This window comes from Flavobacterium sp. 9AF (assembly GCF_902506265.1).
In the GTDB taxonomy this organism is placed as follows: Bacteria; Bacteroidota; Bacteroidia; order Flavobacteriales; family Flavobacteriaceae; genus Flavobacterium.
In genome coordinates this window covers 1-48,021 of sequence record NZ_LR733562.1, presented here as the reverse complement: position 1 = coordinate 48,021, position 48,021 = coordinate 1, and the positions used below count along the sequence as shown (strand labels likewise).

General features: G+C 30.6%; 57 protein-coding genes and 1 tRNA gene. 33 read left to right on the top strand and 25 right to left on the bottom strand.

From position 1 onward, the window contains the following. Nucleotides 1-2,092 (top strand): LTA synthase family protein (locus HALO113_RS14560; protein ID WP_236554737.1); only part of this gene is annotated, 2,092 nt, incomplete at its 5' end. Here HALO113_RS14560 and HALO113_RS14555 read toward each other — a convergent pair. The 16 genes from HALO113_RS14555 to HALO113_RS14480 form a co-directional block, all read right to left on the bottom strand. Then, on the bottom strand, nucleotides 2,084-2,290 hold the full coding sequence (locus HALO113_RS14555; RefSeq protein ID WP_370519388.1) for a hypothetical protein: 207 nt from the start codon (nucleotides 2,288-2,290) through the stop codon (nucleotides 2,084-2,086). The two genes, HALO113_RS14560 and HALO113_RS14555, sit on opposite strands and share 9 nt — an antisense overlap. Nucleotides 2,291-2,465: 175 nt before the next feature. Next, complete coding sequence (locus HALO113_RS14550) at nucleotides 2,466-4,109, bottom strand: hypothetical protein (RefSeq protein ID WP_370519387.1); 1,644 nt, start codon at nucleotides 4,107-4,109, stop codon at nucleotides 2,466-2,468. A 70-nt stretch (nucleotides 4,110-4,179) separates the two neighbouring features. Next, on the bottom strand, nucleotides 4,180-4,926 hold the full coding sequence (gene fabG, locus HALO113_RS14545) for a 3-oxoacyl-[acyl-carrier-protein] reductase (protein ID WP_159779821.1): 747 nt from the start codon (nucleotides 4,924-4,926) through the stop codon (nucleotides 4,180-4,182). Between the two features lie 176 nt (nucleotides 4,927-5,102). Beyond that, nucleotides 5,103-5,975: a succinate--CoA ligase subunit alpha gene (gene sucD / locus HALO113_RS14540; protein ID WP_159779820.1), complete on the bottom strand. Its 873-nt coding sequence runs from the start codon at nucleotides 5,973-5,975 to the stop codon at nucleotides 5,103-5,105. 93 nt (nucleotides 5,976-6,068) lie between these two features. After that, a complete protein-coding gene (locus tag HALO113_RS14535; protein ID WP_159779819.1) occupies nucleotides 6,069-6,431 on the bottom strand; it encodes a nuclear transport factor 2 family protein in 363 nt (120 codons plus the stop codon). Further along, on the bottom strand, nucleotides 6,421-7,362 hold the full coding sequence (locus HALO113_RS14530; RefSeq protein ID WP_159779818.1) for a UDP-3-O-(3-hydroxymyristoyl)glucosamine N-acyltransferase: 942 nt from the start codon (nucleotides 7,360-7,362) through the stop codon (nucleotides 6,421-6,423). The genes HALO113_RS14535 and HALO113_RS14530 overlap by 11 nt, the downstream gene beginning before the upstream one ends. A gap of 74 nt (nucleotides 7,363-7,436) precedes the next feature. Next, the gene (gene efp, locus HALO113_RS14525; RefSeq protein WP_159779817.1) at nucleotides 7,437-7,997 is read right to left on the bottom strand and encodes an elongation factor P; all 561 of its coding nucleotides are present in this window, start codon (nucleotides 7,995-7,997) and stop codon (nucleotides 7,437-7,439) included. Nucleotides 7,998-8,025: 28 nt separating this feature from the next. Then, a complete protein-coding gene (gene lpxA / locus HALO113_RS14520; RefSeq protein ID WP_159779816.1) occupies nucleotides 8,026-8,814 on the bottom strand; it encodes an acyl-ACP--UDP-N-acetylglucosamine O-acyltransferase in 789 nt (262 codons plus the stop codon). A 26-nt stretch (nucleotides 8,815-8,840) separates the two neighbouring features. Next, nucleotides 8,841-10,229 carry a bifunctional UDP-3-O-[3-hydroxymyristoyl] N-acetylglucosamine deacetylase/3-hydroxyacyl-ACP dehydratase gene (locus HALO113_RS14515; RefSeq protein ID WP_159779815.1) on the bottom strand — a complete coding sequence of 463 codons (1,389 nt, stop codon included), beginning with the start codon at nucleotides 10,227-10,229 and terminating at the stop codon, nucleotides 8,841-8,843. Nucleotides 10,230-10,240: 11 nt separating this feature from the next. After that, a complete protein-coding gene (gene lpxD / locus HALO113_RS14510; protein ID WP_159779814.1) occupies nucleotides 10,241-11,257 on the bottom strand; it encodes a UDP-3-O-(3-hydroxymyristoyl)glucosamine N-acyltransferase in 1,017 nt (338 codons plus the stop codon). 110 nt (nucleotides 11,258-11,367) lie between these two features. After that, complete coding sequence (locus HALO113_RS14505) at nucleotides 11,368-12,603, bottom strand: HD domain-containing protein (RefSeq protein WP_159779813.1); 1,236 nt, start codon at nucleotides 12,601-12,603, stop codon at nucleotides 11,368-11,370. A gap of 186 nt (nucleotides 12,604-12,789) precedes the next feature. Next, nucleotides 12,790-12,864 (bottom strand) — tRNA-Val (locus tag HALO113_RS14500). 129 nt (nucleotides 12,865-12,993) lie between these two features. After that, entirely contained in the window at nucleotides 12,994-13,380 is a 387-nt protein-coding gene (locus tag HALO113_RS14495; protein WP_159779812.1) for a DUF4258 domain-containing protein, read from the bottom strand. Nucleotides 13,381-13,508: 128 nt separating this feature from the next. Then, on the bottom strand, nucleotides 13,509-14,705 hold the full coding sequence (locus tag HALO113_RS14490) for an alanine dehydrogenase (protein ID WP_159779811.1): 1,197 nt from the start codon (nucleotides 14,703-14,705) through the stop codon (nucleotides 13,509-13,511). A gap of 106 nt (nucleotides 14,706-14,811) precedes the next feature. Then, the gene (gene tsaE / locus HALO113_RS14485; RefSeq protein WP_159779810.1) at nucleotides 14,812-15,225 is read right to left on the bottom strand and encodes a tRNA (adenosine(37)-N6)-threonylcarbamoyltransferase complex ATPase subunit type 1 TsaE; all 414 of its coding nucleotides are present in this window, start codon (nucleotides 15,223-15,225) and stop codon (nucleotides 14,812-14,814) included. A 67-nt stretch (nucleotides 15,226-15,292) separates the two neighbouring features. Next, nucleotides 15,293-16,846, bottom strand: coding sequence for a bifunctional response regulator/alkaline phosphatase family protein (locus HALO113_RS14480; RefSeq protein ID WP_159779809.1), 1,554 nt, complete (start codon nucleotides 16,844-16,846; stop codon nucleotides 15,293-15,295). Nucleotides 16,847-17,115: 269 nt separating this feature from the next. Between HALO113_RS14480 and HALO113_RS14475 the strand changes: the two genes are divergently transcribed. The 4 genes from HALO113_RS14475 to HALO113_RS14460 are packed head-to-tail and all read left to right on the top strand — an operon-like array spanning nucleotide 17,116 to nucleotide 19,154. Then, nucleotides 17,116-17,430, top strand: a complete 315-nt coding sequence (locus tag HALO113_RS14475; RefSeq protein ID WP_159779808.1) for a helix-turn-helix transcriptional regulator — start codon at nucleotides 17,116-17,118, stop codon at nucleotides 17,428-17,430. 8 nt (nucleotides 17,431-17,438) lie between these two features. Further along, nucleotides 17,439-17,942 (top strand): SRPBCC domain-containing protein, encoded by a 504-nt coding sequence (locus HALO113_RS14470; protein WP_159779807.1) that lies wholly within the window; start codon nucleotides 17,439-17,441, stop codon nucleotides 17,940-17,942. Between the two features lie 3 nt (nucleotides 17,943-17,945). Continuing rightward, nucleotides 17,946-18,641: a hypothetical protein gene (locus HALO113_RS14465; protein ID WP_159779806.1), complete on the top strand. Its 696-nt coding sequence runs from the start codon at nucleotides 17,946-17,948 to the stop codon at nucleotides 18,639-18,641. Nucleotides 18,642-18,689: 48 nt separating this feature from the next. Further along, nucleotides 18,690-19,154, top strand: coding sequence for a hypothetical protein (locus tag HALO113_RS14460; protein WP_159779805.1), 465 nt, complete (start codon nucleotides 18,690-18,692; stop codon nucleotides 19,152-19,154). 45 nt (nucleotides 19,155-19,199) lie between these two features. Here the strand turns inward: HALO113_RS14460 and HALO113_RS14455 are convergent, their stop codons facing one another. Beyond that, a complete protein-coding gene (locus HALO113_RS14455) occupies nucleotides 19,200-20,078 on the bottom strand; it encodes an SDR family oxidoreductase (protein WP_159779804.1) in 879 nt (292 codons plus the stop codon). 111 nt (nucleotides 20,079-20,189) lie between these two features. Between HALO113_RS14455 and HALO113_RS14450 the strand changes: the two genes are divergently transcribed. The 5 genes from HALO113_RS14450 to HALO113_RS14430 all read left to right on the top strand — a co-directional run bounded on the left by HALO113_RS14450 (nucleotide 20,190) and on the right by HALO113_RS14430 (nucleotide 23,147). Beyond that, nucleotides 20,190-20,528, top strand: a complete 339-nt coding sequence (locus tag HALO113_RS14450) for a helix-turn-helix domain-containing protein (protein ID WP_159779803.1) — start codon at nucleotides 20,190-20,192, stop codon at nucleotides 20,526-20,528. Nucleotides 20,529-20,653: 125 nt separating this feature from the next. Continuing rightward, nucleotides 20,654-21,259 (top strand): DapH/DapD/GlmU-related protein, encoded by a 606-nt coding sequence (locus tag HALO113_RS14445; RefSeq protein WP_159779802.1) that lies wholly within the window; start codon nucleotides 20,654-20,656, stop codon nucleotides 21,257-21,259. Nucleotides 21,260-21,293: 34 nt separating this feature from the next. Beyond that, on the top strand, nucleotides 21,294-21,740 hold the full coding sequence (locus HALO113_RS14440) for a VOC family protein (protein WP_159779801.1): 447 nt from the start codon (nucleotides 21,294-21,296) through the stop codon (nucleotides 21,738-21,740). A gap of 21 nt (nucleotides 21,741-21,761) precedes the next feature. Continuing rightward, complete coding sequence (locus tag HALO113_RS14435) at nucleotides 21,762-22,682, top strand: alpha/beta hydrolase (protein ID WP_159779800.1); 921 nt, start codon at nucleotides 21,762-21,764, stop codon at nucleotides 22,680-22,682. Nucleotides 22,683-22,772: 90 nt separating this feature from the next. Then, complete coding sequence (locus tag HALO113_RS14430) at nucleotides 22,773-23,147, top strand: VOC family protein (RefSeq protein WP_159779799.1); 375 nt, start codon at nucleotides 22,773-22,775, stop codon at nucleotides 23,145-23,147. Between the two features lie 145 nt (nucleotides 23,148-23,292). On the opposite strand, the gene HALO113_RS14425 is transcribed toward HALO113_RS14430, so the two are convergent. From HALO113_RS14425 to HALO113_RS14415, 3 genes are all read right to left on the bottom strand, one after another. Continuing rightward, nucleotides 23,293-23,694: a DM13 domain-containing protein gene (locus tag HALO113_RS14425; RefSeq protein ID WP_159779798.1), complete on the bottom strand. Its 402-nt coding sequence runs from the start codon at nucleotides 23,692-23,694 to the stop codon at nucleotides 23,293-23,295. A gap of 138 nt (nucleotides 23,695-23,832) precedes the next feature. Next, nucleotides 23,833-25,434, bottom strand: coding sequence for a T9SS type A sorting domain-containing protein (locus HALO113_RS14420; protein WP_159779797.1), 1,602 nt, complete (start codon nucleotides 25,432-25,434; stop codon nucleotides 23,833-23,835). A gap of 171 nt (nucleotides 25,435-25,605) precedes the next feature. After that, nucleotides 25,606-26,022: a hypothetical protein gene (locus tag HALO113_RS14415; RefSeq protein ID WP_159779796.1), complete on the bottom strand. Its 417-nt coding sequence runs from the start codon at nucleotides 26,020-26,022 to the stop codon at nucleotides 25,606-25,608. A gap of 242 nt (nucleotides 26,023-26,264) precedes the next feature. Between HALO113_RS14415 and HALO113_RS14410 the strand changes: the two genes are divergently transcribed. The 11 genes from HALO113_RS14410 (at nucleotide 26,265) to HALO113_RS14360 (ending at nucleotide 36,552) form a co-directional block, all read left to right on the top strand. Beyond that, nucleotides 26,265-26,873, top strand: a complete 609-nt coding sequence (locus HALO113_RS14410; RefSeq protein WP_159779795.1) for a flavin reductase family protein — start codon at nucleotides 26,265-26,267, stop codon at nucleotides 26,871-26,873. Beyond that, nucleotides 26,874-29,171: an FAD-dependent monooxygenase gene (locus tag HALO113_RS14405; RefSeq protein WP_159779794.1), complete on the top strand. Its 2,298-nt coding sequence runs from the start codon at nucleotides 26,874-26,876 to the stop codon at nucleotides 29,169-29,171. Between the two features lie 24 nt (nucleotides 29,172-29,195). Further along, nucleotides 29,196-29,549, top strand: a complete 354-nt coding sequence (locus HALO113_RS14400; RefSeq protein ID WP_159779793.1) for a four helix bundle protein — start codon at nucleotides 29,196-29,198, stop codon at nucleotides 29,547-29,549. Nucleotides 29,550-29,579: 30 nt separating this feature from the next. Continuing rightward, nucleotides 29,580-31,160, top strand: coding sequence for an AMP-binding protein (locus HALO113_RS14395; protein ID WP_159779792.1), 1,581 nt, complete (start codon nucleotides 29,580-29,582; stop codon nucleotides 31,158-31,160). 3 nt (nucleotides 31,161-31,163) lie between these two features. Beyond that, nucleotides 31,164-31,733: a hypothetical protein gene (locus HALO113_RS14390; RefSeq protein WP_159779791.1), complete on the top strand. Its 570-nt coding sequence runs from the start codon at nucleotides 31,164-31,166 to the stop codon at nucleotides 31,731-31,733. After that, nucleotides 31,726-32,148, top strand: a complete 423-nt coding sequence (locus HALO113_RS14385) for a thioesterase family protein (RefSeq protein ID WP_159779790.1) — start codon at nucleotides 31,726-31,728, stop codon at nucleotides 32,146-32,148. Before HALO113_RS14390 ends, HALO113_RS14385 begins: the two co-directional genes overlap by 8 nt. Before the next feature lie 9 nt (nucleotides 32,149-32,157). After that, a complete protein-coding gene (locus tag HALO113_RS14380) occupies nucleotides 32,158-32,520 on the top strand; it encodes a four helix bundle protein (protein ID WP_159779789.1) in 363 nt (120 codons plus the stop codon). A gap of 24 nt (nucleotides 32,521-32,544) precedes the next feature. Next, on the top strand, nucleotides 32,545-33,525 hold the full coding sequence (locus HALO113_RS14375) for a carbon-nitrogen hydrolase family protein (protein ID WP_159779788.1): 981 nt from the start codon (nucleotides 32,545-32,547) through the stop codon (nucleotides 33,523-33,525). A gap of 44 nt (nucleotides 33,526-33,569) precedes the next feature. Next, on the top strand, nucleotides 33,570-34,679 hold the full coding sequence (locus tag HALO113_RS14370) for a cupin domain-containing protein (protein ID WP_159779787.1): 1,110 nt from the start codon (nucleotides 33,570-33,572) through the stop codon (nucleotides 34,677-34,679). A 63-nt stretch (nucleotides 34,680-34,742) separates the two neighbouring features. Next, the gene (locus HALO113_RS14365) at nucleotides 34,743-35,651 is read left to right on the top strand and encodes a fumarylacetoacetate hydrolase family protein (RefSeq protein ID WP_159779786.1); all 909 of its coding nucleotides are present in this window, start codon (nucleotides 34,743-34,745) and stop codon (nucleotides 35,649-35,651) included. 148 nt (nucleotides 35,652-35,799) lie between these two features. Next, a complete protein-coding gene (locus tag HALO113_RS14360; RefSeq protein WP_159779785.1) occupies nucleotides 35,800-36,552 on the top strand; it encodes an Asp/Glu racemase in 753 nt (250 codons plus the stop codon). Between the two features lie 25 nt (nucleotides 36,553-36,577). Here the strand turns inward: HALO113_RS14360 and HALO113_RS14355 are convergent, their stop codons facing one another. Together HALO113_RS14355 and HALO113_RS14350 are read right to left on the bottom strand one after the other, a co-directional pair. Further along, nucleotides 36,578-37,207 (bottom strand): matrixin family metalloprotease, encoded by a 630-nt coding sequence (locus tag HALO113_RS14355; RefSeq protein WP_159779784.1) that lies wholly within the window; start codon nucleotides 37,205-37,207, stop codon nucleotides 36,578-36,580. A gap of 3 nt (nucleotides 37,208-37,210) precedes the next feature. After that, entirely contained in the window at nucleotides 37,211-38,179 is a 969-nt protein-coding gene (locus HALO113_RS14350) for a GlxA family transcriptional regulator (RefSeq protein WP_159779783.1), read from the bottom strand. Nucleotides 38,180-38,303: 124 nt separating this feature from the next. Here HALO113_RS14350 and HALO113_RS14345 point away from each other — a divergent pair, with 124 nt between their 5' ends. From HALO113_RS14345 to HALO113_RS14305, 9 genes are all read left to right on the top strand, one after another. Then, complete coding sequence (locus HALO113_RS14345; RefSeq protein WP_159779782.1) at nucleotides 38,304-38,618, top strand: hypothetical protein; 315 nt, start codon at nucleotides 38,304-38,306, stop codon at nucleotides 38,616-38,618. Nucleotides 38,619-38,646: 28 nt separating this feature from the next. Continuing rightward, nucleotides 38,647-39,015, top strand: a complete 369-nt coding sequence (locus HALO113_RS14340) for a DoxX family protein (RefSeq protein ID WP_159779781.1) — start codon at nucleotides 38,647-38,649, stop codon at nucleotides 39,013-39,015. A 1-nt stretch (nucleotide 39,016) separates the two neighbouring features. Next, nucleotides 39,017-39,235, top strand: a complete 219-nt coding sequence (locus tag HALO113_RS14335) for a DUF4287 domain-containing protein (protein WP_159779780.1) — start codon at nucleotides 39,017-39,019, stop codon at nucleotides 39,233-39,235. 20 nt (nucleotides 39,236-39,255) lie between these two features. After that, a complete protein-coding gene (locus HALO113_RS14330; RefSeq protein ID WP_159779779.1) occupies nucleotides 39,256-40,107 on the top strand; it encodes a VOC family protein in 852 nt (283 codons plus the stop codon). A gap of 11 nt (nucleotides 40,108-40,118) precedes the next feature. Next, a complete protein-coding gene (locus HALO113_RS14325; RefSeq protein WP_370519386.1) occupies nucleotides 40,119-40,961 on the top strand; it encodes an SRPBCC domain-containing protein in 843 nt (280 codons plus the stop codon). Continuing rightward, a complete protein-coding gene (locus HALO113_RS14320) occupies nucleotides 40,961-41,464 on the top strand; it encodes a DUF1801 domain-containing protein (RefSeq protein WP_159779778.1) in 504 nt (167 codons plus the stop codon). The genes HALO113_RS14325 and HALO113_RS14320 overlap by 1 nt, the downstream gene beginning before the upstream one ends. Continuing rightward, on the top strand, nucleotides 41,430-41,777 hold the full coding sequence (locus HALO113_RS14315) for a VOC family protein (RefSeq protein WP_236554735.1): 348 nt from the start codon (nucleotides 41,430-41,432) through the stop codon (nucleotides 41,775-41,777). Before HALO113_RS14320 ends, HALO113_RS14315 begins: the two co-directional genes overlap by 35 nt. Nucleotides 41,778-41,951: 174 nt before the next feature. Then, a complete protein-coding gene (locus HALO113_RS14310) occupies nucleotides 41,952-43,523 on the top strand; it encodes a tetratricopeptide repeat protein (protein ID WP_159779776.1) in 1,572 nt (523 codons plus the stop codon). Nucleotides 43,524-43,649: 126 nt separating this feature from the next. Next, complete coding sequence (locus HALO113_RS14305; protein WP_159779775.1) at nucleotides 43,650-44,528, top strand: T9SS type A sorting domain-containing protein; 879 nt, start codon at nucleotides 43,650-43,652, stop codon at nucleotides 44,526-44,528. An 86-nt stretch (nucleotides 44,529-44,614) separates the two neighbouring features. On the opposite strand, the gene HALO113_RS14300 is transcribed toward HALO113_RS14305, so the two are convergent. From HALO113_RS14300 to HALO113_RS14290, 3 genes are read right to left on the bottom strand one after another with little or no spacing between them, the layout of a single operon-like run. Next, complete coding sequence (locus HALO113_RS14300) at nucleotides 44,615-44,926, bottom strand: rhodanese-like domain-containing protein (protein WP_159779774.1); 312 nt, start codon at nucleotides 44,924-44,926, stop codon at nucleotides 44,615-44,617. 24 nt (nucleotides 44,927-44,950) lie between these two features. Continuing rightward, on the bottom strand, nucleotides 44,951-45,565 hold the full coding sequence (locus HALO113_RS14295) for a thioredoxin family protein (protein ID WP_159779773.1): 615 nt from the start codon (nucleotides 45,563-45,565) through the stop codon (nucleotides 44,951-44,953). 8 nt (nucleotides 45,566-45,573) lie between these two features. Further along, nucleotides 45,574-46,092 carry a TlpA disulfide reductase family protein gene (locus tag HALO113_RS14290; protein WP_159779772.1) on the bottom strand — a complete coding sequence of 173 codons (519 nt, stop codon included), beginning with the start codon at nucleotides 46,090-46,092 and terminating at the stop codon, nucleotides 45,574-45,576. Nucleotides 46,093-46,214: 122 nt separating this feature from the next. Between HALO113_RS14290 and HALO113_RS14285 the strand changes: the two genes are divergently transcribed. The 3 genes from HALO113_RS14285 to HALO113_RS14275 are packed head-to-tail and all read left to right on the top strand — an operon-like array spanning nucleotide 46,215 to nucleotide 47,894. Beyond that, nucleotides 46,215-46,670: a MarR family winged helix-turn-helix transcriptional regulator gene (locus tag HALO113_RS14285; RefSeq protein ID WP_159779771.1), complete on the top strand. Its 456-nt coding sequence runs from the start codon at nucleotides 46,215-46,217 to the stop codon at nucleotides 46,668-46,670. A gap of 1 nt (nucleotide 46,671) precedes the next feature. After that, complete coding sequence (locus tag HALO113_RS14280; RefSeq protein WP_159779770.1) at nucleotides 46,672-47,304, top strand: NAD(P)H-dependent oxidoreductase; 633 nt, start codon at nucleotides 46,672-46,674, stop codon at nucleotides 47,302-47,304. Between the two features lie 23 nt (nucleotides 47,305-47,327). Continuing rightward, a complete protein-coding gene (locus tag HALO113_RS14275) occupies nucleotides 47,328-47,894 on the top strand; it encodes a YceI family protein (RefSeq protein WP_159779769.1) in 567 nt (188 codons plus the stop codon). Nucleotides 47,895-48,021: the final 127 nt, after the last annotated feature.

The window sequence follows — 48,021 nt, the reverse complement described above, 5'->3', positions numbered from 1 at the left end:
GAACAAATACCTTGCCCCTTTTAAATATCTCATTGTTTTTTATCTTTTAATGAATTTCATTTTAAGATTTATACTCATTTTTCACCCTATTACACAATCCTCTTTTACATTTTTAGAAATAATAAAAGTATTTCTTTTTGGAACGCTATCCGATATTTTTATTTTTTTCATTGCGAGTTTATTTTTATGGATTTATCTTCTCTTTTTATCAAATTCAAAATTAGAAAGACCTTGGGGTTATATTTTGTTTTCAATTTACGCAATTTTATTTATTTATATCTTATCTGGGCAATCTATTTTAAATGAATATGGAGGTGTTTTACCTGAAATTGGGATAATTTTTGTGGGATTAAAAACACTTTTAATAGGATTATTAGTTTTCTTACCTAAATGGAGAAGGCCTATTCGTTTGGCTATTTATTCTTTCACACTCTTCCTATTTATTTTAATTATTATACAAAATGCGGTTAGCGAGTTTTTCTTTTGGAATGAATTTGGTGTTAAATATAATTTTATAGCCGTTGATTATTTGGTTTATACCAATACTGTTATTGGAAACATTATAGAATCTTATCCAGTGATTCCTTTATTTTCTTTGATAGGTCTATTGACAATATGTATAACATATATAATGGTGAAAAAGACTAAACAGTATTTAGAAAATTTGCCCTCAATGAAAAACAAAATAAAGATTGCTTGTGTTTATTTGGTTTTCTTTATGATTTCCATATATGCAATTCCTGGTTTAAGTAACCTTGAAAATTCAAAAAACGTCTTTACCAATGAATTACAAGCAAACGGAATATATAAATTCTATAAAGCATTTAAAAATAGTGAATTAGATTATTATACTTATTATGATACTATTGATGATAAAAAAGCTTTAGCTCAATTAAAAAGAAAGATTTCTTCTACTTCTGAAAATGACATTATAAGAACTATCAGTCAGGATTCCCTTGAAATTAAAAAAAATGTAGTTCTTATTACAATTGAAAGTTTAAGTGCAGAATTTATGAAATTATATGGAAATTCGGATAACTTAACTCCTTTTTTAGACTCAATTGCTCAGAAAAGTTTAGTTTTTTCAAATTTATATGCCACTGGAAATAGAACAGTAAGAGGATTAGAAGCTGTTACTCTTTGTATTCCTCCAACACCAGGCGAAAGTGTAGTTAAAAGACATGATAATAAAAATAAATTTTCTACTGGATGTGTTTTTAAATCTAAAGGATACCAAATAAAATATTTATACGGTGGTGATGCTTATTTTGATAATATGAAAGATTTTTTTTCAGGTAATGGTTATGATATAATTGATAAGAGCTCTTTTTCAAAGAAAGAAATAACTTTTTCTAACATTTGGGGGGTTTGTGATGGCGATATGGCAAAAAAAGCAATTGCTGTTATGAATGAAGAAGCTAAAATGGGTAAACCTTTTTTTAATCATTGGATGACGGTTAGTAATCATAGACCATTTACTTATCCTGAAGGTAAAATAGACATTCCTAATGATTCAAAAACAAGAGAAGGAGGTGTAAAATATACTGATTATGCTTTACGTGAATTCTTTTCAATGGCAAAAAAAGAAACATGGTTTAAGAATACTGTTTTTGTTATTGTTGCCGATCATTGTGCTTCAAGTTCGGGAAAAACAGAATTGCCAATAGATAAATATAGAATACCTGCGATGATTTTTTCTCCTGGCTTTATCAAACCTAAACATGAAACAAAATTAGTTTCACAAATAGATTTAATGCCAACCCTTTTTGGCTTGTTGCATTTTAATTATAAAAGTAAATTTTTTGGTCAAGATGTGTTCCAATCTAATTATGATCCAAGAGCATTTATTGCGACTTATCAAGATTTAGGTTATATCAAGAATAATGTTCTGACCATTCTTTCACCTGTAAAAAAGCACAAACAATTTGATTTAAAATTGATGAATTCTGATAAAAAATATGATGAATTTCAATTGTATTATGAAGAGATTCCAAAAAAACAATTGGATACTAGCTTAATTAAAGAAAGTATTTCGTATTATCAAAGTGCATCTTATGCACTTAAAAATAAAAAATATCAACCATTACAATAGTCCGTTATATTTTCTTATAAACCATTCTAAAGAAAGAAATGCAACGATTAAGATTAATAATAGTTTCCAATCAATTAATGGTTTCTTAGTGATTATTTCTTTTTGAATAGGTAAATATTCTGTATTTGAAAGCAATGTTTTTGTAAGATCTGAAATTTGATTAGGAAAAAATAATTTACCCGAAGTATTTGTTGCCAACTGTTCTAATCTTAATAAATCTGGATTTACAAATTGTTTTTCACTATCAAACTCAAGTATTTCAAATGTAGAAGAAAAGGAAGCGCCCGTATTTTTTTCAGATACAGTGAAACTATAATTACCTTTTTCTAGATTATCAAATTCTACTTTATAATCGATATTGGATTTTAAAAAATTATATGTCTTTAGCTTTTGTTTCTTTGTTAATTAAAATAATATTTAACTGAGCATTTTCATCTAATTCAAAATTTTTATTGAAGAATTGAGCTGTAATTTCAAATGTTTCTCCTTCATTATAAAATGATTTATAATCTACTTCTAGAGATTTTTTGGAGTTGTTAGTAGTTAAGAATTGTATCCATTTGTCTGTAAATAAATCAAAATCATCAAAAGATTTTTTCTTTATATGATTTTCCATTCTCCATTTCCAAATATTTTCTCCAAATAAATAACCTCTTCTTTTTTTACCATCTTCAAAAAAAGTTAATAGCGGATTTCCAGTAGGAATATTTCGAATACTAGCGTTCAGTAAAGTTTTTGCATTTTCTTTGGGAGTAATAGTTCCAAATTTATTTTCTAGAGAAGAAAAATTTTCAAAACCAATATCATCTTGGGAAAAAAGATTAAAATCGGAAGAGTAAGATGCAAAATAGTCTTCTTTTTGTGGTGAAATCCTAAATGCAAAATCATTTTGATACCCACTCAAAAAAGTAAAATCTGTATTTGTTCCAGTTATTATAAAAGAATTGATTTGAGCAGTTTTATTTGCTTCAAAAACCGGTTTAAAAGCAATATTGGGTTGGTAAAAAATAAGTAAGTTGTATTTTGATAACTCTTTAATTTCTTTAGGATTAACAATGCTTACTTTACGTTGTTCATTAACTTCAATACTTCTTTTTAGAGCGCTTAAATCTGGATGAATTATATCGGTTACTAAAGCTATTTCTGTACGCTGATCAATAATTTCTATAACAAAATTTTTAGTATTATTACTCTTATTCTTTTCAGATTGAGAAGAAATAATCGTTGCTGTGTATTTTTGAACACCTATTGCTGTTGCATCTAATAATACAGATATCGATTGGACCTTTTGATTAGGAGTAAAATTGATATTTCTTTTAAATACTGCTTGATTACCTTTTGAAATTGAAAAATGAGCTGTCAAATTTTGCTTTCCATTATATTGTACAAAAACTTCAACAGGAAATTTATTTTTTAAAAACGTGTATTTATTAGCATTGATTTCGTTAATTTTTAAATCAAATACTGTAGTTGTGTCTCCTATTACAATTGGATATACTTTTGTATTATTAGAAAAACTATAGGCATAATCATTTCCTTGAGTTTGATTCCCATCAGAAAAAAGTAAAATGGGATAATTTACATTTCTATAAATTTGTTTTAAGTTTTTGGCAACATTATCAATTAATGATTGTTTACCAGAAAAATCAATTTTTCCGTTATGTGTAAAATCTTTGTCAAAAGTATATAATTGAATATCATATTGCTCTTTAATCTTTTTATTATTAATTATTTCTTCATGCAAATTTGGATTCAGTTGTGCACCACCTAATTCTTTTATCGATTCTGAATTATCTATAATAATTGGTAAAGGAGTCTTTACAATTTCCAAAGATTTATTCGATAAAATTGGATTAATCAATAATAAAAAAATTCCAAAATAGCTTAAAAAGCGTAAAAAAGCTAAAAGCAAATACATTTTCGATTTGCTTTTAGCTTTATAAAAATATTGATAATATGATAAACCAGTAGCTATAAATACTGATAAAATAAGAAGTAAAATAGTACTAGTAGTCATAGAAAGTGTTTAGTATTCAGAGTTATTTTTAATGATAGCTTGATAAAATAGCTATCCTTTCTGAAATGAACTAGGTTAACATTCCACCGTCAACATTAATAACTTGACCTGTTACATATGCACTCATATCTGATGCCAAAAATACACACACGTTTGCAACATCTTCAGGTGAACCACCTCTTTTTAATGGGATAGCTTCTCTCCATCCTTTTACCACATCTTCATTTAATTTAGCTGTCATTTCCGTTTCAATAAAACCTGGTGCAATTGCATTACAACGAATATTTCTTGAACCTAATTCCAAAGCAATAGACTTTGTAAACCCAATCATACCCGCTTTTGAAGCTGCGTAGTTTGCCTGTCCAGCATTTCCTTTAACACCAACTACACTACTCATATTAATGATAGAACCATAACGGTTTTTAAGCATTGTTTTTTGAACGGCTTTAGTCATATTAAATACAGACTTCAAATTGATTTCAACCACTTTGTCAAAATCTTCTTCACTCATTCTCATTAATAAATTATCTTTTGTAACTCCAGCATTATTAATCAAGATATCTATGGTACCAAAATCAGTTAATACATCATCAACTAATTTTTGAGCTTCATTAAAATCAGCTGCATTAGATTGATATCCTTTAGCTTTAACACCTAAAGCATTTAATTCATTTTCTAATTCTTGTGCTGATGAAGCTGAAGAACTATATGTAAATGCAACATTAGCTCCGTTTTTTGCAAAAATTTCTGCAATTCCTTTTCCTATACCTCTACTAGCACCTGTTATTATGGCTACTTTACCTTCTAATAATTTCATCTTTGTTTCTTAAAATTTGAATTCAAATATATTAATTATTTAAAGTTTATAAAAATGCATTTAAAAATTGTTTTTGAGTAACTTTTTATGATTATATATTTAAATATTGTTAGTATCAAATAAATTGCCTCCAAAACTAATGTTAATTTTGGAGGCATATTTTTTTAGCTGTAAGCTTATCCTAAAACTTCTTTTACTTTTTTACCGATTTCAGCTGGAGAATCTACCACATGAATACCATTTTCTCTCATGATACGTTTTTTAGCTTCTGCTGTATCATCAGCTCCACCAACAATTGCACCAGCATGTCCCATAGTTCTACCTTTTGGAGCCGTTTCACCTGCAATAAAACCTACAACTGGTTTGCGGTTACCGTCTGCTTTTACCCAACGAGCTGCATCCGCTTCTAATTGACCTCCAATTTCACCAATCATGATGATACATTCAGTTTCTGGATCGTTCATTAATAGTTCTACTGCTTCTTTAGTAGTCGTTCCAATAATTGGATCACCACCAATACCAATAGCTGTAGTAATTCCTAAACCTTGTTTTACCACTTGATCAGCTGCTTCATAAGTTAAAGTACCCGATTTAGAAACAATACCTACTTTTCCTTTTTTGAATACAAAACCTGGCATAATACCTACTTTTGCTTCCTCTGGAGTAATTACTCCAGGACAGTTTGGTCCTACTAAACGACAGTCTCTTGACTTAATATAATCGTATGCTTTAATCATATCTGCTACTGGAATACCTTCAGTTATACAAATAATAACTTTAATTCCTGCATCTGCAGCTTCCATAATTGCATCAGCAGCAAAAGCTGGTGGAACAAAAATAATTGATGTATTTGCACCCGCTTTTTCTACAGCTTCTTGAACTGTATTAAAAACTGGTTTATCTAAATGAGTACTTCCTCCTTTTCCTGGAGTAACACCACCTACCACATTTGTACCATATTCAATCATTTGAGAAGCGTGGAAAGTTCCTTCACTTCCTGTGAAACCTTGAACAATTATCTTTGAATCTTTATTTACTAGAACACTCATGATATGATTATTATATTACTTTTTTAAATTGTGTTGCAAAAGTAAGTTTTTTGTAAAAAAAACTGTTACTTTTTATGTTTTATTTTTTTAAAATTATGAAGGTTGACTGATTTGATATCCTCTAAATAACTTATTATCTAAAAATTCCCATATTACTATAAATTTAGCAATAGCAATTAATTCGGAAGGATTTTCAATAGTAGCCATTTTCTGGTTGTATTTTACTACAACTGTATTGTTTTCTTCGATTATGTGCGTAATTTCAATAGATGAAATTTCATAATTTTTCTTTAATTCTGATGCCAAATCCAGTATTGCTTGTTTCGATAATTGCAAAACTCCATCAGAACTAATCCATTCTAACATTACATCATCATGCAGAATTTGCTGTAAAGCAGCTACATTCCTAATACCATCTTCGAGATAAAATTTTTGAACTTTTTCTTTATTTGTCATTTTCTTTTAATTTATCTAAAATTTGCGGAATTTTTTTAATGTTTGCTAATTGCTTTAATTTTTCACGCGACTCTTCCATTGGAGTTCCAAAATAGGTTTTATTACCTTCTATTGATTTTGTAATTCCCGTTTGTCCCATAACAACTGCTTTAGAACCAATAGTTATCCCACTTGTTGTTCCTACTTGACCCCATAATGTTACTTCATTTTCAATTATGACACAACCAGCTATACCCACTTGTGCCGCAATTAAACATTTTTTGCCAATAACGGTATCATGGCCCACATGTACTTGATTATCAATTTTTGTTCCTTCACCTATAGTAGTATCTCCAGTAACGCCTTTGTCTATAGTACATAAAGCACCAATACCCACATTATTTTCTATGACTACTCTTCCACAAGAAAGAAGTTGATCAAATCCTTCTGGACGCTTTTTGTAATAAAAAGCATCGGCTCCAATAATTGTTCCAGCATGAATAATTACATTATCACCAATGACAGAATTGTCATAAATAGAAACATTAGAATGAATGATACAGTTTTTTCCAATGCTTACCTGATGACCTATAAAACAATTGGGTTGTATTATCGTTCCTTCCCCTATAATAGCAGAATTTGAGATGGATACAGAAGCATTGGTAAAAGGTCGGAAATGGTTAGACAATTTATTGAAATCCCGAAAAGGATCATCAGAAATTAACAGTGCTTTTCCTTCAGGACATGCAACTTCCTTATTGATTAAAACGATGGTTGCTGCAGATTCAAGTGCTTTATCGTAGTATTTTGGATGGTCAACAAAAACGATATCTCCATTTTCAACTACATGAATTTCATTCATTCCTAAAACTGGAAAATCTTCTTGTCCTACGAAATTGCAACTAATAATAGTAGCAATTTCTTTAAGTGTATATACTTTTGGAAATTTCATATTGTAGTGATTAGTTTAAAGTGAATAGTGAATAGTTTTTTACTACAAACTATTCACTAATTACTAATTACTATTTATACACGCTCCATGTATTTACCAGAAGCAGTGTCAATTTTAATTTTATCTCCTTCATTAATAAAAAGAGGGACATTTACTGTAGCGCCCGTTTCAACTGTAGCAGGTTTTGTAGCATTTGTAGCAGTATTACCTTTTACACCAGGCTCAGTATAAGTTACTTCTAAAACTACAGAAGCTGCCATATCTACTGATAGAGGCATATCTGTTTCTGTGTTGATTTGAACCATTACACTTTCTCCTTCTTTTAATAAATCGGGAGCATCTAGAACATCTCTATTCAAGGTAATTTGTTCAAAAGTTTCCGTATTCATAAAGTGAAAATCATTTCCTTCAGCGTATAAATATTGAAAAGTATGTGTTTCTACTCTTACTATATCGATTTTATGTCCTGCAGAAAATGTATTATCTAACACTTTACCATTTGTCAATGATTTCAATTTTGTTCTTACAAATGCAGGACCCTTTCCTGGTTTTACATGTAAAAACTCAATAATTTTATAAATATCATGATTGTATTTAATACAAAGTCCATTTCTGATATCTGCTGTACTTGCCATTTTTATATATTTAATTTAAATAACTTTCTTAAATCGTATTTCCTGTATAACCTTTCATTATACCTCTTGATGAGTTTCTGATAAATTGTATAATATCATCTCTCTCTGGTGTTGCTTCCATTTCGGCTTCGATAATGCTTAGCGCTTGGGTTGTATTGAAGTTTTTTTGATATAAAATTCTATATATATCCTGAATTTCTCTAATTTTTTCTGTAGTAAAACCTCTTCTTCTTAAACCTACCGAGTTGATACCCACATAAGATAAAGGTTCTTTTGCTGCTTTTGTATAAGGAGGTACATCTTTTCTTACTAAAGAACCCCCTGAAACCATTGCATGTTCTCCTACAGAAATAAATTGATGTATAGCAGCTAATCCTCCGATAATAGCATAATCCCCTATTGTAACATGACCCGCTAGAGCAACACCATTAACTATAATAGCATTATTACCTATATGACAATCGTGTGCAATATGTGCCGTTGCCATAATTAAGCAATTGTCGCCAATCTTCGTTTGACCTGACGCTATAGTACCTCTATTGATAGTTACACATTCTCTAATAGTGGTATTATCACCAATAATGGCTAAAGAATCTTCTCCTCCAAATTTTAAATCTTGTGGAATCGCAGAAATAATTGCTCCTGGAAAGATATTACAGTTTTTACCTATTCTTGCACCTTCCATAATCGTAACATTTGATCCTATCCAGGTTCCTTCTCCTATGACTACATTATTATGTATAGTTGTGAAAGGATCAATAACAACATTTCTTGCTATTTTAGCTCCTGGATGTACATATGCTAAAGGTTGATTCATATTATTCTTATTTTAAAATAATTTCTTTATTGTTTTTTTGCAATCTGAGCCATTAACTCCGCTTCTGCCACTAATTTACCATTAGCATAAGCATTTGCTTGCATGTGACAGATACCTCTTCTAATAGGAGCAATTAAATCACATTTAAAAACTAAAGTATCTCCTGGTAAAACTTTTTGTTTGAATTTAACATTATCAATTTTCATAAAATAAGTTAAATAATTTTCGGGGTCTGGAACTGTACTAAGGACTAGTATTCCTCCTGTTTGAGCCATTGCTTCAACAATTAATACACCAGGCATAACTGGTGCATCTGGGAAATGCCCAACAAAGAAAGGTTCATTCATTGTTACATTTTTGAGTCCCACAACATGCGATTCGGTTAGCTCTAAAATTTTATCAATTAATAAAAATGGTGGTCTATGAGGTAACATTCTCATAATTTGATGGATATCCATCAAAGGTTCTTTATGTAAATCATAAACAGGGACCTGATTTCTCTCTTCAATTTTGATTATTTTTGAGAGTTTCTTGGCAAACTGAGTATTTACAAAATGTCCTGGTTTTGTTGCAATTACTTTACCTTGTATTCTTTTTCCAATTAAAGCTAAATCACCTACGATATCTAGTAATTTATGTCTTGCTGCCTCATTAGGATAATGCAAGGTAAGATTATCTAAAATACCATTTGGTTTAACAGAAATTGATTCTTTGTTAAATGCTTTTTTTAAATTTTCCATAGTATCTGCAGAAATCTCTTTATCTACATATACAATAGCGTTATTTAAATCGCCTCCTTTGATTAAACCGTTATTTAACAACGATTCTAGTTCATGCAAAAAGCTAAAAGTTCTACAATCAGCAATTTCTATTTTAAATTCATCAATACTTTTTAAAGTAGCATTTTGAGTTCCTAAAACTTTAGTACCAAAATCTACCATTGTTGTTATCGTATAATTATCACTTGGAATGATTGTTATTTCGCTACCTGAAGCTTCGTCTAAATAAGAGATTACTTCTTTTACAACATATACTTTTCTTTCAGCTTCTTGTTCTTCTATTCCTGCTTTTTCAATAGCTTCCACAAAATATTTTGACGAACCATCCATTATAGGAAGTTCAGAAGCATTTAATTCAATGATGACATTATCTAAATCACAACCTACAAGAGCCGCTAAAACATGCTCTGGAGTTTGAATCATTACACCACGCTTTTCAAGGTTTGTACCTCTTTGTGTATTTACCACATAGTTAGCATCAGCTTCAATAATAGGTTGACCTTCTAAATCAACTCTTACAAATGTGAAACCATTATTTATTGGAGCTGGTTTAAAAGTCATTTCAACTAATTGCCCAGTGTGTAAACCTACACCTTTTAATGAAACTTCGTTTGCAATGGTTTTCTGTTTAACCATGATTTCTTAAATTAATTGTTTTTCTTTATTTTGTCTATTTCTGATACAATTTTAGGAAGGTTCTTAAAATGAACATATGATTTCGTAAAATCTGAATAATTAAATGCTGGAGTTCCTTGAACTACTTCTCCATCTTGTAAGCTCTTTCCTATTCCGGATTGTGCTTGAACTTTAACATTGTCTCCTATAGTAATATGGCCAACAATACCAACTTGTCCGCCAATCATACAATTCTTACCTATTTTTGTTGAACCTGCAACTCCTGTTTGAGAAGCTATAACTGTATTTTCACCAATCTCAACATTATGTGCAATCTGAATTTGATTGTCTAATTTAACTCCTTTTCTAATGATAGTTGACCCTAATGTTGCTCTATCTATTGTAGTACAAGCACCAATTTCTACATTATCTTCAATAATAACATTACCTATTTGTGGAACTTTTTGATACGTTCCATCTTCTTGAGGTGCAAATCCAAAACCATCAGAACCAATAATTGTTCCAGAATGTAAGGTACAATTATTACCTATTACTGTTTCTGAATAAATGCGTACACCAGCAAAAAACACACAATTATCACCTATAACAACATTGTCTCCAATAAAACTATTCGGATAAATCTTCACATTGTTACCAATGGAAACATTTTTGCCAATATAACAAAAACTACCTAGATATAATCCTTCTCCATAGACCACATCATCAGAAATTACAGAAGGTTGTTCTATTCCCGATTTCATCAATTTTACTTGATTGTAATATTCTAATAACTTCGAGAAAGATTTATATGCATCTTCGACTTTTATAAGTGTAGTAGTAATATTTTGTTCTGGTACAAAGGTTTTATTAACAATAGTAATTGTTGCCTTAGTAGTATAAATATGACTGATATATTTAGGATTGGCTAAAAAGGTTAAAGAACCTTCACTACCTTCTTCTATTTTTGCAAGTTTAGAAACTTCTGCATTAGGATTACCTACAACTTCACCCTCTAAAATTCCTGCTATTTGTTCTGCTGTAAATTTCATTAATATCTATTAAGTTATCCATCTTTTTATATTAGAAATATAAAATCATGTAATGTCATTTTATTTGACTCCATTTCATCTTGACAAAAATATAAAATTAAATTAAATACTTATGCTTCTAATGTTACTTTTGGAAAACATATAAAATATTTTGTCACTGGTTTTGATAAAGCTTTCAAATTAAGTTGGTCTGATGCCTGAACTACATCTTCTACAGATTTATCCTTTTTTAATATTCTAATAGGTTCACTTTCTTTATTATAAGCTTGATTTTTTATTTTCCCTTTAAAAACAAAATAGTCAATTTCTTTTTCAGATAAGGGATGTAATTTTAAAAAAGCAGCTTTATAAGGTTCAAGCATTTCATTTGTAGGCTTATCCTCTACCATTCTTATTTTTAATAAATCACGATTGATAATCATTCTACACAATTCTGCTAAAACAAAATCATGATGAAATTGCCAATTTTTGATAGCACTCAACACATCATAATCATCTAACTGAGAGAAAGTATTTAATATTTGTGGTGTAAATTGAGCAAGCTCAACTTTGTTTTTCATAAAAAACTGCAACGGTTTGCTACATTCTAACTCTTCTTTTTTATGTGTCAGTTCTTTTGCTCTTTTTAAAATTTTTGTAAGAATTAATTCTGCAATAACCGATGTTTTATGCAAATAGGCTTGCCAATACATTAATCTTCTTGCAACTAAAAATTTTTCAACTGAGTAGATCCCTTTTTCCTCAATAACCAATTGGTCGTCTTGAACATTCATCATTTGAATTAGACGTTCGCTATTAATATTTCCCTCTGCTACGCCACTATAAAAGCTATCACGTCTTAAATAATCCATCCGATCCATATCTAATTGACTAGAAATTAACTGCAGCATGAATTTTCTATGATATTCTCCTTTAAAAATTTGAATTGCCAAAGATAAACGTCCGTTAAATTCTTTATTCAATTGTTCCATAAATAGTAACGAGAGTTGTTCATGATGTACATCTTCTACAATACTATGCTCCATGGCATGACTAAAGGGTCCGTGTCCTATATCGTGTAATAAAATAGCAATGTATAAGGCGTTTTCCTCTTCTTCCGAGATAGAAACTTCTTTAAATTTTAATGTTTGTACTGCTTTTTGCATAATATGCAAGCAACCTAAAGCATGATGAAAACGAGTATGATGTGCTCCTGGATAAACCAAATAAGTCATTCCCATTTGGGAAATACGTCTTAATCTTTGAAAATAAGGATGTTGGATTAAATCGTATATTAATGTATTTGGTATGGTTATAAATCCATAAATAGGATCATTGAATATTTTAAGCTTATTTGTAGGGTTCACGAATTAAAAAAATTTATAACAAATATAGAACATTTGCGTTTAGTAACACATATTGCTTTTTTAATTAATATTTTAAAGAAGGCAATCTTGAATAATTATATCAATAAGGAGAATGAATTAAATTGTATTTTCTACTAAAAGGCATTATAAACAAAAAATCCTACATTTCTGTAGGATTTAATTTTGTGGGCGATGAGGGGTTCGAACCCCCGACCCCCTCGGTGTAAACGAGGTGCTCTGAACCAGCTGAGCTAATCGCCCCAATAAATCGCAACCGTTATTTCTCTATTAACTCACATTACTTTATTTAGTAAAGGTGTTCTTTGAACTTGTTTGCGAGTGCAAATATACAAGCTTTATTTATATCTGCAAGTGTTTTTTATAAAATTTTTATTTTTTTTCAATCTTTTCTAAAACCACTTTAGAAGGGTAATTTACCATAGTAATGTTAATCTCTTCATTATGAGTTGTTTTGCCTTCTACTAAATACATTTTACCGTTTTTATAGGGCTTATTACTTTTTGAAAAATCAACATCTCCATATTTTAATGTTGCTTTTACATCATCTAAATTGATCCATTCTTGAGCTAAAATAGTTTTTGCATCTGATGAAATTTCCAAAGGTTTACTTCTCAAATCTTTTAAAACACGACAATTAGGTAAATAACAAAACTCAACTCCTTTGGCTTCTGCTTTAGCTCCTAAAAATTTAATAACAAAAAATACACCTAATAATAATCCGAATAAATAATAGGCTAATTTATATTTTAATCTCATTGTTTAATTTTTTGCAAATATAAGGTTTTGGTTCGCATTAGCGATAGGAATGGCATCCTTTTATCCTGCAAAGGATAAAAGATAGAATGCATAGCGCGACCTCGTTCATTAGAAAACGAGGAAATGCCCTAAAAAACAATTAAATTGATATCTCTATGTTCCAGATTGAACCAATCGGCAATAGATTTATTGGTTAATAAACCGTGATAAAAATAAATGCCGTTTTTTAGGCCTCTATTGCAACGAATAGCACTTTCAATACCACCATCATCGGCAATTTGAAGTAAGAATGGAGTAATAATATTACTTATTGATAACGATGCTGTTTTTGAATATCGAGAAGGAATATTGGGAACGCAATAATGAATAACATTGTTTTTAATGAATGTTGGTTTTTCGTGGGTAGTTATTTCAGAGGTTTCAAAACAACCTCCCGTATCGATACTAACATCTACAATAACAGCCCCTTTTTTCATATGTTCCACCATTGTTTCGGTAACCACAATAGGGGTTCGGTTTTTACCACGCATAGCACCTATAGCTACATCGCATCTTCTTAGGGCTTTTAATAATGATTTCTCTTGAATGGTAGAAGTAAAAATTCTTTGATTAAGGGTGTTTTGTAAGCGTCTTAATTTTGTAATCGAATTGTCGAAAACTTTTACACTAGCGCCAAGACCTAAAGCCGTACGAGCTGCATATTCTGCAACTGTACCTGCACCTAAAATAACGACTTCTGTAGGAGGAACACCGGTAATATTTCCAAAAAGTAATCCTTTACCGATATTTTGATTGATCATTAATTCGGCAGCTACATGGATAGAAGCTATACCCGCAATTTCAGATAAAGATTTAACTGCAGGATATGAGCCATCCTCATCTTTTATAAACTCGAAAGCTAAAGCTGTAATTCTTTTTGTTGCTAAAGCTTCAAAATAGGCTTTGCGCTGCGTTTTTAACTGGATAGCAGAAATAATAATCGTTTGAGGATTCATCATTTCAATTTCTGGCAATGTAGCGGGTTCTACTTTTAGAATAATAGGACAGCTAAATACTTTCTTGGGATCGTTAGTTATTTCTGCGCCTGCATCTGAATATTCTTTATCGGAATAACTTGAACTTTCTCCTGCTCCTGCTTCAATCATAACACGATGTCCATGCGATGTCATGGAGCTTACAGCATCTGGAGTTAAGCAAATACGTCGTTCCTGATAAGAGGTTTCTTTAGGAATTCCAATAAATAATTCGCTTTTATGTTTAGTAATTTCCAATTTCTCTTCTTGTGGAAGCAATTGCATTTTTGAAAACGGACTAAAAGTTGACATGTTTATTTGTGTAAAGTTGAGCCAATTTAGGAATATTTTTAAAATTTAAAAAAAGAAATGATAAAAAGTAATTTTAAGAAGATAAAAAACAGCTTCTATCCTACTCTTAATTCTTTAAAATTAATTCTCTAGAACCATTTGAATTTAATTTCATAAATATACTTGCATGGTCTATAGGAATTAAATTAGGTGTTTTTTCTGGCCATTCTATAAAACACCAATTTCCAGAATAAAAATATTCATCTATACCCATATCATAGGCTTCTTCCTCACTATTTAAACGATATAAATCGAAATGATAAATAGTTTCTCCATTTTGAGTTTCATATTCATTTACTAATGAAAATGTAGGACTACTAGAATTATCCTTAACACCCAGTTGTTTGACTAATTCTTTTATTAATGTGGTTTTTCCCACACCCATTTGGGCATGAAAAGTAATTACTTTCTTAAGGTTTGGCGTAGCTAATAGTTGTTTTACTGTCTCTTGAATTTCATCTAGAGTAAAGTTAATTGTCATATTTATAGCAGTTTTTATTAAAGAAACTACAGATTCTGATAAAAACTCAGAACCTGTAGTTTTTATTTTATTTTGGTTCTAAAACTAAAAATGGAATAATCATTTCTTCTAAAGAAATACCACCATGTTGATACGTATTTCTATAATAACTTACATAATGATTGAAGTTATTTACATAGGCTAAAAATAAATCGTTTTTTGCAAATATGAAAGAACTGCTCATATTTAATGCGGGAAGACCTATTTTTTTAGGATCTTTAACAGCATACACGTCTTTATCTTCGTATGTTAAACTTCTACCTGTTTTATAACGCAAATTTAAACTGGTATTTTTATCCCCTATTACTTTCGATGGGTTTTTGCAATTAATAGTACCATGATCGGTGGTTATAATTAATCTAAAACCTTGTTTTTGTGCTTGTTGAATAATATCTAACAAAGGAGAATTTTTAAACCAACTCATGGTTAATGAACGATAGGCTTTATCATCTGCGGCTAATTCTTTTACAACTTCCATCTCTGTTTTAGCATGAGAAAGCATGTCCACAAAATTATAAACTATTGTAGTTAAATCATTTGATTTTAAGGCTTTAAAATTTTCAGCCAACTTTTTACCATCTTTAAAATTGGTAATCTTATAATATTCTTGTTTAATATTTAATCCTAAACGTTTTAATTGTTCCGTTAAAAATTCTCCTTCATATAAATTTTTACCTCCATCATCCACGTCATTTTTCCAATATTGTGGAAACTTTTTTTCCATTTCTAAAGGAGTTAATCCAGAAAAAATTGCATTTCTTGCATACTGTGTTGCTGTTGGTAAGATGGAAAAATAACTGACTTCTCTTTCTAAACGGTAATGATTATTTACTATTCCTTCAAATGCTTTCCATTGATCGTAACGTAAATTATCAATAACAACAAAAAGAATAGGCTTGTCCTTTTTTCTAATTTCAGGAGCTACTAATTCACCAAACAGTTTATGCGATAAGATAGGTTTGTCCTCATTTTCTTCAAACCAATCTTCATACGTTCGTTCAATGAATTTTCCAAACTGCACATTAGCTTCAGTTTTCTGACTTTCCAAAATTTCCACCATGCCTTGGTCTGAAATATTTTCCAATTCCATTTCCCAATATATTAGCCTTTTGTAAAGTTCCACCCAATCCTCAAATGTTCGAACCATAGCCATATCCATCGCAATTTTTCGAAATTCTTTTTGATAATCTAAAGTTGTCTTTTCCGAAATTAATCTTGAATGATCCAAATTCTTTTTTAAACTTAATAGAATTTGATTTGGATTCACTGGTTTTATCAAATAATCAGCTATTTTAGAACCAATTGCCTCCTCCATAATATATTCTTCTTCACTCTTGGTAATCATGATTACTGGAACAGAAGATTTTTTTTCTTTTATTTCTGATAGGGTTTCTAAACCACTTAATCCCGGCATATTTTCATCCAGGAAAACTATATCAAAAGTATTTTCATCGAATAAATCAATCGCATCTTGTCCATTGTTGCAAGTGGTTACTTCGTAATTTTTCTTTTCTAAAAAAAGTATATGGGGTTTTAATAAATCAATTTCATCATCCACCCAAAGAATTTTTATTTTGTTCATTTATTTGAATTTTTTTGCAATTTACTATTTAATAAACGAGTATTGTATTAAAAATTGTATAAAAAAAATCATTTTTTAGGAATTTTAACCTTTCCTAAAAAATGTAATGAGAAATGATTTATAAAGAAGCAATTTTTAAATAGTCAATTTATTTTAATAATTACCTACTCCATTGATTTCTTAAAGATTAAATAAAAATGCAAATAAATTTGTGAAACCGAATAGTTGCATTTATATTTGCAACCAATTAGTTTCTTAATTAAGATAAAATGAGACGCGATGTTTTTCAAGCCATAGCAGACCCTACAAGAAGAGCTATTATTTCATTGATAGCAATCCATGCCATGACACCTAATGCCATTGCAGAAAATTTCAATACCACACGACAAGCTATTTCAAAACATTTACGCATTCTTACAGAATGTGAACTTGTGAAACAAGAACAACAAGGAAGAGAAATATATTATTCCTTACAACTTGAAAAAATGAAGGAAATTGATCAATGGCTAGCACAGTATAGAGCGCTATGGGAAACCCGATTCAACCAATTAGATGAAGTATTAAATAAATTAAAAAACAAATAAAATACAATATGGAAACAAAATTAACCTTTGATTTTACAATCAATAAAGAAAACAATACGGTTAACGTAAAAAGAGCATTTAATGCAAACTTACAAAACACTTGGGATGCATGGACAAAACCTGAAATCTTAGATTTATGGTGGGCACCAAAACCATATCAAACGATCACAAAATCAATGGATTTTAGAGAAGGTGGTACTTGGTTATATGCGATGAAAAGTCCTGAAAACGAATACCATTGGTGTAAAAATGATTATTTAAAGATTATTACTTTACACAGTTTTACGGGTTTAGATGCCTTTTGTGATGAAGAAGGAAAGGTATCCAATGAAATGCCAAGAACCCAGTGGACGAATACTTTTATAGAAAATACCGATAATAATACCACTATGGTTAGCATAGTAGCTCAATATGAAAGTTTAGAAGATTTAGAAAAAATCATTGCATTAGGTTTCCAAGAAGGCTTCAGTATGGCACTTTCTAATTTAGATGACTATTTTGAAAATAAGTAAACGATGAAAAATAATTATTTGCTCTTATTCTTATTTACTATTTCTTTATGTTATTCCCAAGAATTTGAATTTGCCATCATAAAAGATATTGATGGCTATGTTAACGTACGCAGTTCTAAAGAAATTTCTAATAATATTATAGATAAAGTTTCCAATGGTACAGTAATTAGTCATTTTGGTCCAGAAGGAAATTGGGTCTACATTACCTATAAAAAAGACAATGCAGAACATTACGGATATGTGTACTACAATAGAGTTGTAAGTTTATCATCTCTTCCAAGTATTCCCCAAACAATTGTAGACAATGACCGAATCATTTTTTCCAAAGGCGTCCTTTCTATAGAAATAACTACAGCACCTTTTGTTAAAAGTAACCATAGTTATACCTATTTTAAAGATTATCCAAGTCTAATTGAAAAAATAGATGACAAAGAATCGTATGGTACTGATGGTAATTTACCGAAACGTGCTTATAAAAGTATTAGTATAACGATAGACGGTGTTACAACAAAAGTTCCAAATAATGGTATCTCAAATTTATACGAACCTAATCTAACAACCACAAGAGTTTATCATGATGCAACGAATCAATCGTTATATATAGAAACCATGAACAGTGATGGTGCCGGAAGTTATGTAATAGTTTGGGTAATAGAAAAAGGGATTTACAAAGACAGGTTTATTGCGATTCCTTTTTAAAATTTTTAAGAGTTTTCTACCATTATTTAATTCTTAACACGAAATATAATGCTTAAAAAAATCCTATTTTCTTTATTTGCCTTTACTCTAGGAGTTCTAGTCGCATTTCTTACTGAAGGCTTTTTTAGACACAGCATTCAAACTATTTTTGTTGTATCTACTTCGCATAAAATTATTTTTGTAGGGAAAAATTTCTATCTTTTTTTGAATAACTATTATTATTTTACTTTTGGGGTAGCCTTTGTTATATTGAAGGTTGATAATTACAATTTAAAAGCCAAACAAATTTTACTCAACTTAATAGCTAGTTTAATCATTTTTATGCTTTTTTTAATAGGAATTGCATCATTAGATGCTCATTTAAAATTGTCTCAATGTACTGCGTGTAATGATGGAATTCGAAAAATACATTGGAATACTATAGATTATGGAACAATAATTGGAACAAGTATCTTATTTGCTGTTGTACCAAACTTTATTAGTTTATTAAAAAATAATAGAAGCAAGGACTAAGTATTTATCATTCCACACTTAGTCCTGTAGCATTCAAAAATTAAATTAAACTCGAGAAGCGTATGTTTTTTCTATAAAGTTTTGTACAGATATGGGCTTTCTTTGTAAAATATTTTCTAAATCGGTACTTACTTTATCTAATTCGCCTTGGGCTTGACCCACTGCAAAACTGGTAAATATACCCACTACTTCTGCAGGAACTCCATAACTACTTAATGTTTTTTCATATACCTCGGGCGAAGGTGAAACATATTGAATGTTTTTTCCTGTGGCTTTAGAAATAAGTGTAGCAATTTCATTATATGATATAGCTTCTGTATTGGTAAAATCATACTCTTTGTTTTCATGTCCATTCGAACTCAAAATATTGGCTGCTGCTTCTGCCATTTCTGAACGCAATACAGCACTAATTTTGCCTTGTTCTGCAGGAACAAAAATAGTTTGGCTTTCTAACACATTTTCACCTATAAATCCAGGTAAGAAATCCATATACAAGTTGTTTTTTAAAATCGTATAAGTAAGACCACTTTCTTTTAATGCTTTTTCAGTTTCTAGATGAGAATGAGCAACTGCCCAAAGTGGTGAAGAAGCAGTTTCATTTTTGCGTTGAAAACTGGTATAAACAATGTGCTTCACTCCTGCTTCTTTAGCAGCATTAATAATGTTTATGTGTTGTTGTAAGCGATTTGCGATATCGTTTCCAGAAATAAATAAAAGTTTATCCACACCTGCAAATGCTTTGGTAAGCGATGTATAATCATCATAATCGCCTTGTACAGTTCCTATACCTAGTTCTTTGAACTCTTTTGTTGATGCCTCATTTCGTACGAAAGCCAAAATTTCATTAGGTGGAATCCCTTTTTTTAATAAAGAAGAAAGAGTTGCTTGACCAAAATTGCCTGTTGCGCCTGTTATTAAAATCATTTTTTTTGTATTTATAATTATTACTATTACATTTGTTACACAAAGTAACTAATAAAAGTTTTAAAAAGTAACAGGTTACAAAAAGGTAACTGTAATAATAGTAGTAACAAAATGGTAACTAAAGAAGAAAAAAAGGTAGAAATTAATTGTCCGGTAAGCGCTATGTTAGCATTAATTGGTGGTAAATGGAAACCCGTGATTTTATATTGTTTGCGTTCCGAAACACGAAGATTTGGAGAAATTGCTGCTCGAATACCCACAATTTCAAGGAAAGTATTAACAGATCAATTGAAAGAGTTAGAACAAGATAATTTGATTATTAGAGAACAGTTTAATGAAACACCTCCACGAGTGGAATATTCCCTTTCCGAATTGGGTAAAAGTATGGCTCCAGTTTTGGAAGCTATGGAAAAATGGGGTATTGAAAATATATTTAATAGACGTGAATAATAGGTTAAAGTATCTTTATTAATAAACTAATTAGGTATATTTGAAATAATATATTTTAAAGTTAATAACTTCATATATTATAATTTTATTTTTTTATTTTTTAATAAACTGAATATCATTAAACCATGATAAATATTACAGAATATATTGATTCAAATAAATTGACTTTTATAAAAGAAAAAGATTTACAACCGTGGGAAATTGTTACCAATTTGGAAGCTTTATTAATAGATTACATAAAGACATTAGGTGATGATTATAAAATAGAAAATAACATTGCTATACATAAAACAGTTACGATTGAATCTGGAGTAATTTTAAAAGGGACAATTATTCTTTCTGAAAATTGTTTTTTAGGCGCACATGCCTATCTAAGAGGACCTATTTTTTTAGGCAAAACAGTTACAATAGGACCTGGTTCAGAAATTAAACAATCTATACTATTAAATAATACAGCAGTCGCTCATTTTAATTATATTGGAAATAGCATTTTAGGTGAAGGAATCAATTTTGAAGCCGGTTCTATATGTGCTAATCATTACAATGAAAGAAAAAACAAGCGTATTTTTGTTCAATATAAGGATCAAATTATCGATACTAAAGTGGAAAAATTTGGTTCATTAGTTGGTGATAATTCTAAAATAGGTGCCAATGCCGTTTTATCACCAGGAACAATTTTAGAAAAAAATAGTGTTGTAAAGAGACTTGAACTTATAGAACAGTTAAAATAGTTTCAAGAAAATCTAACCCTTCAAGATATTTAAAATGAATAGAAGTAATCTTATTGAAATGCACAATATGGGTATTGTAGTAGCCTCTTTAGATAATGCTATAGCTTTCTTTACCGAATTAGGATTACAACTAGAGGGACGCACAATAGTTGAGGGTGAATGGTCGGGTCGAGTTACTGGTTTAAAAAATCAATTAGTAGAAATTGCTATGATGATTACACCAGATGGCCATAGTCGTTTAGAATTATCCAAATTTATTACCCCTGAAATCATTTCAGATCATCGAAATTCACCTGTCAATTCTTTAGGTTATTTGCGTGTCATGTTTCGAGTAGATAATTTAGACGAATTGTTATCAAGGCTCACAAAATATGAAGCATCCATTGTAGGAGAAGTTGTTCAATATGGTGAAATATACCGTTTATGCTACATTCGTGGGGTTGAAGGTTTACTTATTGGTTTAGCCGAAAAAATAAATTAAAACTTTACTCAAATAAAAACAATGAAGCACAAAAAAAGAAACTATTTACGCATTAGCATTCTACTATTTCTTCTTCTAGGTTTCCTCTTTTTGCATTTTTATGTGCCCAGATTTATTACAGAAATTAAAAATCCGCTAATTGAAAGCTTCAAAAGAAAACAACCGCCTCAAACAAAAGATAGTTTTCAAAATACTTCATTACAAGGAAAAGAATTCCAAATTACTTCTTTTGATGATACTACGATATCATGCTATTTAACCTATTCTAATTTACCTGTTACCAAAGGGACAATTATCTTACTACATGGCATTCGTTCACGAAAGGAACATTTTGTAGCATTAAGTCAACACTTGTCATTATTAGGTTATAATGCGGTTGCAGTAGATTTAAGAGCACACGGGCAAAGTGGTGGTACACATTGTACTTTTGGAGTAAAAGAGAAAAAAGACATTTCAAAATTAGTTGATTACTTAGTTGAAAAAGAAAAAATAACAACTCCTATTGGCGTTTGGGGGCAATCTTTAGGTGGTGCTATTGGGTTACAAGCTCTGGGCAATGATAAAAGGATTGCTTTTGGTATTATTGAAAGTACGTTTACCGATTTTGAAACGATTACACATGATTATTTTCAATTTCATTTGGGTTTTAATTTTAAACCACTCACCCATTATTTAGTGCATCGTGCTGGAAAAATAGCCGATTTTAACCCTGAAGAGGCTAAACCTATTGCCTATTGTGAAAAGATAACGCAACCTATATTATTAGTTCATGGAAACCAAGACCAAAGAATCCATATTCAATATGCTAAAGAAAACTATGCGGCAATTCCTAGTTCACAAAAAGAATTCTTAGAAATAAATCAGGCCAATCATTTAAATGTTTGGAAAGTGGGTGGTAAAATCTATTTTGATAAAGTTATGGCTTTTATTGAGAAAAATTAAAATTATGAAATCATATACCAGAATTTTGTAATCAATAGCATTTCAAATTTTAATTATCTTAGTAAAAATAAAATTAGCCAATAATTAAACATGAAAAACAAAATTCTCGGACTTCGTACTGTAATTTACAAAATTAGTCCTGCTCATTTACAAGAAGCCAAAGCATGGTATAGTAAAGTATTTCAAACCCAACCCTATTTTGACGCACCTTACTATATTGGATTCAATATTGGAGGTTACGAATTAGGTTTACAACCCGAAGAATTAAAATCGGAAAAAACACCAAATGTAAGTTGTTATTGGGGTGTGGAAAATGTTGAAGAAACCTATCATTTTTTTATTGCAAATGGTGCTACAGGATTTGAAGTTCCTGAAAATGTGGGTGGAGAAATTGTTGTAGCTACTGTAAAAGATCCTTGGAATAATTTAATTGGGCTAATTTACAATCCTGAATTTCAATTATAATAAATAAAATGGCATGAAAAATTTAATCGCATTCTTTGGTGCTCTCTTTGCAGCAAAAAAAACAAAATTTGGTTGTTTTGGTACAATTATCGTTTTTATTGTGGTGTACTATTTGATTAAGAAAGTATTATAATATTTCTATTCATCAAAACGTATTTAGAGATGCCACAGCATACAAATGATTGTGTGTTTGACAATGAATTAATACATATTTATATATTTCTAAATCTGTTGCCTGAGGAATGGCATAGGTAGTGGCAGTTGTTAAATCTCCTAAATTGATAAATGTATCAGGACTTACTGTAGTAGAAAGATATACCTTTAAATCGGGACCAGAAGAAATACTAAAGTTTTCTAAAGCCACATATTTTTGTGTAGCATTCTTATAAATAGTAGCTTTACCTGTAACTGTTATCCCAGATGTGGGTACAAATTCTCCCGTAGCAAACAAGTCAGCATTATTATTATTGGTTGTCGATGGCGTATCATCTTTACTACATGAAAGTGTAAAAAAAATGGCTATAACTAAAATTATTTTCTGAAACATAGCTATTAAATTAAAAATTATGGAGTAAAAATACTTATCTCGATGGTTTAGGAATGTTAGCCAACTAACATAAATAAAAAAACAGTTGCAATTTTATTGCAACTGTAAAACAAACCAAAAAAATAAAACCGATGTTTATTATTCTTTAATAAATTTATCTGTATAAATTTCAGATTCATTATGTAATACTTTTATAATGTATAAGCCATTCGCTAATGAATTTACATTAATTTCTGCTTCTTTTGTTTCTAAAACTATTCTTCCGTTACTGTCTAAAATAGTAATTCTATCGAATTTTTCTTTGGTTCTTAAAGTAAGATTTGTACGTACAGGATTAGGGTAAACGGTAAAAAGTGTATTTTTTTCACTATTAGCACTCATTCTCCCAAAGCCTTTCTCTTTAATAGGATCAATTACGACTAAATCAATAAACTGAATGGTTGTTGTTTTCACAGTTGTACATCCTGTAGATAAATTGGTTACTTCTACGGTATAAGGATATGAACCAGCGACAGTTTTTGTCACTTGAATTTGATCAGAAGTGCTTATTACACTTCCAGAATTAGTTGTCCCTACATACCATTTATAAATATAATTACCAGGTACTAATCCTTTTACTTTTCTAGTTGCTGTTTGACCCACTTGGTTAATTAGATTAAGCCCAAAATTATAACTTGGTCCACCATTAACTATAATTTGTTGCGTTTTTTCAATCCATGCGTTATTAGCACAGGAGAAGATCGCTAATTTTACTTCATAAGTGGCTGTAGTTCCTTCTGCTGCGGTAAAACTATAATTACCTAAACTAGCATATAAATTTGATAGATTGATTATTTGGTCGGAAGGTAATCCAGCATACCAATTATTAACCCATTGCGATCCAATACCTCCATTAGGATCTACTTTATGAATTTCAATAAAGTAACTTAACGGTAAATAAGTGTCCACAGTTCCTGTAGCATCTAAATTAACAGTTTCTCCACTACAAATCATAATTGCAGGATTTGTATCTGAATTTTGTCCGTTTAAAGCTAAATTCAATTTGCATGGACCTAAATTACTAGGATTTCCTCCACTTGTAATACTTACGTCGTCCAAATAAAAATCTAAATGTCTCGTTGTTAAATTGGAAGTATTAATATCTATATAAGGTATAAATAGCAATTGGTTGTAATTTTGAGAGGCTGTGTAGGAAAAAGTCACTGTTGTCCACCCTCCTACTGATGGAGACATTACATTTTTTACAATTTGGATATTGTTATTTGGAAACATCGTTGTAGGATTATTGGAAATATTTAAATCCATTGCTTGTGTTGTATTTATACTATGATTTGGCGAAATATCGTTAGTTGCTATTACATAAAAATGACTAAAAGTTCCTTTAGTTTGCATCTTAAAACTTACCGTATAAGTTTGACCTTGTGCCATAGGGTAATACATAAAGAAAGTTTGTCCATGACGATTCCATTGACCATCGTGAAATACCTTGTGATAAGCATGGGCAAAACGGTTACCTGATGCTGCATTTATTTGCATAAAACCTGTATCTTCAGATCTAGCAGAACCTGTATAAGCATACCAGCTCGGACCTAAATTCCCCTGTTTAAAGCCATAATAATTGGCAGTTGCAGTAGGTTGTGTGCCATAAATTGTCTCAAAACCTCCATTAATAAGTTGATACGGTTGTGCTTGCATACTTAGCGAAGTAATAAAAGCGAATACTAAAATAATTTTTTTCATTGGTATAAAATTTATTTGTTTACAGTGGCAAAATTAGCATACCATAAAAAAATAATTTAGCGTTGTTTAACGGTATTCTGCAAGGGGATTTACCGTTTTTTATTTTTATGAAAAACAAAAAAAGGACTATTATATAGTCCTCTTAAGCATTGAATTAATAAAAGATAAAATCTATTCAGACCAGTAACGTAAAGTTGCATAAATCCATCCTTCTGGCTCTTCATTTTCAGGAGTTACCTCTACAATTGCGGAAGATGCACCATCCCAATACCCATCGCGAGCAATAAAACGATAGGTTCCTACTGGCAAACTTTCAAAAAGACCTGGTTCGTAAGGGGAATCAAAATAGAAGTCTCCAGTATCTAAATTAGTTGCTCCATAACCTGGTAAAGTACTCGCTGGAATTTCCTGACCCGATTGAGTTACTAATTTAATGTAAACATCAAAATACACTTGAGAAGTCTTAGCAGTAGTTGTCGTCTTTTTTAAATCTCCCAAATTTGATTCATTTTGAATTGCATCATCTTTGTCGCAAGAGATTAATAGCATAATAGTTAAAGTAGCTAAAATGTTTCTTAAATTTTTCATGTTAAAAATATTGTTTGTTTGTACCATTTCAAAATTACAAAATATAAAATGAGATATTTAAAAACTAGATTAACAAATAGTTATTTAAAATTTAATCTTAATTCATAAAAAAATAGCAACTTAAAAATCTTCGTTTTCTTTAAATTACAACAATATGATTTTAATATTTTTTTTACTTATTATTTATATATTATTAAAAAAATAGCATAATTTTTATTTAATTTGTAAAAACAACAACACATATGCAATATAATACACAGGACACCGATCCTTCAGTTCTTTATAAACTTCTCACAGGTACTATTATTCCCAGACCTATCGGATGGATTTCCACTATTGATGCAAAAGGCATTAACAATTTAGCTCCTTTTTCTTATTTTAATATGGTAAGTAGTGATCCTCCTTGTGTTGTTTTTTCTACTCGAAGAGATAATAATACCAATAAAGACACACTTAATAATGTTTTAGAGACAAATGAATTTGTTGTCAACTTGGTAACAGAAGATGTAGTAGAACAAATGAACACAACCTCGCAAAATGTAGGCCCGGAAATTGATGAATTTGAGCTTGCTAATGTAACTCCTATAGATTCAAATTCAGTAAAATCCAAAAGAGTAAAAGAAAGTGTAGTTCATTTTGAATGTAAGATGATTCATCATTATTTTATTAAAGATAAGGAAGGAAATGAAACAGCTTGTGTTGTTATTGGTGAGATCCTAATTATGCACATTGATGATGCTATTTTGTTAGAGAATAACAAAATTAATTTAGACAAATACAAACCTGTAGCTCGTTTAGCAGGATCTAATTATGCAACTTTAGGTGAACTTTTTTCCATTAAACGCAACTAAATGAAAATAACTGTAATTGGTGGTGGTCCAGGCGGACTCTACTTTTCTATATTAACTAAAAAAGCAATGCCTAATTGCGAAATAAATGTTTACGAACGTAACAAATCCGACGATAGTTTTGGTTTTGGAGTTGTGTTTTCTGATGAAACTTTAAGTGAATTCTTAACTCGAGACCCAAAATCGTATGAATTAATTCGAACTAATTTTGCCTATTGGGATGATTTAGATGTGGCTCGTGATGGTGAAATTGTTAGAATTACGGGAAATGGTTTTTGTGGTTGTTCACGAATGAAATTATTACAACTTTTACATCAAAGATGTAAAGAAGAAGGTGTAAATCTTCATTTTGAAGCCGATGTAAATGATTTATCACAATTCAATGATTCTGATATTATAGTCGCTGCCGACGGAATTGGTAGTCAAATTCGTACTCAATTTGAAAAAGATTTTGGAACTAATGTTACTTTAAAAAAGAATCGCTTCGTTTGGATGGGTTCGACTCGTCCACTCGATGCGTTTACTTATTTCTTTAGAAACACTCCTGCTGGTTTAATCGTTGCGCATACGTATCAATACGAACCGGGAAGAAGTACATGGATTTTTGAATGTAGTAATGAAACTTTTGAAAAATTAGAATTTGAAGTGACTAATGAAAAAGATACAGTTCAAAAACTGGAAGAAATTTTTAAACAAGAATTAGACGGTCATCATTTAATTACTAATAAATCGCATTGGAGGCAATTTCCTCATGTTATCAATCAAAAATGGTATAAAGACAACATTGTACTTTTAGGTGATGCAAAAGCAACCGCACACTATTCTATCGGTTCAGGAACTAAACTAGCCATGGAATGTGCCATTGGTCTATCAGATGCGGTTGTTGCTAATCAAAATAATGTTCATGCTGCTTTTGAACAATACGAAAAAACGAGACGCAATCGAGTTGAAATGATTCAGTATGCAGCTAACGTTTCTCTAGATTGGTTTGAAAATATGAATCGTCACAACCAACATAATTTTCTTCAGTTTGCTTTTGGTTGTATGACACGTTCAAAAAAAGTAACTTTTGAAAATTTAGGTATTCGGGATAAATCGTTTACCGATAAAGTTTTAGAAAATTTCAACGAAATATCATCCCGAGCGCAATTGAGGGAAACTCCTCCTGCTTTTACAAAATTAAAATTGCGTGATTTAGAATTGAACAATCGGATTGTAATGGCACCTATGGGACAATATTCAGCAGAAAATGGAGAAATAAACGATTGGCATTTCACCCATTACACATCAAGAGCAATTGGTGGTGTTGGATTAATTTTAACTGAAATGACTGCTGTTTCTGAAACCGGAAGAATTACTTTAGGTTGTACAGGTATTTATTCTAAAAATCAATTATATAAATGGGGAAAAATGGTAGATTTTATTCATCAAAATACAACTTCAAAAATCGGAATTCAATTAGGTCATTCAGGAAGAAAAGGCGCCATTAAAAAACCTTGGGAAGGAACTAATGAACCCATTGATAATCCGTGGAAATTGTTATCCGCTTCTCCTATTCCATTCAATGATAAAATGGGAACGCCAAGAGAAATGACAATTGATGACATGGATAAAGTCACAACTGAATTTGTCCAAGCTGCTAAAAATGCCGATGAAGCAGGATTTGATTTAATTGAATTACAAGCGCATCACGGATTCTTATTGGCTTCATTCTTATCTCCATTAACTAATATTCGTCAAGATGAATTTGGAGGCTCAATTGATAACCGATTGAAATTTCCAATTCGAGTTTTTACAGAAATGCGAAAAGTATTTCCACAAAACAAACCAATGTCGGTTAGAATTTCAGCTTCAGATTGGGCTGAAAATGGAATTACTGAAGAAGAGGTTCTAATTATCGCTAAAGCTTTTAAACAAGTGGGTGCTGATATTATCAATGTTTCTACAGGAAATACGGTTTCTTATCAACAACCGCAAGTAGGCAGAATGTGGCAAGTTCCTTTTTCAGATGCTGTTCGAAATGAAGTTCATATTCCAACTATCACAACAGGCTATATTCAAGATATTGACCAGATTAATACCATTTTAATCAATGGAAAAGCCGATTTAGTGGCTCTTGGCCGACCTTTATTACTCGATCCCTATTTTGTAAGAAATGCACAAGCTTATGAGAATTTCGATGCAAACGATATTCCTAATCAATATTTAGCTGGAAAATCACATTTGTATCCATTTGTAGGAAGTGAACGAAAAATGATAGAAGGCATGAAAAAAGCTTTAAAACCTGAAAGTCATAAATAAATTAGGAATTATTAATTACGAATTATGAAAAAGGATAATGTTGTTCAAATAAAAAGTTATGTTTTTGCAATAAAAATTGTAAAAAATTACCAATTTCTTCATGAACAAAAGAAAGAATTCGTTTTGAGTAAACAACTATTACAATCAGGAACTTCAATCGGTGCAAATATTGAAGAAGCTATTGGAGGACAATCTTCTAAAGATTTTTATGCAAAATTAACTATTGCATATAAAGAAGCTCGAGAAACTCATTATTGGAATCGCCTTTTAAAAGATACAAACTATTTAAGTGAAGAACAAGCAGAAAATTTGTTAAAAGATGCTGATGAATTACTTAGAATAATTGGTTCTATCCAAAGAACAGTTCATAATTCATAATTCATAATTTAAAATTCGTAATTATAAAGAATGATAGATAAATTCACATACAACCACTTACCTACTACTGATTTACAATCGGATTATCAGTTTTTGGATTTACCTCAATTTCAACATCCAGAACAATTAAACTGCGCATATCGATTATTGGATTTTCATATTGAAAATGGTAATGGAGATGCCATTTGTATTCAAACATTTGATGAAAAATGGACGTACAAACAACTAAAAGAAAAGTCTAATCAAATTGCACATTATTTAGTTGACGATTTAGGCTTACAATCTGGAAACAGAGTTTTATTACGTTCTGCAAATAACCCGATGATGGTCGCTTGTTGGTATGCAGTAATAAAATCTGGTGGTATTGTCGTGGCAACTATGCCTTTACTCAGAGCTAAAGAATTAAAGACAATAATAGATTGTGCCGAAATTTCTCATGCCATTTGTGATATTGATTTGGCAGAAGAAATGAAATTAACACAATCTGATTTTCTTAAAAAAGTGGTGTATTTTGATACGGATGATTGGAATGCTGCTGTAAATTCAAAACCAACAATATTTGAAAATTATAATTCAAAGGCTGAAGATGTTGCTATCATTGGATTTACATCTGGAACAACTGGAATTCCCAAAATGACTGCCCATTTTCATCGAGACATTTTGAATATTTGTGAAGCTTTTCCAAATTATTCGCTACAACCTACAAAAGAAGATATTTTTACGGGTAGTCCGCCTTTAGGCTTTACTTTTGGCTTGGGTGGTTTGGTTTTATTCCCAATGTATTTTGGGGCCTCTACTTTTTTAATTGAAAAACCAAGCCCAGACGTTTTATTACAAGCCATAGAACGCTATAAAATTACTATTTGTTTTACTGCACCTACCGCTTGGCGCATCTTAACTACTAAATTAACGGAATATGATGTTTCTAGTTTGAGAAGATGTGTTTCAGCTGGTGAAACTTTACCTATTCAAGTTTGGGAAGATTGGTATGATGCTACTGGGTTAAAAATAATTGATGGTATTGGTGCAACAGAAATGCTACATATTTTTATTTCATCCAATGAAGAAAATAGAATTCCAGGAGCAACTGGTTTACCAATTTTAGGATACGAAGCCAAAATAATTGACGAAAAAGGAAAGGAATTAACAGCAAATCAAACGGGAAGATTAGCGGTTAGAGGGATTACAGGTTGTAAATATCTAAATCGGGAAGAAAAACAAAAAGAATACGTTCAAAAGGGTTGGAATATAACGGGTGATATTTTCAAAAAGGATGAAAAAGGCTATTATTGGTTTGTCGCTCGAGGCGATGACATGATAATTTCTTCAGGTTATAATATAGCTGCAATTGAAGTAGAATCCGTACTTTTAACACATGAAGCAGTTTTAGAATGTGCAGTTGTTGGATTACCTGATACAGAAAGAGGTATGCTTGTATGTGCACATATTGTGTTAAAAGATACTTTTAAAGCATCAGATGAATTGGCTAAATCTATACAATTGTGGTTCAAAGAAGTAGCAGCTCCTTATAAATATCCTAGAGTAATTCATTTTAGGGAATGTTTGCCTAAAACCGAAACGGGAAAAATACAACGATTTAAGTTGAAGTAAATTATGAAAAAGATTTTTTTAATACTTGCGCTGTTTCAATTATTCTTTTGCATAAGTCAAAATGAAAATAAAAAACTAATCAATTGTATTTTCAAACAAACAAAAAAAATTGAAATCTATGCATTCCTAGAGTTAACTAAATGGGAAGGTGAAAAAAGATATATGATTTATAATAAAGGTAAAGTAGTTGCGATCTCATTTCCTGAAAAATATTTACGAAATAAAATTATTTTAAACAAAAAGCAAATTAAAAAACTAAAGAATAGTTTAGTTGCTACAGATGATTATATTGATGAAAGAGCCGATTGCTACTTTCCAAGACACACAATCGTTTTTTATAACAAGGAAGATAAAATACTGGGATATATTGAGTTATGTTTTGGTTGTTTTAATTCTTATGCGACTAAAAATTTAAAGTTTTTAGAAGATAGTATGTTGTTCCAACAAAAGCTTTTCGAGGAATTCGGAATTACTTATTTAACTGATACAAAAGAAGAAGAAGAAAATTATTCGAAATTAGCAGAAAAGAGAAGTTTGGAATTAAAATCAAAATTCAATAATAAAAATGAATAAGCCTTTTATAAAACAAGAAAAAATACGTTTTAAACATATTGATTACGCTGGAATTGTATTCTATCCTCGCTTTTTAGAAATGTTAAACGATATAGTAGAAGATTGGTTTGAAGAAGCTTTAGAAAGGCCTTTTTCAAAAATGCATGATACGAATGGTATACCAACTGTAGATTTAAAAGTGCAGTTTAAAAATGCAGCTCGTTTAGGAGAAGTCTTAACAAAATCACTTTGGGTAAAGGAACTAAAATCATCTGCTGTGATTTGCGGTTTTCAATTTGTAAACGAAAACCAACAAATGGTTTTAGAAGGAGAAGTCACTTTGGTAAACGTCACAATAGCTGAAGACAGAAATAGCATAAAATCGGAACCTTTTAACGAGGAAATAAAGAATAAAATTATGAATTACAAATTGTAAATTACGAATATGAAGAATGACAATGTAATTCAAATTAAGAGTTATGCTTTTGCTGTAAAAATTATAAAAATCTATCAATTTTTAGCAAATGATAAAAAAGAGTTTGTTTTAAGTAAACAACTTTTAAGAAGTGGAACTTCAATTTCAATCGGTGCAAATATTGAAGAAGCAATCGGAGGCCAATCTTCTAAAGATTTTTATGCAAAATTAACTATAGCTTATAAAGAAGCTCGAGAAACTCATTATTGGATTCGATTATTGAGAGATACTAACTATCTAAATAAAGTAGAAAGTGAAAATTTATTAGAAGATATAACTGAGATATTGAAAATTATAGGTTCTATTCAGAAAACACTTCGCAATAATTCATAATTCGTAATTGATAATTTAAAATTTATGGAATTTTTAAAATTCAAAGCAGCAACCGTACAAACCGCTCCCGTTTTTTTAGATGTCGAAAAAACAATTGCAAAAGCCATTACTTTCATTAAAGAAGCTAGTAATAATGGGGCGCAATTAATTGCATTTCCAGAAGTCTTTATTGCGGGTTATCCGTATTGGAACTGGATTATGACACCCGTTCAAGGAAGTCAGTGGTATGAAAAATTATATAAAGCTGCTGTAAAAATGGAAGATGAAGCAATGCAGCCTTTGTTTCAAGCAGCTAAAGACTGTAATATTCACATCGTTATTGGATTAAATGAAAGAGGGAATTCTTTTGGCGAAATTTACAATACTAATATTATAATTGACAACCAAGGGAAACTCATTGGTAAACACCGAAAATTAGTACCTACTTGGGCAGAAAAATTAACATGGACTTCTGGTGACGGTTCTTCTTTAAAAGTATATGATACGGAAGTTGGTCCACTTGGTACACTGGCTTGTGGAGAAAACACCAATACTTTAGCGCGCTTTACATTATTAGCTCAAGGCGAATTGGTACACATTGCCAACTATATTTCGTTGCCTGTTGCGCCACCCGATTACAATATGGCAGAAGCGATTAAAATTAGAGCAGCAGCTCATTCTTTCGAAGGAAAATTATTCACTATTGTATCTTGTTCCACAATATCTGAAGAAATTAAAGAAGTTTTACGAGAAGATGTACCTAATGTTGACGAAGTTTTAACACGAAAAAATTCAGCTTTTTCTGGGTTTATTGGTCCGAATGGTGCTGTAATTGGCGAACCTTTAATTGATGAGGAAGGTATTATTTATGCTGAAATTGATTTATCAAAATGCATCCAACCGAAACAAATGCACGATATTTTAGGACATTACAATCGATTTGATATTTTTGATTTGCGTGTGAATACTGCTCCAACAAGAAAGATTACATTTATTAACGATCATGATGAATTTAATACAAAATAGTTGCCCTTCGACTCCGCTCAGGGTGACACAAAAAAGAAAATAAAATGCAAGAAAACCATTCAGACGATCAATATGGTCGTGCAAGAGTACAAGACTCACCCGAATTAATGGCTTATTACAAAAAGCTTGAAAATCTTGGTGCTGGTGCTTTATGGACCGTTGCCAATGATATTGAACCTTGGGAACCCAAATCCAATTCGGTTCCTATGCTTTGGAAATATGATGATTTACGAGAATTAGTATTACAATCTTCCGAATTAGTAACTCCAGAACAAGCTGGAAGGCGCGTGGTATATTTGGTTAACGATAAAAGAAAAGACGTTTCGGCTGCTGTGGGATGGCTGTACACTGGAATTCAAGTTACGAAACCTGGTGAGTTTACATCTGCTCATAAACACAAAGCTTCTGCCCTACGCTTTATTATGGAAGGAGAAGGTGGTTACACCGTTGTAGATGGCAATAAAATCACCTTTGAAGTAAATGATTTTGTCATTACACCTAACTCTACTTGGCATGAACACGGTGTAAATGCCAATGGAAAGACTTGTATTTGGCAAGACGGTTTAGATATTCCTTTAGTGAATGCTTTAGAAGCAAACGATTATGCTGTTTTTGATGGCAAACAACCATTGGATGTACCTTTAAATTATTCACCCATAAATTATGGTACAGCGGGTATCATTCCAGCTGACAAAGTTTGGGACAAACCCTACTCTCCTTTATTCAAATTTTCTTGGTCTAAAGTCTATCCTGCTCTAGTTGAAGCCTCAAAAAGCAATGCAATTAATCCTTTTGATGGTATTTTTATGCAATATTCAAATCCTTTAACAGGTGGACATGTTATGCAAACTATGGGTGCAGCCATGCAATTATTACCTGCGGGTTTTAAAGGAAAAGCACACAAGCATACGGGTTCATTTGTGTACCAATGTGCCAAAGGAAAAGGATATACTATAATCGATGGGAAACGTTTCGACTGGAAAGAAAGAGATATATTTTGTGTTCCAAGTTGGGCTTGGCATGAACATCATAACCTATCCGAAACAGAAGATGCTTGTTTGTTCAATTTTAATGATTTACCAGTTATTGAAAAACTAGGTTTATATCAAGGCAAAGACTATTTAGAAAATAACGGACATCAACAATTGCAATAGAAAATCAATTTAAATAAATAACATTGTCATCCCGAGCGCAGTCGAGGGACAAAATTAATAATAATGAAACTACTTACCTACCAAACCAAAGATTCAGAACCAAGATTAGGCTTTTTACATGATAATTTAGTGGTTGATATGGAAGATTTTGGAAATATTTCCAATTTTCCACTTCCAGATAATATGCTCGATTTAATTGATTTAGGCTTTGAAGTCATTTCCGAAATTACGGATCTAATAGCAGAAACCAGAGCCGTGGATTTTGAAGAAATCAGTTTACCTGTTGATGCAGTAACTTTTTTAGCGCCTATTCCAAAACCGCGTAAGAATATTATCGGGATTGGTTTAAATTATACAGAACACGTAGCGGAAAGTGCACGATCTTTAGATACTTCTAAAGAATTGCCACAACAACCCGTTATTTTTTCAAAACCACCTACAACTGTTACAGCAACCCATACGAATGTTTTATTAAATAGAAAGTTAACCAATCAATTAGACTGGGAAGTAGAATTAGCCGTTATAATTGGAAAGAAAGGAAAATATGTTCCCAAATCAGATGCTTTCGATTATGTTTTTGGATATACTATAATTAATGATATTTCTGCCAGAGATTGTCGTCGTTCTGGGCAATGGATTGTATCCAAAGGACAAGATACTTTTGCGCCCATGGGACCTATTTTGGTTACCAAAGACGAAATTGAAAACCCTCATAATCTAAATCTGTCTTTGACCGTTAATGGTATTGAAAAACAAAGCTCTAATACTAAATTCATGCTATTCAATATCAATGATTTAATTGAAGATTTAAGTACGGTTTTTACATTGGAACCAGGAGACATTATTGCAACAGGTACACCTGCTGGTGTAGGTGCTGGAAGAACACCTCAAGAATGGTTACAAGAGGGTGATGTTGTGAGATGTACTGTTGAAAAAATTGGATTTATAGAAAATACAGTGAAAGAGATATAAGTTAAATGCCCTTCGACTGGGCTCAGGGTGACAAACGAAATCAGGATAACATTGTCTTCCCGAGCGCAGTCGAGGGACAAAATAATTAAAAAAGCGTACTATTTATAGTAAATAATTTTTGCTGTTTAGTAGCACTAAATTTTAGAATATGACTAAAAAATACAAGATAGGACAAATTGTTCCTTCCTCCAATATCACAATGGAAACGGAAATACCCGCACTATTTCGTGCCAGAGAAACCATTCTGCCAGAACGTTTTACGTTTCATAGTAGTCGAATGCGAATGAAAAAAGTAACCAAAGAAGAACTGGAAGCGATGGATAAAATGAGTTTAAAATGTGCTCAAGAATTATCCGATGCCCATGTAGATGTTATGGGTTATGCTTGCCTCGTTGCTATAATGAGCATGGGACGCGGTTATCATTGTGTTTCTGAAGTAAATTTACATCAAGAAACGGTAGCAAATGACTTCCCTACTCCTATTGTAACCTCTGCGGGTGCTTTAATTAATGGCTTAAAGGTTTTAGGTGCGAAACAAATCTCAATTATTACGCCCTACATGCGTCCTCTAACAGACAAAGTAGTCGATTATATTGAACATCAAGGTATTAAAGTAAAAGAAAGCATAGCATTAGAAATTCCTGATAATTTAGAAGTGGCTGCTCAAGATCCAATGAATCTCTTGCAAATTTACAAGCAATTGGATTTAACAGATGTAGATGTATTAGTTGCTTCTGCTTGTGTACAAATGCCTTCTTTAGAAGCTATCGATCTAATTCAAGCGGAATGTGGTATTCCAGTTACTTCTGCAGCAGTTTGTACTACCTATGAAATGATGAAAAAAATAGGTATCGATGCAAAATCAAGCATTGGAGGTGAATTATTAAACGGAAATTATTAAAATACTATAAAAATCGGGATTAGCTTTAATTTGTAATTTTTCTTTTACAATCAGCACATAAAGCTAATTCCGCATTATCTATAGTTGCGATACTTTCAACTGCATCAGTCATTACACATTTTTTATTCGGACAATGTGGTAATCCTAAATTATGACCTAATTCATGTATGGCTATTTTTTTTATGCGTAGCATATGAACCTTAGGGTTTTTATGTTTCAAACGAAATGTAGAAACAATTCCGCTCGTACCAGGGCAATAGGCTAATCCCATCACTCCCCAATCTTCATATTTATAAAGAGGCTTTTTTATATTTCCATTACCATCTCTTTTAGTTGTAGAAATATCTTTGTGAGTTAAACCTAAAATATAATCGATTGTATCTGATTGTTTTATTTTTTGGAACTGAATCAAACTATCTGCTCTATAGCGAGGTGATTTTTGATTTATGAATGCCTTTTGAGGCAGTTTTTGAATTGGTAAAACTGCTACTTTTAAATTATAAACGGATCGGATAACTTGTACAATACTATCTGTCATTTTTTCAGAGAAATTCTCATAAGGCTGAATACCAACAGTTCTATTTTCAATCGAATGAAAATTAGTACACGAAAATAAAATTATAAAAATGCAACTTAAAAAATAATTCGCTCTCATGTTTTAATTCAAATTATATTTCTTTTTATAATCCATGGGAGACATAGAAGTATATTTTTTAAAAATCTCACGAAAGGATTTACTGTCGGAATAGCCTACCTCATACATGACTTCGTTAATGGTTTTTAATCCCTTTTCTAATTCTTTCTTTGCAACTTCAATTTTAACGCGTTGCATGTACTCAATAATTGTATTATTAGTCGCTTTTTTAAAACGTCTTTCTAAAGTTCTTCGCGTTAGATTACTGTAAGAAGCCAAGTCTTCAATACTCATTTTTTTATCAAACTCCGCTTCTATATAATCTTGTATTTTTAAAATATCGGAATCATTATGGGAACGTTGTCCTTTAAAAATAGTAAACGCATTCTGACTTCTTCTATTTATATCTAAAAGAAAGAATTTTGAGATTAAAACTGCCGTTTCTTTATCGGTATATTTTTCTACTAAATGCAATAATAAATTCCAATAAGATGTTGCGCCTCCACTGGTATACAAGCCTTTTTCTTCCGTTATTATTAAATCATTCACAACATTTACTTCTGGAAAAAACTGTTGTAAAGTTTCTACGTACATCCAATGTGTAGAACAAGATTTATCATTCAACAAGCCTGTTTTAGCCAACATAAAGGCTCCAATACACAAACTGGCAATTTCTGCTCCTTTTTCATATTCTTGAACCAACCAAGGTATCATTTTTTCATTTTGAGCCAAGGCATCTGCCACATTTTGACCTATTGGTGGCACAATTATTAAATCCGATTGAGGTTTATCTTCTAAGACAAAATCAGTATGTATAGCAACAGTTCCGTGATTTAAAAGTACGGTCTTGGTTTCACCAACTAATTGTATTTTAAAAGGAATTTCTTTTCCGTCATTAATAAAAAACTGATTAATAGAAGTGAAAAGATATTGTGAATCAACTATAGCTGCTGTAACAGCCGTTTTAGGTACTAAAATACTTATTGTCTTCATGATTTGTTTGTTGGTAAACAAATATAAAAAACTATTGTCGCAATTAACCAATGGTATTGTCATAATTACACCTTTTTTAGTATAACAGAACTCATTAATTTTGGAATATCGAAAGCAACTAAAAATGGAATACTTTAATTTACAAACAGATAGCAATGCCTTTTGCGTTACTGCGAACACATTTCCTGATGGCGTTTTAGAAGCCCATCAAGAGTTACATTCTATTGTAGGCTATAATTCAAATAGAATTTATTTAGGGGTCTCTTACAGGAATACAAACGGATGTATTATCTATAAAGCAGTAGCTACAAAATTATTTCCAAATGAAAAAAACGAACATAAAATGGAACACATTACGCTTAAAAAGGGAACCTATCGTTGTAAAAAAGTAAATAATTTTAAAATTCTTTTTTTGAATTCCAACGAATTACCATTCTAAAAATTACTTAACAACAAATACATTTCACATGAAAAAACAAAAAATAGTATTTTGGACAGCAACCGTTTTAATAGCCTTATTTGAAGGCGTTATGCCTGCTTTAACCTCTCAAACAGAATTAGCCAAAGAAGGAATCCGACACTTGGGTTATCCTGAGTATTTTGGTACTGCATTAGTGGTTTTTAAAATCTTAGGTGTTATTATTCTAATCGTTCCTAAAATCCCATCCCGACTAAAAGAATGGGCTTATGCAGGTTTTACTTTTAATTTTATTTTCGCCATGATTAGTCATGCAGCCGTTGATGGAATAAATGTACAAACCTTTTTCCCTCTAATTGTGCTTTTTGTTTTAGCGATTTCTTATATTTATTATCATAAACTCAACAAACAAACGTAAGATGTCTTTTCAAGCGTACATCGATAACATCAAAGCAAAAACAGGTAAAAGTCCGGAAGATTTTAAACAATTAGCCGAAACCAAAGGTTTTATGGAAAATGGCATGCTTGTACAATCTGTAAAAGCAACTGAAATTACCAATTGGCTCAAAGAAGAATTTGAATTGGGTCACGGTCATGCCATGGCTATATATGCAACTTTTAAAGGAAAAACCAGTTAAACTTGTAAAATTTAAACAACATGAACGAACAAAAACTCACACCCTTCTTGTGGTATGATACGCAAGCAAATGAAGCGGCAACCTTTTACACTTCGGTGTTCACAAATTCTAAAATTCAAAGTAGCAATCCATTAGTTACCACATTTCATCTCAATAACTTAAAATGCAACGCACTTAATGGCGGACCACTTTTTACGTTTACCAATGCTATTTCCTTTTTTATAAAATCAAATGATACAGACGAAATAGATACCATATGGAATGCATTGAAGGAAAAAGGTACTATTGTAATGGATTTAGGTGAATATCCTTGGAGTAAAAAATACGGTTGGGTAAATGATAAGTATGGTTTGTCTTGGCAAATATTTATAGATGGTGATCCGTTACAAATTGTACCCACATTACTTTTTGTAGATAAGAAATTTGGTCTTGCAGAAGAAGCAATTACTTTTTATACTTCTTTATTTTTAAATTCTGAAATCAACTTCATCAGTAAATTTGATGCTCATAATCCGAATGCAGCTGGAAAAGTTGAATTTGCAGAATTTACTTTGGCCTACCAAAAATTCATCGCAATGGAAAGTCCGATGGAACATCATTTTGATTTTAATGAAGCCTTCTCTTTTGTGGTGAATTGTACCAATCAAGAAGAAGTAGATTATTATTGGAATGCATTTCTTCAAAATGGTGGTCAGGAAAGTCAATGTGGCTGGTTAAAAGATAAATTTGGAATATCTTGGCAAATTATACCTGAAATGTTGCCTCAATTGATGAATGATAAAAATCCGGAAAAAGTAGCACAGGTTACCCAAGCCATGCTGCAAATGAAAAAAATAGATTGTGAAAAACTACAACAAGCGTATAACAAATAAAAAAACAAAACATGTTAGCACAAAAATTTGAAGTAACCATTAACGCTACACCTGAAAAAGTATGGGACGTATTATGGAATGATTTAACCTACACACAATGGACAAGTGTCTTTTGTCATGGTTCATATGCGGTATCCGATTGGAAGGAAGGAAGTCGAGTGCACTTTTATTCTCCTGGAGGAAAAGGAATGTATAGCAATATTATTGCCTCAAAACCCAATGTAGAAATGACGTTCAATCATTTAGGCGAAATTGATGATTATAAAGAACTACCAAACGACGAAAAGGCATCGGAATGGAGTAATTCGAAAGAACAATACCTACTTAATGAAATAAATGGTAGTACGCATTTAGTCGTTAACTTAAATTCTGTTGAAGAATATGCTACCTATTTTGAGGATGTGTTTCCCAAAGCTTTAGCTATAGTAAAAGAACTATCGGAACGCAATTGCATTACTATAACTACAAAAATAAACGCACCCATTGAAAAGGTATGGAACTACTGGAATGAACCCGAACATATTACCAAATGGTGTGCTGCTTCGGATGATTGGCATACACCAAAGGCAGTAAACAATTGTGTAACAGGTGGTCAATTTACGAATACTATGGCTGCAAAAGATGGCAGTTTTAGTTTTGATTTTTCAGGAACGTATACCGCAGTAAAACCCAATGAAATGTTAGCGTATACCTTAGAAGATGGTCGTATTGTGAGAATTATTTTTGTACCTGTTAAAGATCAAATTCAAATTATAGAGACTTTTGAAGCGGAAACTCAAAATCCTATGGAAATACAACAAACAGGGTGGCAAAATATTTTAGATAATTTCAAAAAATACGTTGAAAATAACTAATGCCAAAATCAAACCGAACAGAAACAGAGCAAGTCACGGCATTTATAGCACAATTACCAAAGGAAACAGCCGTTTCAGTAGAGAAAATTAGGCAAATAATCCTACAAGCACATCCTGAAATGAAAGAAAGAATCAAATGGAATCATCCTTCTTTCTATTATGATGGAGCGATGGAACATTTTGATTCGAAAGAATATAAACGAGATATCGCTGTTTTTAATTTATTTAAAAATAGAATCATGTTAGTCTTTCCAAACGGAGCATCGCTTGAAGATTCTTTCAAAATATTAGAAGGTCAATATAAAGATGGTAGAAGACTACTCTCTTTTGCAACACTTGAAGACATTCAAACCAAAGAAATAGCATTGCGCAATTTGATTCAAAATGCCATTGAAAACATTAAAATAGAAGCAAAATATGAAACCAAAAATCTTTATCAACTTACCTGTAAGCAATTTAATAAAATCAATGGATTTTTATACGACTATCGGATTTACAAATAACAAGCATTTTACAGATGAAACCGCTGCATGCATGGTTTTCAGTGAAGAAATTTATGTCATGTTATTAACGCACGCTAAGTTTAGTGAATTTACTACAAAAGAAATCGCAACCACTTCTAAAACAGCAGCAGCCATTTTATCCTTGGAACTTAAAGACAATGAAGCGGTGAATGCAATGGCAGAAAAAGCCCTTCAAGCAGGTGGAAAAGAACCAAACGACCCCAAAGACTATGGTTTTATGTACTTAAGAGGTTTTGAAGATCTTGACGGACATAATTGGGAAATCTTCTATATGTACCAACAACCTAAATAGAAGTACTATATTTCAGTCTATAAAAAAGCAATTTAAGTTATTAATATTAATAACTTAAATTGCTTTTTTATTAAAATTTAGAATTAATTTTGAGCTGATTTTTAAGAAATGACTACTAAAACCAGTTTTATAATTACATTTTTTTGCTTCTTTTGGCAATCTTTTTTGTTTAGTATGGAAACAACTAAACAATGCGATTCTATTATTAAAAGAGGAGTTGTATTAATGCTTAAAAAAGAACATGTTGCCTCATTAGAATTACTTTCTGAAGCTAAAGAAATAGCACAAAAAAAGAATTGGTATAAACAACTTTTTCTTGCTCAAAACAATATTGCAAACAATTATTATATGCTTCTAGATTATGGAGAAGCATTAAAACAACATCTTGAAAGTTATAAAATAGCTAGTAAATATTTAGATGATGACCAACTCATGATTGTATTAAATAATATTGCTATTTTGTATAGTAAAGAAAAAAAATATAAAAAAGCCAATAGTTACTTTAATAAAGCTCTTGTATTAGCTGAAAAATATAAAGATTCTTTAAAAATGAGTATGTATACTATGAATTTAGGATTACTAGCCAATGAACAAAAAAAATTACAGTTAGCAAGAAAATTTTTAAATAAGTCTTTACAATATTCTACTATTCCTGAAATTAAGACACCCACACTTACTGGTTTGTACCAGAATGATTTTTTACTAGGCAATTTCAAGCAATCTCGTTCTGGAGCAGAAAAATTGCTCTTAAATTTAAATAATGAACCTAACAGCGATAACCGCATCGAATTGTCTTTGCTTATTGCAAAATGTTATCTTAAAGAAAATAATTTAACAAAAGCGCTCCAATGGGTAAATAATACAGTTGCTGAAAAACCTGATTTGGAAAAGAAAATAGAATTATATGATTTATTTTCAACTATTTATTTCCAACTTAAATCTTACGCTATAGCTTTTCAATACAAAGATTCTATTACTCTTTCTACTTCAAAATTGAATACCATAAAAAATGGCAAATTATTTGAAAGTAGTGAAGTAAAATTTCAAATTCAAAATTACAAAGAGAAGTTACAAGAAAAAGAACTAAGAATAAAAAATGAAAGAAAACTCTTTTTTACTGTTATCATTATTATCGTTTTTACATTGATTATACTATTATTAATTTTTAGAAATTATTCTATAAAAACGAAACAAAAAGAACTTATTGCAAAGAGAGAACAACAAATGACTACTTTTAAATTGGAAAAAGAAATAGCCGAAAAATCATTATTAGTTGAAAAAGAAAAGATAGTTCTTTTAGAACAAGAAAGTTTAAAAAATGAAATACAGATTAAAAATCAAAAAATTTTATCAAGAGCACTTTATATTTCTGGAAGAAATCAATTATTACAAGATATTATAAAATCATTTGTTTCTTTATCTAATATAACTGATAATGATGGAATAATTAAAAAAATAAAAACACTAGAAGAACATTTAAAAACAGATGATGATTGGGATAATTATGTACGCCATTTCGATGAAGTAAACCAAGGTTTTATAAAAAGATTAACTCAAAAACATCCTGATTTAACCACTACAGATATTCGTTATTTATCATATATATATATGAATTTAGACACTAAAGAAATAGCTACCATGCTCAATATTACGCCTGTAGCTTGCAGAAAAAGGAAAGAAAGAATTGAAAAAAGATTAGAATTACCCAATACAATTTCTTTAAATGCATACCTCTTAAATATTTAATTATGCATTGATCTTTTAGTAAATGTCGCAATTTGTTTACATAAATGTCACAATTTGTCACGCTTTATAAACAGCTTACTTCACATAGGCATATTACTTTTGTGAGACACATTTAAATAAATTGTTATGAAAAAAAATTTACTATTATTGTTTTTGAGTTACAGTTGTTTATTACTAGCTCAAAATCCGCAAATCCAAGGTGATGTATTGTTATGTCCTTGGACTAATGGTACTGCTTCAGTTACCAATCAAACTTATGATACCTATCAATGGTATTTCAAATATTGGTTTACTTCTGACCCTTACACTGTCATTTCTGGAGCTACTTCAGAATCATTTACTTATGATTGGTATACCTATGATCAGGCACTTTTAAAAGTAGTCGTTACATCTGGAGGAAATACATATGAATCCAATGAAATTCAAATTGACAGTTATGCTTGGAGTAGCTTAGTTATTTATAACGAAATGAATTCGACAGTATCTGTTGATGGAAATAATGGTAATTTTCTATTGTGTCAAGGTGGTAGCTTCAATAATACGATTAATAGTCCTTATGATACGAATATTCAATGGTATAAAGATGATGTTGCTATTCCTGGAGCGAATAGTATATCCTATTTAATTACAGAACCAGGAAGTTATTATGTTGTAGCAGCTCCCCAATTTTGTCCAAATAGTAGTAGCAGTAATCAAGGATTACCTATGATTGTGGAATGGGACACAAATTGTAATTTAAATATTGAGAATCCAACATTCTCCAACTCTGTAACGCTATTTCCAAATCCAGTAAAAGAAACACTCTTTATAACTGTTTCTGATAATAGTGTTATTCATGACTACACTATTGTAGATAATTTAGGAAAAGTTTTACTTCAAAAGACAACTGGAGGAATTACAAATAATACACTTTCTATTAATACAAATGAGTTATCTACAGGTTTTTATACACTTATTTTAAATAGTAGCTCTGGAAAAGCTATCAAAAAATTTATTAAAGAGTAAAAAAATTAGTTATTAACTAATTAAAAAAGAGTCGGAATGCAATTAACATTCCGACTCTTTTTTAATTTATTAATTAGAGGTCTTAACTATTCACCTTCTACTGGTCCTTGCCATTCACTAATTCCTCCTATTAAATTATAAGCATTAGCAAAACCTAATTCTCTCATTATGTTACATGCATTAGCACTTCGAGAACCAGCCGCACAATACACATAATAATTTTTAGTCTTGTCTAATTCTTCTAAAGCATAAATAAAACCTTGTCCTTTAAAAATATCAATATTCATTGCATTTGGAATTTTTCCTCTGTTAAATTCATCTTCTGTTCTAACATCTAAAATAATTCCTTTTTCATCAGTTAAAAACTGGCTCCACCATTGTTGTTGCTCTAAATTCATATACTATAATTTGTTCCAAAAATACTATGCTTTTATGGAACATCCAATAGCTTTTGTAACTTTTACTGAAACTTCTTTATTTTTCAATAAGGCATCTACTGCATTTTCTACATATTTTACTTTAACCGCTCCCTCATCGGAATGATTATCATCTATTGCTCCTATATATTTTACAATGTTTCCTTCTTTAGTTTTTTGTAATACATACACATGTGGTGTTTTAGTCGCTCCATATTGTGGATAAATTTTTTGTCCTTCATCAAATAAATAAGGAAAAGTAAATCCTTTTTCTTTTGCTCTTACTTTCATCAACTCAAAACTATCCTTTTCTTGAACTTCAGGATTATTTGGATTAATTGCAATAACTGGATAACCTAATTTTTTATATTTTTTATCCAAAGCAATAATTCTATCTTCATAAGCGACAGCATATGGGCAATGATTACACGTAAAAATAACAATGTATCCTTTAACATCTTTATAATCAATTAAGGATACCATTTTATCATCTACATTTTTTAACTTAAAATCAGTAGCTTTATCTCCTACTTCATACCCCGAAATAGTCATATTTTTAACCGTAAACGCACTTATAAATGCTAATACTACTATACTAAAAGCAATTTTCAAAATTTTCATAGTTTATATTATTTATTAATTATTGATTGTAAGGCTTGTTCCAACTCTTCATAAGTAAACGATTGTTCATAAAATTGAAGTGTGTCATTTTTATAAATTATTGTAGCAGGAATAGCTCCACTCCAATTCTTATTAACCTTTTCAATCCAAGAATTAGCATCAGGATCATCTAAATGAACGACTTTTGATTTTATTTTTTTCCTTTTTACAAATGGGATTAGACTCGATTCTACTTTTTTTGGAAAATCTAAACTTACTAATATTACTTTTACATTTTCATTACTATATTTTTCTCCTAAAGTTTCAAAAAAAGGCAATTCTTTTATACATGGAGCACACCACGTTGCCCAAAAATTAATAACGTAAGTTGTACCGTCTTTTTGTTTTAAAAAACTATCAAGTCCATCAAAATTGTACGAATCGATCTTGATACTATCTTGTTCATATACCTTTAAAGGTACAACATTATGCTGTCCAAATACATGCAAGCAACAAATAACATTTAGTAAATAAAATATTTTTTTCATAACTAGTTAAAAGTAATGATAATAGTAGCTACTCAAATAAATTTAATAAAAATTTAACAAACAATTGTATATACAAATAAAAAAAGATCATACATTTGTACATACAAATTTTGTAATTACAAATGAAAATAGAAGAAGAAATAAAAAGCACTGTTAAATTGAGTATTGCAAAAAAAGTAATTCTTAATTTAACCTTTACAAAAAATTTTATTGGTGATAAATTTAATGAAATTTTAAAGCCTTTTGAAATCTCTGGTGAACAATATAATGTATTACGAATTTTAAGAGGTCAAAAAGGGAAACCAATAAATATGCAAGATATTCAAGATCGAATGGTAACAAAAAATAGTAATACCACGCGCTTGATAGATAAATTGTTATTAAAAGAAATGGTCATAAGAAATACTTGTCCAGAAAACAGAAGAAAGATAGAAATCATCATTACACAAACTGGTCTGGACGTATTATCTGAATTAGACCCTTTAATTGATGCACACGAAAATAGCTTATTAAATAAGCTTTCAGACATAGAACTTGAAAATCTAAATAATTTATTAGAGAAAATTAGAGAAAATTAATATGAGTACATTTATAGAAAATCAAAAATGGAGGTATGCTACTAAAAAATTTGACGCTACCAAAAAAATTTCTGAAACAGATTTAAAAACTTTGAAAGAAGCTATTCAGTTGAGTACTTCCTCTTATGGTTTACAACCCTACAAAGTTTTTATTATTGAAAACCCAGAACTAAGAGAAAAATTGAAACCTGCTTCTTGGGGACAATCGCAAATTGTTGATGCTTCTCACCTACTTGTATTTGCCAATTATCTTGACGTAACTGAAAAACACATAGACGAATATATGGCAAACATGGCTCAAACCAGAGGATTAAGTATAGATGATTTAAAGCCATATAGCGACTTTATGAAATCAAAATTAATCAGTTTACCAGCCGAAACAAAACAAATTTGGACAGCTAAACAAACTTACTTAGCTTTAGGCAATCTCTTAAATGCCGCTGCTGAACTTAAAATCGATGTTACTCCAATGGAAGGTTTTGAACCTGAAAAATATAATGAAATCTTAAATCTTAATACTCTAGGTTTAAATGCTTCATTAGTAGCAACTATAGGTTATAGACATGAGGAAGACATGACACAACATTATGCAAAGGTTCGTAAAACAACAGAAGAATTATTTATTACACTTTAACTATTTAAATTTCAAAAAAAATCATGAAAAATTTTAAAACAATTGCAGTAGCATTAATTACATTAGTTTCATTCGTAACAAATGCACAAACGACAAAAAAAGTAAATGTTGAGAAAAGCAAAATTGAATGGGTTGGTAAAAAAGTAACGGGTCAACACAGTGGAACAATTAGCTTAAAAGAAGGAGCTTTAGTATTTAAAGGAAAGAAATTAGCAGGTGGAAATTTTACAGTAGACATGACATCAATTAACACAACAGATTTAGAAGGTGGAATGAAAGGTAAATTAGACGGTCACTTAAAATCTGAAGATTTCTTTGGTGTTGAAAATCACCCAACAGCAAAATTAGTTTTCAAAACAATTGCTGATAAAGGAAATAATGTTTACACCGTAACTGCAGATTTAGAAATTAAAGGAAAAACAAATCCTGTTACTTTTGATATTACAGTAAACAAAGATTCTGCTACTTCAAAATTAATTGTTGATAGAACGAAATATGACATTAAATATGGTTCTGGTTCATTCTTTGATAACTTAGGAGACAAAACTATTTATGATGATTTCGAATTAAACGTAACATTAAGTTTCTAATTGAAATATTTAAAAATGCTATGGAAAAGAAAAAATGACCCAAATGGGTCATTTTTTTTGACCTTTTAAAAACATTTTTGATTTGTATATTTACTTTTTTAATTTAAAATAATGAACAAAATAGAGT

Coding starts and splice junctions, on each gene's coding strand:
- HALO113_RS14285 (WP_159779771.1), top strand. CDS start 46,215: ATGAAAATAGAAGAAGAAATAAAAAGCACTGTTAAATTGAGTATTGCA.
- HALO113_RS14340 (WP_159779781.1), top strand. CDS start 38,647: ATGAAAAAACAAAAAATAGTATTTTGGACAGCAACCGTTTTAATAGCC.
- lpxD (WP_159779814.1), bottom strand. CDS start 11,257: ATGAAATTTACAGCAGAACAAATAGCAGGAATTTTAGAGGGTGAAGTT.
- HALO113_RS14310 (WP_159779776.1), top strand. CDS start 41,952: ATGGAAACAACTAAACAATGCGATTCTATTATTAAAAGAGGAGTTGTA.
- HALO113_RS14350 (WP_159779783.1), bottom strand. CDS start 38,179: ATGAAGACAATAAGTATTTTAGTACCTAAAACGGCTGTTACAGCAGCT.
- HALO113_RS14280 (WP_159779770.1), top strand. CDS start 46,672: ATGAGTACATTTATAGAAAATCAAAAATGGAGGTATGCTACTAAAAAA.
- HALO113_RS14410 (WP_159779795.1), top strand. CDS start 26,265: ATGCAATATAATACACAGGACACCGATCCTTCAGTTCTTTATAAACTT.
- HALO113_RS14455 (WP_159779804.1), bottom strand. CDS start 20,078: ATGATTTTAATAACAGGCGCAACAGGCAATTTTGGTCAAGCAACTCTT.
- HALO113_RS14335 (WP_159779780.1), top strand. CDS start 39,017: ATGTCTTTTCAAGCGTACATCGATAACATCAAAGCAAAAACAGGTAAA.
- HALO113_RS14300 (WP_159779774.1), bottom strand. CDS start 44,926: ATGAATTTAGAGCAACAACAATGGTGGAGCCAGTTTTTAACTGATGAA.
- HALO113_RS14415 (WP_159779796.1), bottom strand. CDS start 26,022: ATGAAAAATTTAAGAAACATTTTAGCTACTTTAACTATTATGCTATTA.
- HALO113_RS14390 (WP_159779791.1), top strand. CDS start 31,164: ATGAAAAAGATTTTTTTAATACTTGCGCTGTTTCAATTATTCTTTTGC.
- sucD (WP_159779820.1), bottom strand. CDS start 5,975: ATGAGTGTTCTAGTAAATAAAGATTCAAAGATAATTGTTCAAGGTTTC.
- HALO113_RS14360 (WP_159779785.1), top strand. CDS start 35,800: ATGACTAAAAAATACAAGATAGGACAAATTGTTCCTTCCTCCAATATC.
- fabG (WP_159779821.1), bottom strand. CDS start 4,926: ATGAAATTATTAGAAGGTAAAGTAGCCATAATAACAGGTGCTAGTAGA.
- tsaE (WP_159779810.1), bottom strand. CDS start 15,225: ATGACAATTAACTTTACTCTAGATGAAATTCAAGAGACAGTAAAACAA.
- HALO113_RS14315 (WP_236554735.1), top strand. CDS start 41,430: ATGGATTTTTATACGACTATCGGATTTACAAATAACAAGCATTTTACA.
- HALO113_RS14345 (WP_159779782.1), top strand. CDS start 38,304: ATGGAATACTTTAATTTACAAACAGATAGCAATGCCTTTTGCGTTACT.
- HALO113_RS14480 (WP_159779809.1), bottom strand. CDS start 16,846: ATGAACAAAATAAAAATTCTTTGGGTGGATGATGAAATTGATTTATTA.
- HALO113_RS14445 (WP_159779802.1), top strand. CDS start 20,654: ATGATAAATATTACAGAATATATTGATTCAAATAAATTGACTTTTATA.
- efp (WP_159779817.1), bottom strand. CDS start 7,997: ATGGCAAGTACAGCAGATATCAGAAATGGACTTTGTATTAAATACAAT.
- HALO113_RS14460 (WP_159779805.1), top strand. CDS start 18,690: ATGCTTAAAAAAATCCTATTTTCTTTATTTGCCTTTACTCTAGGAGTT.
- HALO113_RS14330 (WP_159779779.1), top strand. CDS start 39,256: ATGAACGAACAAAAACTCACACCCTTCTTGTGGTATGATACGCAAGCA.
- HALO113_RS14435 (WP_159779800.1), top strand. CDS start 21,762: ATGAAGCACAAAAAAAGAAACTATTTACGCATTAGCATTCTACTATTT.
- HALO113_RS14425 (WP_159779798.1), bottom strand. CDS start 23,694: ATGTTTCAGAAAATAATTTTAGTTATAGCCATTTTTTTTACACTTTCA.
- HALO113_RS14295 (WP_159779773.1), bottom strand. CDS start 45,565: ATGAAAATTTTGAAAATTGCTTTTAGTATAGTAGTATTAGCATTTATA.
- HALO113_RS14430 (WP_159779799.1), top strand. CDS start 22,773: ATGAAAAACAAAATTCTCGGACTTCGTACTGTAATTTACAAAATTAGT.
- HALO113_RS14465 (WP_159779806.1), top strand. CDS start 17,946: ATGAAAAATAATTATTTGCTCTTATTCTTATTTACTATTTCTTTATGT.
- HALO113_RS14405 (WP_159779794.1), top strand. CDS start 26,874: ATGAAAATAACTGTAATTGGTGGTGGTCCAGGCGGACTCTACTTTTCT.
- HALO113_RS14355 (WP_159779784.1), bottom strand. CDS start 37,207: ATGAGAGCGAATTATTTTTTAAGTTGCATTTTTATAATTTTATTTTCG.
- HALO113_RS14515 (WP_159779815.1), bottom strand. CDS start 10,229: ATGGTTAAACAGAAAACCATTGCAAACGAAGTTTCATTAAAAGGTGTA.
- HALO113_RS14470 (WP_159779807.1), top strand. CDS start 17,439: ATGGAAACAAAATTAACCTTTGATTTTACAATCAATAAAGAAAACAAT.
- HALO113_RS14275 (WP_159779769.1), top strand. CDS start 47,328: ATGAAAAATTTTAAAACAATTGCAGTAGCATTAATTACATTAGTTTCA.
- HALO113_RS14530 (WP_159779818.1), bottom strand. CDS start 7,362: ATGAAATTTCCAAAAGTATATACACTTAAAGAAATTGCTACTATTATT.
- HALO113_RS14535 (WP_159779819.1), bottom strand. CDS start 6,431: ATGACAAATAAAGAAAAAGTTCAAAAATTTTATCTCGAAGATGGTATT.
- HALO113_RS14320 (WP_159779778.1), top strand. CDS start 40,961: ATGCCAAAATCAAACCGAACAGAAACAGAGCAAGTCACGGCATTTATA.
- HALO113_RS14550 (WP_370519387.1), bottom strand. CDS start 4,109: ATGACTACTAGTACTATTTTACTTCTTATTTTATCAGTATTTATAGCT.
- HALO113_RS14450 (WP_159779803.1), top strand. CDS start 20,190: ATGGTAACTAAAGAAGAAAAAAAGGTAGAAATTAATTGTCCGGTAAGC.
- HALO113_RS14440 (WP_159779801.1), top strand. CDS start 21,294: ATGAATAGAAGTAATCTTATTGAAATGCACAATATGGGTATTGTAGTA.
- HALO113_RS14490 (WP_159779811.1), bottom strand. CDS start 14,705: ATGTCAACTTTTAGTCCGTTTTCAAAAATGCAATTGCTTCCACAAGAA.
- HALO113_RS14495 (WP_159779812.1), bottom strand. CDS start 13,380: ATGAGATTAAAATATAAATTAGCCTATTATTTATTCGGATTATTATTA.
- HALO113_RS14305 (WP_159779775.1), top strand. CDS start 43,650: ATGAAAAAAAATTTACTATTATTGTTTTTGAGTTACAGTTGTTTATTA.
- HALO113_RS14380 (WP_159779789.1), top strand. CDS start 32,158: ATGAAGAATGACAATGTAATTCAAATTAAGAGTTATGCTTTTGCTGTA.
- HALO113_RS14395 (WP_159779792.1), top strand. CDS start 29,580: ATGATAGATAAATTCACATACAACCACTTACCTACTACTGATTTACAA.
- HALO113_RS14475 (WP_159779808.1), top strand. CDS start 17,116: ATGAGACGCGATGTTTTTCAAGCCATAGCAGACCCTACAAGAAGAGCT.
- lpxA (WP_159779816.1), bottom strand. CDS start 8,814: ATGAATCAACCTTTAGCATATGTACATCCAGGAGCTAAAATAGCAAGA.
- HALO113_RS14385 (WP_159779790.1), top strand. CDS start 31,726: ATGAATAAGCCTTTTATAAAACAAGAAAAAATACGTTTTAAACATATT.
- HALO113_RS14400 (WP_159779793.1), top strand. CDS start 29,196: ATGAAAAAGGATAATGTTGTTCAAATAAAAAGTTATGTTTTTGCAATA.
- HALO113_RS14325 (WP_370519386.1), top strand. CDS start 40,119: ATGTTAGCACAAAAATTTGAAGTAACCATTAACGCTACACCTGAAAAA.
- HALO113_RS14375 (WP_159779788.1), top strand. CDS start 32,545: ATGGAATTTTTAAAATTCAAAGCAGCAACCGTACAAACCGCTCCCGTT.
- HALO113_RS14290 (WP_159779772.1), bottom strand. CDS start 46,092: ATGAAAAAAATATTTTATTTACTAAATGTTATTTGTTGCTTGCATGTA.
- HALO113_RS14365 (WP_159779786.1), top strand. CDS start 34,743: ATGAAACTACTTACCTACCAAACCAAAGATTCAGAACCAAGATTAGGC.
- HALO113_RS14420 (WP_159779797.1), bottom strand. CDS start 25,434: ATGAAAAAAATTATTTTAGTATTCGCTTTTATTACTTCGCTAAGTATG.
- HALO113_RS14370 (WP_159779787.1), top strand. CDS start 33,570: ATGCAAGAAAACCATTCAGACGATCAATATGGTCGTGCAAGAGTACAA.